The 55,133-nt window shown below is 62.5% G+C and carries 55 protein-coding genes and 1 tRNA gene (2 of these 56 only partly in view); 35 read left to right on the plus strand and 21 right to left on the minus strand.

Going from position 1 to position 55,133, the window contains the following annotated elements; all coding sequences use genetic code 11:
- Positions 1-671 carry the beginning of a carbamoyl-phosphate synthase large subunit gene (gene carB, locus ACSQ84_RS26480; RefSeq protein WP_436214657.1) on the minus strand. The gene continues 2,659 nt to the left of window position 1, outside the view, so the window shows 671 of its 3,330 coding nt (coding positions 1-671); its start codon is at positions 669-671; its stop codon lies beyond the left edge, outside the window.
- Between the two features lie 483 nt (positions 672-1,154).
- Positions 1,155-1,856, minus strand: coding sequence for a class I SAM-dependent methyltransferase (locus ACSQ84_RS26485; RefSeq protein WP_436214658.1), 702 nt, complete (start codon positions 1,854-1,856; stop codon positions 1,155-1,157).
- A gap of 124 nt (positions 1,857-1,980) precedes the next feature.
- Here ACSQ84_RS26485 and ACSQ84_RS26490 point away from each other — a divergent pair, with 124 nt between their 5' ends.
- Complete coding sequence (locus ACSQ84_RS26490) at positions 1,981-2,511, plus strand: Dps family protein (protein WP_436214659.1); 531 nt, start codon at positions 1,981-1,983, stop codon at positions 2,509-2,511.
- A gap of 106 nt (positions 2,512-2,617) precedes the next feature.
- Positions 2,618-3,013, plus strand: coding sequence for a VOC family protein (locus tag ACSQ84_RS26495; RefSeq protein WP_436214660.1), 396 nt, complete (start codon positions 2,618-2,620; stop codon positions 3,011-3,013).
- Positions 3,014-3,016: 3 nt separating this feature from the next.
- Here the strand turns inward: ACSQ84_RS26495 and ACSQ84_RS26500 are convergent, their stop codons facing one another.
- The 3 genes from ACSQ84_RS26500 to carA form a co-directional block, all read right to left on the minus strand.
- Positions 3,017-3,538: a hypothetical protein gene (locus ACSQ84_RS26500; RefSeq protein WP_436214661.1), complete on the minus strand. Its 522-nt coding sequence runs from the start codon at positions 3,536-3,538 to the stop codon at positions 3,017-3,019.
- Between the two features lie 142 nt (positions 3,539-3,680).
- Positions 3,681-4,175 carry a PaaI family thioesterase gene (locus ACSQ84_RS26505; RefSeq protein WP_436214662.1) on the minus strand — a complete coding sequence of 165 codons (495 nt, stop codon included), beginning with the start codon at positions 4,173-4,175 and terminating at the stop codon, positions 3,681-3,683.
- Between the two features lie 340 nt (positions 4,176-4,515).
- Entirely contained in the window at positions 4,516-5,703 is a 1,188-nt protein-coding gene (carA, locus tag ACSQ84_RS26510) for a glutamine-hydrolyzing carbamoyl-phosphate synthase small subunit (protein WP_436214663.1), read from the minus strand.
- Between the two features lie 159 nt (positions 5,704-5,862).
- Between carA and ACSQ84_RS26515 the strand changes: the two genes are divergently transcribed.
- The 8 genes from ACSQ84_RS26515 (at position 5,863) to ACSQ84_RS26550 (ending at position 12,360) form a co-directional block, all read left to right on the plus strand.
- Positions 5,863-6,564 (plus strand): alpha/beta fold hydrolase, encoded by a 702-nt coding sequence (locus ACSQ84_RS26515; protein ID WP_436214664.1) that lies wholly within the window; start codon positions 5,863-5,865, stop codon positions 6,562-6,564.
- Between the two features lie 182 nt (positions 6,565-6,746).
- A complete protein-coding gene (locus ACSQ84_RS26520; protein WP_436214665.1) occupies positions 6,747-7,109 on the plus strand; it encodes a hypothetical protein in 363 nt (120 codons plus the stop codon).
- Positions 7,110-7,246: 137 nt separating this feature from the next.
- Positions 7,247-7,702 carry a GatB/YqeY domain-containing protein gene (locus ACSQ84_RS26525; RefSeq protein ID WP_436214666.1) on the plus strand — a complete coding sequence of 152 codons (456 nt, stop codon included), beginning with the start codon at positions 7,247-7,249 and terminating at the stop codon, positions 7,700-7,702.
- 64 nt (positions 7,703-7,766) lie between these two features.
- Entirely contained in the window at positions 7,767-9,290 is a 1,524-nt protein-coding gene (locus ACSQ84_RS26530) for an FAD-dependent oxidoreductase (RefSeq protein WP_436214667.1), read from the plus strand.
- 57 nt (positions 9,291-9,347) lie between these two features.
- Complete coding sequence (locus ACSQ84_RS26535) at positions 9,348-10,958, plus strand: acyl-CoA synthetase (protein WP_436214874.1); 1,611 nt, start codon at positions 9,348-9,350, stop codon at positions 10,956-10,958.
- A gap of 30 nt (positions 10,959-10,988) precedes the next feature.
- Positions 10,989-11,459 carry a MarR family winged helix-turn-helix transcriptional regulator gene (locus tag ACSQ84_RS26540; protein WP_436214668.1) on the plus strand — a complete coding sequence of 157 codons (471 nt, stop codon included), beginning with the start codon at positions 10,989-10,991 and terminating at the stop codon, positions 11,457-11,459.
- 86 nt (positions 11,460-11,545) lie between these two features.
- Positions 11,546-11,914 (plus strand): nuclear transport factor 2 family protein, encoded by a 369-nt coding sequence (locus ACSQ84_RS26545; protein ID WP_436214669.1) that lies wholly within the window; start codon positions 11,546-11,548, stop codon positions 11,912-11,914.
- Positions 11,915-11,916: 2 nt separating this feature from the next.
- Entirely contained in the window at positions 11,917-12,360 is a 444-nt protein-coding gene (locus ACSQ84_RS26550; protein ID WP_436214670.1) for a hypothetical protein, read from the plus strand.
- A 28-nt stretch (positions 12,361-12,388) separates the two neighbouring features.
- Here the strand turns inward: ACSQ84_RS26550 and ACSQ84_RS26555 are convergent, their stop codons facing one another.
- The 4 genes from ACSQ84_RS26555 to ACSQ84_RS26570 form a co-directional block, all read right to left on the minus strand.
- On the minus strand, positions 12,389-14,614 hold the full coding sequence (locus ACSQ84_RS26555; protein ID WP_436214671.1) for an ATP-binding protein: 2,226 nt from the start codon (positions 14,612-14,614) through the stop codon (positions 12,389-12,391).
- Between the two features lie 323 nt (positions 14,615-14,937).
- Entirely contained in the window at positions 14,938-15,453 is a 516-nt protein-coding gene (locus ACSQ84_RS26560) for an SRPBCC family protein (protein ID WP_436214672.1), read from the minus strand.
- 43 nt (positions 15,454-15,496) lie between these two features.
- Positions 15,497-15,946 carry an SRPBCC family protein gene (locus ACSQ84_RS26565; RefSeq protein WP_436214673.1) on the minus strand — a complete coding sequence of 150 codons (450 nt, stop codon included), beginning with the start codon at positions 15,944-15,946 and terminating at the stop codon, positions 15,497-15,499.
- The gene (locus ACSQ84_RS26570) at positions 15,939-16,253 is read right to left on the minus strand and encodes an ArsR/SmtB family transcription factor (RefSeq protein WP_436214674.1); all 315 of its coding nucleotides are present in this window, start codon (positions 16,251-16,253) and stop codon (positions 15,939-15,941) included. The genes ACSQ84_RS26565 and ACSQ84_RS26570 overlap by 8 nt, the downstream gene beginning before the upstream one ends.
- Before the next feature lie 132 nt (positions 16,254-16,385).
- Between ACSQ84_RS26570 and ACSQ84_RS26575 the strand changes: the two genes are divergently transcribed.
- Both ACSQ84_RS26575 and ACSQ84_RS26580 read left to right on the plus strand, forming a co-directional pair.
- Complete coding sequence (locus tag ACSQ84_RS26575) at positions 16,386-17,003, plus strand: LysE family translocator (RefSeq protein ID WP_436214675.1); 618 nt, start codon at positions 16,386-16,388, stop codon at positions 17,001-17,003.
- Positions 17,004-17,182: 179 nt separating this feature from the next.
- Positions 17,183-17,869, plus strand: a complete 687-nt coding sequence (locus tag ACSQ84_RS26580; protein ID WP_436214676.1) for a tetratricopeptide repeat protein — start codon at positions 17,183-17,185, stop codon at positions 17,867-17,869.
- A 57-nt stretch (positions 17,870-17,926) separates the two neighbouring features.
- Here ACSQ84_RS26580 and ACSQ84_RS26585 read toward each other — a convergent pair whose 3' ends face one another.
- Positions 17,927-18,724: an N-formylglutamate amidohydrolase gene (locus ACSQ84_RS26585; RefSeq protein WP_436214677.1), complete on the minus strand. Its 798-nt coding sequence runs from the start codon at positions 18,722-18,724 to the stop codon at positions 17,927-17,929.
- A 105-nt stretch (positions 18,725-18,829) separates the two neighbouring features.
- On the opposite strand from ACSQ84_RS26585, the gene ACSQ84_RS26590 reads away from it, so the two are divergent.
- From ACSQ84_RS26590 to ACSQ84_RS26600, 3 genes are all read left to right on the plus strand, one after another.
- Entirely contained in the window at positions 18,830-19,729 is a 900-nt protein-coding gene (locus ACSQ84_RS26590) for a transglutaminase family protein (RefSeq protein ID WP_436214678.1), read from the plus strand.
- A 2-nt stretch (positions 19,730-19,731) separates the two neighbouring features.
- Positions 19,732-20,544, plus strand: coding sequence for a transglutaminase-like domain-containing protein (locus ACSQ84_RS26595; protein ID WP_436214679.1), 813 nt, complete (start codon positions 19,732-19,734; stop codon positions 20,542-20,544).
- Positions 20,545-20,688: 144 nt separating this feature from the next.
- Positions 20,689-21,087: a gamma-glutamylcyclotransferase family protein gene (locus ACSQ84_RS26600; protein WP_436214680.1), complete on the plus strand. Its 399-nt coding sequence runs from the start codon at positions 20,689-20,691 to the stop codon at positions 21,085-21,087.
- Between the two features lie 139 nt (positions 21,088-21,226).
- On the opposite strand, the gene ACSQ84_RS26605 is transcribed toward ACSQ84_RS26600, so the two are convergent.
- Positions 21,227-21,793, minus strand: coding sequence for a chlorite dismutase family protein (locus ACSQ84_RS26605; RefSeq protein WP_436214681.1), 567 nt, complete (start codon positions 21,791-21,793; stop codon positions 21,227-21,229).
- A gap of 265 nt (positions 21,794-22,058) precedes the next feature.
- Here ACSQ84_RS26605 and dnaG point away from each other — a divergent pair, with 265 nt between their 5' ends.
- From dnaG to ACSQ84_RS26625, 4 genes are all read left to right on the plus strand, one after another.
- Positions 22,059-24,080 carry a DNA primase gene (dnaG, locus tag ACSQ84_RS26610; protein ID WP_436214682.1) on the plus strand — a complete coding sequence of 674 codons (2,022 nt, stop codon included), beginning with the start codon at positions 22,059-22,061 and terminating at the stop codon, positions 24,078-24,080.
- 252 nt (positions 24,081-24,332) lie between these two features.
- Positions 24,333-26,465 (plus strand): RNA polymerase sigma factor RpoD, encoded by a 2,133-nt coding sequence (rpoD, locus tag ACSQ84_RS26615; RefSeq protein WP_436214683.1) that lies wholly within the window; start codon positions 24,333-24,335, stop codon positions 26,463-26,465.
- 47 nt (positions 26,466-26,512) lie between these two features.
- Positions 26,513-26,893 (plus strand): hypothetical protein, encoded by a 381-nt coding sequence (locus tag ACSQ84_RS26620; RefSeq protein ID WP_436214684.1) that lies wholly within the window; start codon positions 26,513-26,515, stop codon positions 26,891-26,893.
- Positions 26,890-27,270: a thiol-disulfide oxidoreductase DCC family protein gene (locus tag ACSQ84_RS26625; RefSeq protein WP_436214685.1), complete on the plus strand. Its 381-nt coding sequence runs from the start codon at positions 26,890-26,892 to the stop codon at positions 27,268-27,270. The genes ACSQ84_RS26620 and ACSQ84_RS26625 overlap by 4 nt, the downstream gene beginning before the upstream one ends.
- A gap of 192 nt (positions 27,271-27,462) precedes the next feature.
- On the opposite strand, the gene ACSQ84_RS26630 is transcribed toward ACSQ84_RS26625, so the two are convergent.
- From ACSQ84_RS26630 to ACSQ84_RS26640, 3 genes are all read right to left on the minus strand, one after another.
- Complete coding sequence (locus tag ACSQ84_RS26630) at positions 27,463-27,699, minus strand: hypothetical protein (protein ID WP_436214686.1); 237 nt, start codon at positions 27,697-27,699, stop codon at positions 27,463-27,465.
- 106 nt (positions 27,700-27,805) lie between these two features.
- Complete coding sequence (locus tag ACSQ84_RS26635) at positions 27,806-28,750, minus strand: OmpA family protein (protein ID WP_436214687.1); 945 nt, start codon at positions 28,748-28,750, stop codon at positions 27,806-27,808.
- A 101-nt stretch (positions 28,751-28,851) separates the two neighbouring features.
- Positions 28,852-30,423 (minus strand): hypothetical protein, encoded by a 1,572-nt coding sequence (locus ACSQ84_RS26640; RefSeq protein ID WP_436214688.1) that lies wholly within the window; start codon positions 30,421-30,423, stop codon positions 28,852-28,854.
- A 165-nt stretch (positions 30,424-30,588) separates the two neighbouring features.
- Here ACSQ84_RS26640 and ACSQ84_RS26645 point away from each other — a divergent pair, with 165 nt between their 5' ends.
- Both ACSQ84_RS26645 and ACSQ84_RS26650 read left to right on the plus strand, forming a co-directional pair.
- A complete protein-coding gene (locus tag ACSQ84_RS26645) occupies positions 30,589-31,380 on the plus strand; it encodes a lytic murein transglycosylase (protein WP_436214689.1) in 792 nt (263 codons plus the stop codon).
- Between the two features lie 233 nt (positions 31,381-31,613).
- On the plus strand, positions 31,614-32,420 hold the full coding sequence (locus tag ACSQ84_RS26650; RefSeq protein WP_436214690.1) for a lytic murein transglycosylase: 807 nt from the start codon (positions 31,614-31,616) through the stop codon (positions 32,418-32,420).
- Here ACSQ84_RS26650 and ACSQ84_RS26655 read toward each other — a convergent pair.
- Together ACSQ84_RS26655 and ACSQ84_RS26660 are read right to left on the minus strand one after the other, a co-directional pair.
- Positions 32,402-33,472 (minus strand): IS481 family transposase, encoded by a 1,071-nt coding sequence (locus tag ACSQ84_RS26655; RefSeq protein ID WP_436214691.1) that lies wholly within the window; start codon positions 33,470-33,472, stop codon positions 32,402-32,404. The genes ACSQ84_RS26650 and ACSQ84_RS26655 overlap by 19 nt on opposite strands.
- Before the next feature lie 340 nt (positions 33,473-33,812).
- A complete protein-coding gene (locus tag ACSQ84_RS26660) occupies positions 33,813-34,661 on the minus strand; it encodes an SDR family NAD(P)-dependent oxidoreductase (protein ID WP_436214692.1) in 849 nt (282 codons plus the stop codon).
- Positions 34,662-34,808: 147 nt separating this feature from the next.
- Here ACSQ84_RS26660 and ACSQ84_RS26665 point away from each other — a divergent pair, with 147 nt between their 5' ends.
- The 5 genes from ACSQ84_RS26665 (at position 34,809) to ACSQ84_RS26685 (ending at position 39,412) form a co-directional block, all read left to right on the plus strand.
- Positions 34,809-35,204 carry a response regulator gene (locus tag ACSQ84_RS26665; RefSeq protein WP_436214693.1) on the plus strand — a complete coding sequence of 132 codons (396 nt, stop codon included), beginning with the start codon at positions 34,809-34,811 and terminating at the stop codon, positions 35,202-35,204.
- A 100-nt stretch (positions 35,205-35,304) separates the two neighbouring features.
- Entirely contained in the window at positions 35,305-36,189 is an 885-nt protein-coding gene (locus tag ACSQ84_RS26670; RefSeq protein WP_436214694.1) for a dienelactone hydrolase family protein, read from the plus strand.
- 15 nt (positions 36,190-36,204) lie between these two features.
- Positions 36,205-36,819, plus strand: coding sequence for a LysE family translocator (locus ACSQ84_RS26675; RefSeq protein WP_436214695.1), 615 nt, complete (start codon positions 36,205-36,207; stop codon positions 36,817-36,819).
- A gap of 713 nt (positions 36,820-37,532) precedes the next feature.
- Complete coding sequence (locus ACSQ84_RS26680) at positions 37,533-38,750, plus strand: GGDEF domain-containing protein (RefSeq protein ID WP_436214696.1); 1,218 nt, start codon at positions 37,533-37,535, stop codon at positions 38,748-38,750.
- 38 nt (positions 38,751-38,788) lie between these two features.
- A complete protein-coding gene (locus tag ACSQ84_RS26685) occupies positions 38,789-39,412 on the plus strand; it encodes a peptidoglycan recognition protein family protein (protein WP_436214697.1) in 624 nt (207 codons plus the stop codon).
- Positions 39,413-39,642: 230 nt separating this feature from the next.
- On the opposite strand, the gene rpoH is transcribed toward ACSQ84_RS26685, so the two are convergent.
- Positions 39,643-40,542 carry an RNA polymerase sigma factor RpoH gene (gene rpoH / locus ACSQ84_RS26690; RefSeq protein WP_192736706.1) on the minus strand — a complete coding sequence of 300 codons (900 nt, stop codon included), beginning with the start codon at positions 40,540-40,542 and terminating at the stop codon, positions 39,643-39,645.
- Positions 40,543-40,758: 216 nt separating this feature from the next.
- The gene (locus ACSQ84_RS26695; RefSeq protein ID WP_436214698.1) at positions 40,759-41,739 is read right to left on the minus strand and encodes an RluA family pseudouridine synthase; all 981 of its coding nucleotides are present in this window, start codon (positions 41,737-41,739) and stop codon (positions 40,759-40,761) included.
- 50 nt (positions 41,740-41,789) lie between these two features.
- Between ACSQ84_RS26695 and ACSQ84_RS26700 the strand changes: the two genes are divergently transcribed.
- The 3 genes from ACSQ84_RS26700 to ACSQ84_RS26710 all read left to right on the plus strand — a co-directional run bounded on the left by ACSQ84_RS26700 (position 41,790) and on the right by ACSQ84_RS26710 (position 44,715).
- Entirely contained in the window at positions 41,790-42,125 is a 336-nt protein-coding gene (locus ACSQ84_RS26700) for a hypothetical protein (protein ID WP_436214699.1), read from the plus strand.
- A 142-nt stretch (positions 42,126-42,267) separates the two neighbouring features.
- Positions 42,268-42,909, plus strand: coding sequence for a ubiquinol-cytochrome c reductase iron-sulfur subunit (locus tag ACSQ84_RS26705; protein ID WP_436214700.1), 642 nt, complete (start codon positions 42,268-42,270; stop codon positions 42,907-42,909).
- A gap of 75 nt (positions 42,910-42,984) precedes the next feature.
- The gene (locus tag ACSQ84_RS26710; protein ID WP_436214701.1) at positions 42,985-44,715 is read left to right on the plus strand and encodes a methanol/ethanol family PQQ-dependent dehydrogenase; all 1,731 of its coding nucleotides are present in this window, start codon (positions 42,985-42,987) and stop codon (positions 44,713-44,715) included.
- A 212-nt stretch (positions 44,716-44,927) separates the two neighbouring features.
- Here the strand turns inward: ACSQ84_RS26710 and ACSQ84_RS26715 are convergent, their stop codons facing one another.
- From ACSQ84_RS26715 to ACSQ84_RS26725, 3 genes are read right to left on the minus strand one after another with little or no spacing between them, the layout of a single operon-like run.
- Positions 44,928-45,200, minus strand: coding sequence for a hypothetical protein (locus tag ACSQ84_RS26715; RefSeq protein ID WP_436214702.1), 273 nt, complete (start codon positions 45,198-45,200; stop codon positions 44,928-44,930).
- A 55-nt stretch (positions 45,201-45,255) separates the two neighbouring features.
- The gene (locus ACSQ84_RS26720; RefSeq protein ID WP_436214703.1) at positions 45,256-47,574 is read right to left on the minus strand and encodes a molybdopterin cofactor-binding domain-containing protein; all 2,319 of its coding nucleotides are present in this window, start codon (positions 47,572-47,574) and stop codon (positions 45,256-45,258) included.
- Between the two features lie 2 nt (positions 47,575-47,576).
- Entirely contained in the window at positions 47,577-48,029 is a 453-nt protein-coding gene (locus ACSQ84_RS26725) for a (2Fe-2S)-binding protein (RefSeq protein ID WP_436214704.1), read from the minus strand.
- A 453-nt stretch (positions 48,030-48,482) separates the two neighbouring features.
- Here ACSQ84_RS26725 and ACSQ84_RS26730 point away from each other — a divergent pair.
- The 6 genes from ACSQ84_RS26730 to ACSQ84_RS26755 form a co-directional block, all read left to right on the plus strand.
- Positions 48,483-48,557, plus strand: a tRNA-Glu gene (locus ACSQ84_RS26730).
- 385 nt (positions 48,558-48,942) lie between these two features.
- Entirely contained in the window at positions 48,943-50,913 is a 1,971-nt protein-coding gene (locus ACSQ84_RS26735) for an AMP-binding protein (protein WP_436214705.1), read from the plus strand.
- The gene (locus ACSQ84_RS26740) at positions 50,910-51,695 is read left to right on the plus strand and encodes an ABC transporter ATP-binding protein (RefSeq protein ID WP_436214706.1); all 786 of its coding nucleotides are present in this window, start codon (positions 50,910-50,912) and stop codon (positions 51,693-51,695) included. Before ACSQ84_RS26735 ends, ACSQ84_RS26740 begins: the two co-directional genes overlap by 4 nt.
- A 10-nt stretch (positions 51,696-51,705) precedes the next feature.
- Positions 51,706-52,635, plus strand: coding sequence for a branched-chain amino acid ABC transporter permease (locus ACSQ84_RS26745; RefSeq protein WP_436214707.1), 930 nt, complete (start codon positions 51,706-51,708; stop codon positions 52,633-52,635).
- A 15-nt stretch (positions 52,636-52,650) separates the two neighbouring features.
- Positions 52,651-53,778: a branched-chain amino acid ABC transporter permease gene (locus ACSQ84_RS26750; protein ID WP_436214708.1), complete on the plus strand. Its 1,128-nt coding sequence runs from the start codon at positions 52,651-52,653 to the stop codon at positions 53,776-53,778.
- Positions 53,779-53,910: 132 nt separating this feature from the next.
- Positions 53,911-55,133 carry the 5' portion of an ABC transporter substrate-binding protein gene (locus tag ACSQ84_RS26755; protein WP_436214709.1) on the plus strand. 97 nt of this gene lie beyond the right edge of the window, so only the first 1,223 of its 1,320 coding nucleotides appear in the window; it begins with the start codon at positions 53,911-53,913; its stop codon lies beyond the right edge, outside the window.

Here is a 55,133-nt window from a genome sequence, read left to right on the forward strand (position 1 = left end):
TCCATTTCGAATTCTTTCCAGCCGAGAACGGATTCCTCGATCAGTACCTCGGAGGTCGGTGAGGCATCGATGCCGCGTTCGACGATCTCGATGAATTCTGCCTTGGTGTAGGCGATGCCGCCGCCAGTGCCGCCCATGGTGAAGGAGGGACGGATCAGGGCCGGGAAGTCGATCACGTCGAGCGCGCGCAGCGCGTCCGGCAGCGTCTTCACCTGGACCGAGCGCGGCGTCTCCAGCCCGATCTTGGTCATCGCCTCGCGAAAACGCTGGCGGTCCTCGGCCTTGTCGATCGCATCTGCGGTGGCGCCGATCATCTCGACGTCGAATTTCTCCAGCGTGCCCTGCTTGCGCAGCGAGAGCGCGCAATTCAGCGCAGTCTGGCCACCCATGGTCGGCAGCAGCGCGAAGCCGCCGGGAATGACGTAGCGCTCTTTCTCGATGATCTTGGCGACGATTTCGGGCGTGATCGGCTCGATATAGGTGGCGTCGGCCAATTCCGGGTCGGTCATGATCGTCGCCGGATTGGAATTGACCAGGACGATCCGAAAACCCTCTTCCTTCAGCGTCTTCACCGCCTGGGTGCCCGAATAGTCGAATTCGCAGGCCTGGCCGATCACGATGGGACCGGCGCCGATGATCAGGATGGTGGAGATGTCGGTTCTTTTGGGCATCAGGTCTCGCGGACTGGAATTTGGGCACAAAAAAAGGGCGCGCCTGCTGCGCGTCCCCTAAGCCAAGAGCGCGGGTTACCCTCGCGCGCGGGTGGTCTTTAGACCAGATTTTGCACCCGCGAAACCCCCAAAAACGGGCCATCAACCGGCATTTTCGGGGAGTTTGGCCTTCTGCTTGGTGAGGTAGGAAAGGCTGGCCGAGGCCCGACCCCAGTCCGTCTACGCTTTCGCCGCGCTCAAGCTACGCCGGACACGGTCCGACCTGATGTCTCCGCGTGGCTGCGCCACGCGTAGCCCGTCAGGGCGAAGCGTGGAGGCCCGGCCTGGACTTGAACCAGGATAAAGAACGATGCACCGTTCTCGCGTCAACACTTCCGCCACCGGGCCGCAGTGATCATTACCGATCACGGGAGGGTGAGCCACGTTTACCTTTCATTAACCCTAACGGCCGGCCGCAGCGAACAAAGACCGTCAAAAAAGGCGCTACCTGGCCATGGGCAGGCGCGCCACGAAGGTCATCCGCCACGGATTGTGCCCGATATTGTTGGGGGCCCGCGAAGCGGAAAATCCGGCGCGGCCGAGTTTCGCGATCATCTCGCTCTCGCTGTAGCGCTGCAGGCCGACGCGGGTGCGCAATTGCCGGTAGTCCGACAGCGCGGTAGAGGCGAGGCCGTAGAGCGCGTCCATCAGGAAGCCGTGGGAGCTGGCGAATTTCAGCAGCGCCAGCACGTCCCTGGCCATTCCGACCTCGGGCCGCAGGATATCGCCCACCACCAGCCGCCCGCTCGGCTTCAACAGCCGGCGAATGACCGTGAACGCGGAATCCAGCTCTTCCTTCGTCATGTATTGCGCCACCGAATTCATGACGACGAGGTCGATCGACTGCGCGTTCATATTCCGCAGCTCGTCCAGCGAGCGGACGCGGATTTTGGTGTTCGGCGCAAAGCGCGCGATCAGCCGACCGCGCACGCCCGGGGCGGGTTCGGCGAGGTAGAGCTTTGCGCAGGCGTCCGCCACCTTGGCCGCCGACAACGCCTCGCCGCAGGCGTAGTCCAGCACGACGGCATCGGCGGATGGGATGTAGTCGATGATGTCACGCGCGATGATCTGGAAATGCAGGTCACGATGCAGCTTGCTCGCATAAATCGTATGCGTGGAATCGTAATAGTCGATCCATTCGTCCATCGGGGCTTACGTCCGGCAAAACAGGTGTTCCGGCACAGGAACCGCCGGGAAGATGCTGCGTTAGGGTGTTCGGCGGCCAAAGTCCATTGCCGCCGCGCCCGGTTTCCTAACAGGAAGGTTCAACGTGAGCAAAGCCGCCAAACCCGAAAAAGTGTCCCCCGATCTCGATACGCCCACCGATCTGCCGCAGGCCGCCGTGGACAAGATTTCGGCGTCGCTCAATGTGTTGCTGGCCGATGCCTTCGCGCTCTACATGAAGACCAAGAATTTCCACTGGCATGTGAGCGGCCGGCACTTCAACGACTATCATGTGATGCTCGATCAGCAGTCGGAAGCGATTTTCGCCACGACCGACCAGATCGCCGAACGGGTCCGCAAGCTCGGCGGCACCACGCTGCGCTCGATCGGAGAGATCGCAAAGTTGCAGACCATCCAGGACAATAACGAGAACTATGTGCCGCCGCGGGAAATGCTGCGCGAGCTGATGGAAGACAACAAGCACATGGCGGCGGCGATGCGCAAAGCCCACAAGCTCGCCGACGAACTTGAGGATTCCGGCACCGCTGGCCTGCTCGAACTGTTCATCGACGAGACCGAGCGCCGCACCTGGTTTTTGTTCGAAGCCAGCCGTCAGGAAGGCAGCAACGCGGCGTAACTGCCAGGTTGACCGTCGGCAAATCTGACGACGAAGCACCCCGGCTTGATTTCCGGCACGGCTTCGTCTTTCTTTGCGCTGATAACAGCAAAGAGATGCGCAACCGATGTCTCAGAAAATAAAGACCTTCCTGATGTTCGAAGGCAGCTGCGAACAGGCGATGAACTTCTATGTGTCGCTGTTCCCGAATGCCGCTGTCACCAGCATCAGCCGCTATGGCGCGGAGGGACCGGGAGCCGAAGGCTCGGTCATTAAAGCGACCTTTACCCTCAACGGTCAGACCTTCATGTGCATCGACAGCCCTGTAAAACACGGCTTCACGTTTACGCCTGCCATGTCATTGTTCGTCGACTGTGGCGACGAGGCCGAGATCGACGGCTTGTTCGCAAAGCTTTCCGACGGCGGCCAGATCATGATGCCGCTCGACGCCTATCCGTTCAGCCGCAGATTCGGCTGGGCGGCGGACCGTTTCGGCGTGTCGTGGCAGCTCAATCTGCCTTAGCCGTCACTTCCAAAGTTTCACGAGCGGACCGTTTTCTCCCAGCACCGGATCGGTCTTCGGCAGCTTCACTTGCGGAATCGTCTTCAGCGCCTTGGCGTGCGCTTCCTTTGTCGGCCGCACCAGATCCATCGGCGGGCCGGGCGGGTAAGCGCCAACGACGCAGAAATCAGTGCTCGAAGACAGGCATTGATGCCCGGTGCCGGCGGGCAGAATCGCGACGTCACCGGCGGCGATCGCAAGCTCCGCGCCGTTGTCGCCGCCGAAGCGCACGATGGCGTTGCCGCTGATAACGCCGAGCACTTCATGCACGGTGGCGTGGTAGTGCAGATAGTCGTAGACGCCGTTGCGCCACATCGCGCCCCAGCCGTTGGCGCCGAACAGGCCCTCGATGGTCTTTTCGGGGTGATCGTTATCGACGTCGACTGCACGCTTGTAGACCAGGAACGGCAGCTTGCTGTTCGGCACCAGCCCGTCATCGACGAAGTCGAAGGTGAGCGGCTGAAGGTCTTCGCTGACGACGGACATGATCGCGCTCCGAAATCGTAGGGTGGGCAAAGGCGCATCTGCGCCGTGCCCACCATTGCTACCAGAAGCAAGATGGTGGGCACGCTTTCGCTTTGCCCACCCTACGATATCAACCGCGGTCAGCGCCTCGCGTTCCCCTGGCTCATCCCTTCGGGATTTCGAACACCAGGCAGGTGGTGGTGGCATGCGCCAGCAGGCGGCCCTTGGAATCGGTGATGCGCGCCTCGGCCGTGGCCGCGCGTCGACCGACGCTGAGCGTGCGGCCTTCCGACTTCACCGGGCCGGTATCCTTGGTCATGCCCTTGATGAAGGAGATCTTGAATTCGAGCGTGGTGTAGCCGGTGCCGGCGGGCAGCGCAGTGTGGACGGCAAGGCCCATAGCGGAATCCAGCAGGATCGCGGCGTACCCGCCATGCACCGAGCCGATCGGGTTGTAGTGCCGGAAGCCCGGCACGCTGTGGAATGTCACCACGCCGTTCTCGGCGGTGGAATCGAACGGTTCGACATTCTCCATGATCGGCGGCGCCGGCAATTTGCCCTCGAAGATCGCGCGGACGAACTCGAGACCCGACATCGATGCCATCACGCTGGTCGGCGTCACGCCGTATTCGATCCTGGGGGTGGCGGAGGAGTCCATGGGAATTCCTGTGCGTTAAATGTCGGCTATAATATTATACCAGATAGCGCGACGGCGGGGCGTTCGTCACATGATATCTCGTCATGCCCCGGCGTCGATCCGGTCATGGATGGTATTTCGAGAAAGGATCGGATTGCCGCGAGCGCCGACGTCATCCCCGGACGAACGCACTTGCGTTCGCTCGGGAGGTGCGCTCGGCGGCGCAATTGCGCCGCTGGCTTGCGCGCCTCGAAGGATGCGCCGCGGGCTCGAACGTCTCATTCTTCGAGGCTCGCCGAAGAGGCGAGCACCTACGGTTGAACGCAATTGCGTTCATCCCGGGGATGACGCCTCGGGGATGCTACCGCTTGTTCGCCCGCATCAGATCGGCGAACCGCTTGAACAGATAATGCGAATCGCGCGGGCCGGGTGAGGCTTCCGGGTGGTACTGCACCGAGAACACCGGCTTGCCGTCGAGCTGGATGCCGCAATTGGAGCCGTCGAACAGCGAGACGTGGGTTTGGGTGGCGCCCTTGGGAAGCGTGTCCTGATCCACCGCAAAACCGTGGTTCATGGACGTGATCTCCACCTTGCCGGTGGTCTCGTCCTTGACCGGATGATTGGCGCCGTGATGGCCCTGATGCATCTTCTTGGTCTTGGCGCCGACGGCGAGGCCCAGCATCTGATGGCCGAGACAGATGCCGAAGGTCGGCGTCCCCGAATCGATCACCTGCTTGATGACAGGCACCGCATATTTGCCGGTCTCGGCGGGATCGCCGGGGCCGTTGGACAGAAACACGCCGTCCGGCTTCAACGCCAGGATGTCTTCGGCCGACGTCGTCGCCGGCACCACCGTGATCTTGCAGCCTTCACCGGCGAGCAGCCGCAGGATGTTGCGCTTGATGCCATAGTCGATCGCGACCACGTTGAATTCGGGCGCGGTCTGGCGGCCAAAACCCTTTTCCCAGCCCCATGGCGTCTCGTCCCAGGTGAAGCGCTGGCCGGACGTCACCATCGGCACCAGGTCCATGCCTTCGAGGCCCGGCCATTCGCGCGCTTCTTCCTTCAGGCCATGGAGGTCGAACTTGCCGTCTTTGGCGTGCGCAATCACGGCATTGGGCATGCCCTTGGAGCGGATCAGCGCGGTCAGCGCGCGGGTGTCGATGCCGGAAAGGCCGATGATGCCGCGCGCCTTCAGCCAGGCGTCGAGATGTTTTGCCGAGCGGTAGTTCGAGGGGGCGGTGATCGCAGTACGCAGGATCACGCCGCGCGCGCCCGGCGTCGCCGCCATGTTCACCGTCTCGATATCCTCGTCGTTGGTGCCGACATTGCCGATATGCGGGAAGGTGAAGGTGATGAGCTGCCCGGCATAGGAGGGATCGGTGAGGATCTCCTCATAACCGGTCATCGCGGTGTTGAAGCAGACTTCGCCGACCGCTTGGCCTTCCGCGCCGAGGCCAAAGCCTTCCAGCACGGTGCCGTCGGCGAGCACGAGGAGCGCGGTCGGTTTGAGGTCCGGCCAGGCTGACGAGTTTTCAGGTATTGTCATGAGCGCATTACATAGTCGCCACATCCTGCCGCGTGAACCCCAAAAAACGCAGATTCACACGGGTTTCCCTGCATATTTGACAGGCTGCGGCGCTGTCTTAAGCTGGGTTCCCGTTTCCAGCCCGTTTTCGCGCAAAACCGCCCCATCGGGAGCCCGTGTATGGACGATACGATGCCGATCCTGCTCGTTCCGGGTCTCGCCTGCTCGCCGCGGCTCTTTGGCCCCGTGGTGCCGGCCCTGTGGCAGTTGGGGCCCGTGACGGTCGCCAACCACAAGCGCGACGACAATATGGGCGCGATCGCCCGGCGGATCCTGGCCGAGGCGCCGCCGCGCTTTGCGCTCGCCGGGCATTCCATGGGCGGCTACATCGCCTTCGAGATCATGCGGCAGGCACCGGAGCGGGTGGCGAAGCTGGCGCTGATCAGCACCCAGGCCCGGCCCGACACCGGCGAAGCGACGACCCGCCGCCAGGGCATGATCGCCCGTGCGAGAAGCGGCGAGTACCGCGCCGTGCTCGACGAGCTGTTTCCCGGCTTCGTGCACCCCTCGCGGCAGGGCGATGCCGCGTTGCGCCAGCTTGTCCACGACATGGGTGACGATATCGGGCCGGAGGCGTTCGTCCGCCAGCAGATGGCCGTGATCGGCCGGCCGGATTCTCGCCCCACGCTGGCATGGATCAGATGTCCGACGCTGGTGCTGACCGGCGACCAGGACAACACCATCCCGAACTCGCTCTCGATGGAGATGTCGAGCGGCATTCCGGGGGCCAAACTGGTGGTGCTGCCGAATTGCGGGCACCTGCCGCAGGTGGAACAGGCCCAGGCGACCGCCGACGCGCTGACCGAATGGCTGCGAGGCTAGAATCCTGAATTTACTCGTTTCGGTTTTCCTTTCGGTAGGATTTCGGTCGTTAGTTTCAGGATTGCAATTCTTCGAAATTCCGCAAGCTTGGAGAACCATCAAGCGTGAGGCAGCAACAGGTAGCCGGGTCTCGTCTTTACGCCGCGCGCGGCATGCTCCGTAAGTGCGTCACGGCAGCGGTCATGATCCTGTTGTTTGTGGTCGTTGGCGCGGCTGGACTGGAGGCCTGGTTTTGGTTTGGCCGCCCTCCGATTATTCGCGACATCAGTGGGGGATTTTTTCGCCCTGGACTGCCTGATAGGAAAGACGTTTATCGCCAGCGCGTCCATGCCACGTTTCCGATCGGCATTCCCGAAACCGAACTACTGACTTCGCTTGAGCAGCATGGTTATGAAACCAGAGGGGAGCGTGGCCTCGGTCGCCGCTCCGCCCATATCCGCGATGCCATGTTTCCCTGCATCATTGAGTGGAGGGTGCTGTGGATGGCTGACAGTGCCGGGATCGTCTCTGAGATCGAGGACGGGGTATATACAACCTGCTTGTAACCCATTTCGATCCAAACCGGGATAAGGCCCCGAATTCTTATGTCGCAGCGGGATCGGGAGCTGCACAAGGCGTCTATTGCGGTTGTTTCATTGCCGCGGACGACCTAGATAAGGCCCGAAAGCTGAAGGACTGAAACATGCTGCGCGACGATATCAACAATGCGGTCAAGGACGCGATGCGGGCCAAGGATGAGCGCAAGCTCTCCACGCTGCGCATGGTCAATTCGACCATCAAGAACGCCGACATCGCCGCGCGCGGGGAGGGCAAGCCGCCACTCAGCGACGCCGACCTGCTCGGTGTGTTCCAGAAGATGATCAAGCAGCGCCAGGAATCCGTCGAACTCTACGACAAGGGCGGCCGCGCCGAACTCGCCACGCAGGAGCGCGAGGAGATCGCAATCATCTCGGCGTATCTGCCGAAGCAGATGTCGGAAGATGATGTGAAGGCGGCGATCTCGGCCGCGGTCGCCGAGACCGGCGCCGCCGGAATGAAGGACATGGGCAAGGTGATCGCGGTGCTGAAGGCCAAATACGCCGGCCAGATGGACTTTGGTAAGGCCAGCGGATTGGTGAAAGCCGCGCTCGCGGGGTGAGGCTGCGCGTTGGAACTGATGGGCTGGGCCGCGGATTGATAAATGTCACGCTGCGGAGGACACCATGGCCGACCAAAAAGCCCCGCCCGCTGGTCCCGAACTGTCAAATGGCATCGCGCTCTCTGAATTCTCCGGCCCGACGCTGCTCGGCCATGTCGGCGACGAGGAAGTCGTGCTGGTGCGTGCGGGCTCCGAAATCTTCGCGATCGGCCCGCACTGCAGTCACTATCACGGGCCGCTTGCGGAAGGGCTCGTGACCGGCGAGAGCATCCGCTGCCCCTGGCACCACGCCTGTTTCGATCTGCGCACCGGCGAGGCCGCGCGTGCCCCAGCGCTCAATCCGATCGCGGTCTGGAAGGTCGAGCACGAAGGTGACCGTATTTTTGTCCGGGAGAAGCGCGAGCAACCGAAGCCCCGCGTGAAAGGTGCCGTCGATGCGCCCGGCAAGATCGTCATTGTTGGAGGTGGCGCGGCGGGGTTTGCCGCCGCCGCGATGCTGCGACGGCAGGACTATCGCGGCAGCATCGTGATGCTGAGCAACGAGGCAGCACCGCCTGTCGATCGGCCGAACCTGTCGAAGGATTATCTCGCCGGCAGCGCGCCGGAGGACTGGCTGCCGTTGCAGCCCGACGGATTTTACACGGAGGCGGCGATCGATTTGCGGGTCAAGGCCGACGTCACCTCGATCGACACCAGGGCCCGGAGCGTGGTTCTGTCCGGCGGCGAGGTCATTCCCTACGACCGGTTACTGCTGGCGACCGGCGCGGAGCCGGTGCATCTGCCGATACCCGGCGCGGACCAGCCCCACGTTCATGTGCTGCGCTCGCTGGACGATTGCCGTGCGATCATTGCATCGGCTGACGGCGCGCGTCGAGCGCTTGTGATCGGCGCTAGTTTTATCGGGCTTGAGGCGGCAGCGTCGCTGCGAGCCAAAAATCTCGAAGTCCACGTCGTGGGGCTGGAGCAGCGGCCGATGGAGCGAGTGCTCGGGCCCGAGATGGGCGATTTCATCCGCGCGCTGCATGAAGAGCACGGCGTCGTCTTCCATCTCGGCGATACCGTCACGGCAATCGAAGGCAAACGGGCGACGCTGAGGAGCGGCGGCGTGCTGGAGGCCGAACTTGTGGTGGTCGGCGTCGGCGTGCGTCCGCGCCTCGCTCTGGCCGAAAAGGCCGGACTTGCGATCGACCGCGGCGTCACGGTGAATGCCTATCTTGAGACCAGCGCGCCTGGAATCTACGCGGCGGGCGATATTGCGCGCTGGCCCAATCCGCATTCCGGCGAACGGATTCGGGTTGAGCATTGGGTGGTGGCGGAACGCCAGGGCCAGACCGCCGCACGCAACATGTTGGGACAGCGCGAAGTCTTCGACGCCGTTCCGTTCTTCTGGAGTCAACATTACGACGTGCCGATCAACTATGTCGGTCACGCCGAGAAGTGGGACGAGATTGTGGTAGACGGCAATATCGCCGCGAAGGATTGCCTGCTGCAATACAAAAGCGGCGGCCGCGTGCTCGCGGTCGCCTCGATCTATCGCGATGCCGCAAGCCTTGAGGCGGAACTGGCAATGGAGCGGGCGCCGCACTGAACCGTTGCCGTGCGGAAGGGGTTTGTGCTGCAGCGGCAATGGTCTAATCTGGCGCGCATGTTCACCGAAGCCGCCACCTACGACGAACTCTATCGCAACTTCCGCTGGGATATCCCGGCGCGATTCAACATCGCGACCGCCTGCTGCGACCGCCATGCCGATGGCTCTGGCCGCCTGGCGCTGATCTATATCGACGAGGACGGCAGCGCGACGCGGACCTCGTTCGACGAGGTCGCCGAGATGTCGCGCCGTTTCGCCAATGTGCTGAAAGCCGATGGCCTCATTCGCGGCGACCGCGTTGCGGTATTTCTGTCGCAGTCGCTGGAATTGCCGATCGCGCATCTGGCAGCGTTTCGCTCCGGCATGATCTCGATTCCGCTGTTCGCGCTGTTCGGCGAGGACGCGCTGGAGTTTCGTCTCTCCAATTCCGAGGCCAAGGCCATTGTCACTGACGAGGCCGGCTGGGACAAGCTCGCAAAGATCCGCGACCGATTGCCTGAGTTGAAGAACATCTACGTGATCGGCGATCGCACGCCCGCCGGCACCAAACCGTTCTGGCCGTCGCTGCGGGCGGCTTCCCCCGACTTTACGACCGTCGATACGTCGGCGGACGATCCCGGCCTGATCATCTACACGTCAGGCACCACTGGAAATCCCAAGGGCGCGCTGCATGCGCATCGCGTCGTGCTCGGCCACCTGCCGAATGTCGAGATGTGCCACGACTTTATCCCCAAGCCGGGCGATCTGATGTGGACGCCGGCCGACTGGGCCTGGATCGGCGGGCTGATCAACGCGCTGTTCGCGTTCTGGTATCACGGCGTGCCGCTGGTCGGGCACCGCGCGCGCAAATTCGAGCCCCAGGCGGCGATGCAAATGATGGCGGATTACAGTATCCGCAACGTGTTCCTGCCACCGACGGCGCTAAAGCTGATGCGGATCGCAGGCGTCAAGCATTCCGGCGTCAAACTGCGCAGCATTTTCACCGGTGGTGAATCGCTCGGTGGTGAAATGCTTGACTGGGTGCGTGCGACCTTCGGCGTCGATGCCCATGAAGTGTTCGGCCAGACCGAATGCAACCTCGTGATCGGCAGCAATTCAAAACTGTTTCCGATCCGGCCAGGTTCGATGGGCCGGGCGACGCCCGGCTTTGATGTGCGTATCCTCAATGACAGTGGCGAGGAACTGCCGCGTGGCACCCGCGGCGTCATCGGCGTGCGTCAGCCCTGTCCGTGCACCATGATCGAATATTGGCGCAATCCGGAAGCGACGGCGAAAAAATACGCCGGCGAGTTTTTATTGACCGGCGATCTCGGCGTCCAGGATGACGACGGTTACTTCTGGTATGTCAGCCGCGAGGACGACGTCATCACCACGGCCGGCTACCGCGTCGGGCCGTCGGAGATCGAGCACACGCTGATGAAGCACCCGGCGGTGGCGATGTCGGCGGTGGTCGGCATTCCCGATCCGATCCGAACCGAATCGATCAAGGCCTGGATCGTGCTGCGTCCGGGGTTTGCGCCCAATGACGCGCTGGCACGCGAGATCCAGGAATTCGTCAAAGTGCAGCTCGCCGCCCACGAATATCCGCGCTACGTACAGTTCGCGGAAAGCCTGCCGATGACGGCGACGGGGAAGGTGTTGCGAAGAGAGTTAAGGGCGTTGGGGTAGATCTCTTCGTCAATTCGACGCGGTAGGAAAATGCAAAAAACTGTTTCTCATGCCGCGGGGTTGCACCGCGCCTCGCTCAACAAGCTCCATGATTTGGACACGGCGCTGGAGCTGATGTATTACGGCTGGCGCGGCATGACGCTTGCCGCCGATCAGTATCTTGCGACCCTTGGCCTGTCACGCCCGCACCACCGCATTCTCTACGTGGTCGCGCGACAGCCCGACGTCTCGATCGGCTCGCTGATCGAAATTCTCGGCATATCCAAACAAGCCTTGAACCGGCCGCTCAACCTGCTGCTGGAGCGCAAAATGCTGACATCGAAACGGTCGCCCGAGCAGCATCGCTCCAAATTGCTGCGGCTGACGGAATCAGGAAAACGCACTGAACGACGGGCATCAGACTACGAGCGCAAAGCTGTGAGCGAGGCGTTTGATCGTGTCGGCCCGCGTGGCGCTGCCGCGTGGATGGCCGTTATGGAGGTCATCGCGGACAACAACTGACCGTCTCCTAAGGTCAACATAGTTGACGTTAGAATCGCGCTGTGCCACTCTTGCGATCTGTCAGACCGGACGGGGAGGGCGAAGGCATGCGAGAACAGACGATGGACCGGGCAGCCGCCGGACGCTTTGTCGAGGCGTGGTGTGCAAACTGGTGCAAGGTCGATATCGACGCCGTCGTCTCGCACTTTGCCGAAAATGCGGAGATGCGCAGCCCCCTGGCGCTCAAACTGACGGAATCTCCGGTGGTCACCGGGGCTGAGAACATTCGCGCCTACTGGCGGAAGGCTTACGGAAGCATCGAGAGTGCGGATCTCAAAATCCTGAGCTGGAGCTGGGACGATACGATCGCGCGCCTGACAGTCTGGTGGCAACTGGCCGACACACGCGCCAGCGAGTTCATGGACTTCGACGCTGCCGGCCGCGTGGTGCGCAGCGAAGCGTTCTACGGAAAGTAGCCATGCGGTTCCTGGATGTCGTGCTGCTCCTCAATGCGCTCTGGTTCGGCGGCGCATTCATCCAGTTCAGCGTTGCCCAGAGTAATACGCTGAAGATACTGGTGCCGCGGGAGGAGCGTGCAAATCCGATCGCGCCGACTTTGTCGGCCAGCGTGGCGTTTCTTGGCGGGATCAACCTGCCGATCGGTCTGCTGTCGCTATATCTGCTGGCGTTCCGGCCTGCTTTCTTCGGGGCAATTGACGCGCAGCTTGCCTTGTTGCTGTTTTTTGCCGCGTGTCACTTCAGTCAGTTCGCATATAATCTTCCGATCCTGATGCGCGGGGGACGTGTCGGGGTGGCATACTGGCCCGTCTTGAAGGGCCCGATGCTCCGGATCTTTGTCATCGATGCGATGCTGTTCGTGGCAAATCTTGTCGTGGTGTTCCTGCTTGTGTCGGGTTCTTGACGAGCGACGGCCCCGCCGCTCACATCCCTCAATCCCCCTTCAGCACCATCCGCAGCATCAGGGCCAGGTCATTCCGCCGGTAGGGCTTGTTCAGGATCGGCGCTTCGCCGTCGAGGCCGTCGAGCGGTTGGACGGGATGTTCGGTGTAGCCGGAGGTGAACAGCACCTTGAGTTCGGGCCGCAGGCGCGAGGCTTCCCTAGCAAGCTCCGGTCCGAACATGCCGCCGGGCATCACCACATCCGTGAACAGGAGATCGATCTTCCCGGGTTGGCGAAGTGTCTCGAGCGCCTCGCGCCCGTCGCGCCTCGCGATGACGCGATAGCCAAGCTCCTTCAATTCCTTTTCAACATACGAGCGCACCAGATCGTTATCCTCGACGACCAGAATGGTCTCGGTGCCGGCATGCGCGGCGATCTTGTCGGCGATCGGCGCGGCATCGGCGTGCGGCGCCGTGATGCGGGGGAAGAAAAGCCTGACCACGGTGCCGTGTCCCGGTTCGGAGCGTATCGCCATCGCGCCGCCGGATTGCTTTGCAAACCCGTAGACCATGCTGAGGCCGAGGCCGGTGCCTTTGCCGACTTCCTTGGTGGTAAAGAACGGCTCGAACGCGCGGCTGGCCACCTCGGCAATCATGCCGCTGCCGGTGTCCGTTACCGCAACCATGACATAATCGCCGGGCCGGGCTTCGCCATTGACGTCGACATCGGTTTCATCGCGCGACGTATTGCGAATCTCGACCGTCAGCTTGCCGCCCTGCGGCATCGCATCGCGCGCGTTGAGCACCAGATTGAGCAGCGCGGACGCCAGCTGCCCGGGATCGACGCTGACCCGCCACAGGTCCCGATCGAGCAGGAATTCGCATTCGATATGTTCGCCCAGGGTCCGCCGCAACAATTGTTCCATGCCGAGAATTTTCTGGCCGATGTCGATGTCCTGCGGCGTCAAGGGCTGCTTGCGGGCGAACGCGAGCAGGCTCCTCGTCAGATCCGAGCCGCGTTCGGCTGCGGTTGCGATGCTGTCGGCGATCTTGTGCAGTTCACGATTCGCCGCCAATTTCTCGGCGAGGTACTCGGCGTTACCGAGGATGACGGTCAGGAGATTGTTGAAATCGTGAGCGACGCCGCCGGTGAGTTGACCCATCGCCTCCATCTTCTGGGATTGGCTGAGTTTTTGATTGAGTTCGTCGATGGCGGCGCGCTGCCGCTCGAGCGACTCGGCGGTGCCGTTGAGCAGCGTCATTAACCCGCCCAGTTCGCCGCCCGGATGCGGCCCGGGAATCCGCGCGCTCAAATCGCCAAGTCCGAGCCGCCTCGCCATCGCCGCGAGACGCCCGACCTGACGGCCGACTCCCAATGTCGCCAGCAGCCAGACCCCTGCGAGCAGCAGCAGCGAGGCCACGGCAAGCATCGCCAGATCCTCGTAGAGCCGGCGGTTGGCGGCGGCAACCAGGCCGTCCTTGGACAGTCCGGTCATGACATAGAGGCCGGCATCCCGGATCGAAGGCGAGCGGGCGACCGCCCATACATGGGTCCGGCCGTCGCGATCCTTCATCTCGTGGAAGGGCTCACGATTCGAGGTGGTCGCAAACCGGAACAGGTCCGAATTCGCGATCGATGCGCCGGCGGGCTGGTCCCATCCTTTTCCCTGCGGGGCAACGAGGACGGTGCCTTTCCTGTCAACGAGCAATACCTCTTTGCCGTTCAGGAGGCGCTTGTCGTACTCGGCGAATTTGCGCAAGTTGAACGATGCGAGCAGGATGAATTTCAGCTCGCCAGATTCCGTGCGGGTGGGGTATGCGATCTGCAACACGGAGGTCCCCGTCAGCCGGCCGAATACGGGCTCCAGCGTGATGGTGCCGTGCGCCGTCAACGCCTGCCTGAAATAGGCGCGATCCCGCAGGTCGAGGATACGGTCGGTTCGCAGCGAATCGCAGAACAGGCCGCCTTCCGGCGTGATGGTCAATATCCCGGTGTACTGCGGATATTCCTCGCGCACCGCGGAAAGGAAGTCCGAACAAGCCGCCTTGTCTGACGTGTCGAGGTCGCGGGCCCGGGCCAGGCCATAGTGAAGCTGCGCCGTGCCCTGGATTTTCTCGTCCAGATCCTTGGAAATAGCGTCGGCCGTTGCCGAGAGGTTGGCGAGGGCGGCGTTTATCTCGCTGGTGCGATTTTGGGCAAAGCGCAGTCCCACGAGAATGGCCGGCACCAGCATGGCCGCGATAACAAGTATCAGTAGCCGGGTGCGCAAGCTCATCGGGTCATTATTTTCGCGCTCGAATCAGGCATTTTCGCTTTAACTGACTTTTCGCCTCAACCAACTTTTCGCTTTAACCAACAATGTACGGCAATCGTGTGCCGCTCCGTCCGCGGCGACGGTTGAAAATGCCCCTGTGTCAAACCGGGGCGGCAGCTTTCAAATGGCTTCTGCTGGAATCCCTCGAAGCAACCCTACCGAATCCGTTCAGCTATCGCAATCAGGGCGGGTGACGGCGTTTTGGTTGCGGCGCAGGTTGGCGTGGATGGGATCGCGCCAAACTCCGCCGTCGTCCCGGCGAACGCCGGGACGACAGCGAGTGACTACTGAGGCGTCCCGATTCCCATTTCCTTCAACGCGTCCAGCATCCGCTGCGGCGGCGCCATCTCGATCGCGAGCGGTTTGCCAGTCTCCAGCAGGCTCTTGAGGCTGGAGAGGATCGCCGGCCAGCCCTGGCGGCCGCCGGACAGGATGTCGTCGCTGAGCGGGCGGTCGTGCGACTGCAGCATCGTCAGCTTCACCGCGTCGCCCGCTTGCTCGACCTCGTACGTTACCAGCGTCGGCCCGAGTTTTTCCACCAGCGCCGGCCAGTTGACGTTGAACGTCACGGTGAGCCGCTTCGGTGGATCGCATTCGATCACCTCGCCACTGATGTGCAGCGCGCCATCGGGCGTGCGCATGATATAGGCGCCGCCGACCTTCAGATCGACCTCGACGGCATGGCCGAAGAAATATTTCCGGCTGAATTCAGCCGTCGTCAGCGCCTGCCACACCTTCTCCGGCGTCGAGGCGATGTAGATCGTGTAGACGATCGCGGGTTTGAATTTTTCGATGTTCATGATCGGTGAATCCCGATTGGCGTACGGTGGACTGAACACACTGCTAGCCGGCTTTCTTCCATTGCCGCCGCAGCATCGGAAGCGAGGCTCCCGTCTCCAGCAGGCTCTTCAGGCTGGAAAGCACGGCCTGCCAGCCGGAGCTGATGTTGCGTAGCATCTCGGGGCTCAACTCGGTGTGCGTCACCGTCAGGCGCGCGGAGCCCATGAACTCGTCGATGTCGAAGGCGACGCGCGAGATGTCGCTGCCACCAGGCTCGGCCCAGGTCAGCACCAGGCGGCGGGGCGGCTCGCTTTCGACCACGGTTCCAGCCACCGCGACGTCGCTGGCGTCGTCGTAATTCTGATGGCGCCACTCCGATCCCGGCTTCCAGTCCGACACGTTCCGATGGCGGCCCCAGTACTCCTTTGTCATCTCGGGATCGATCAACGCCTGCCAGATCTTCTCCGGGGTCGACTGAATGTAGATGACATAGACGAATTCCGGCTTACTCATCACGCTTCTCCAGTTGCCGTTTCAACTCGCTGAGCGCGGCAAGTTTCCCGCGCTCGAATTTCCTGATCCACCGTTCGCCGATCTGATGGATCGGAACCGGATTCAGGTAATGCAGCTTCTCGCGGCCATGCTTGAGCGTGGTGACGAGGTTGGCCGCTTCGAGGATTCCAAGATGCTTGGTCACGGCCTGCCGCGTCATCGCGAGGCCGTCGCACAATTCGCTCAACGTCTGACCGTTCCTGGCATGAAGCCGATCCAGCAGCGCGCGTCGCGAGACATCGGCCAGCGCTCGGAAGACTTCATCCATGGTTGGATATTATGCAACCAAAAGGTTGCATGTCAAGTGTGTCCTTTGGCGGGAGGAGGAAGAAAGCGTCCCTTCCATCGCCATCATCCACGTGCATAAATGGCGCAAGCTTCCTCCCACGCAGAGTCCCCCATGTCCCTCCAGGTCTATCTCGCTTTCGTCGCCGCCTGCATTGCGCTGGCGCTGCTGCCGGGTCCGGTGGTCACGCTCATCATTGCCAACGGCCTGCGCCACGGCACGCGCGCGGCGCTGATCAATGTCGCGGGGGCGCAGATCGGTCTCGCCATCGTGATCGGCATCGTCGCGGTCGGCCTGACCTCGCTGATGGCGACGATGGGCTACTGGTTCGACTGGGTGCGGTTCGCGGGCGCGGCCTATCTGATCTGGCTCGGCATCAAGCTGGTTCGTGCGCCGGTGGAGGGCGTCAAGGCCGACAAACCGCCACCGCCGCCGCGGGGCGGCTTCTTCCTGCAGGGTTTTTTGGTGCTGCTCAGTAATCCCAAGGTGCTGGTGTTCTTCGGCGCCTTCATTCCGCAATTCATGGACATGAAGCAGGACCATTTCCCGCAAGTGGCGCTGCTCGGCGCCACATTCATGGTGATCGCCGCGATGACCGACGCCATCTACGCGCTGCTGGCCGGTCGTGCCCGGCTGTTCTTTTCGGCGCAGCGCACGCGGCTGGTGTCGCGGATATCCGGCGGCTTCATGATCGGCGGCGGTATCTGGCTGGCGCTGACAAGGGCAAAATAGCCGGTCGCTTGCTCGGTGGCTTCATCCTTCGCGACGGCTGCGCAGCGGCGGCCGCTGCTCGCTCGTCTGTGAGCGCAATCACAGTGAGAGCAAAGCGCCTGGCGTACGCCTGCCGCTCACCATGAGCGAGCAAGCACATGCGACCATCGCAAATCCCCAGCCGTCGATCGCTGACAGTCTTGCTGATCCTGTTCAGTGCATCGCCCTGCTTGGCCGCCGATGTCAGGAAAGATTGCCAAGCACGCCATATCGATTCATGCACGCAAATCCTTCAGTCCGCCCCCTCGGACTTCAACGCGCTCGGCAACAGAGGCATCGCCTTCAGGGTCAGCGGCGAATATGATCGTGCGATCGCGGATCTCGACGCGGCCATCCGCATCAACCCCGATATTGCCGGATTATATCTGGAACGGGGCCTCGCATACGATGCCAAAGGTGAACACCTGCTTGCGATCCGCGATTTCGACGAGGCCATCGGGCGCCAGCCCGATCTGGTGCAGGCGCATTTCGGCCGGGCAATCGCCCATCAAGCCGTCGGTCAACGCGATCTTTCGACCGTCGATATCGACAGTGCCATGCGCCTTGATCGAATCCTGGTGGCTGGGCTGTATATGCAGCGAGGCAATCAGTTGAGAGCCATCCGGCATTACGGCGAAGCCATTGCCGCCTTCGATCGCGCGATCGATATTAATGCCGGCTGGCCCTTGGCCTGGTTCGGCCGGGCCGCATCGTTCGAGGAGATGGGCAATTCCGAACGTGCCGCGGCGGATTATCGAAAGTGCATCGAACTGACCGCGAAATCCGACCTGGAGCGTCAGCGGCAGCAAGAGGCTCGCGCGCGGCTGGATAGATTGGCGGCCCGATAGGCCGGCTTCGTTTTCCGTCTCATCAAGTTCAGCATTGCGAAAAACCGTCCAAACAAACTAAATCACCTGCCGTGACCGAAACACCATTTCGATCTCACCAAGAATCCGCGCCAGCCGGTTGGCCCACGCTTTCTCGCCGGCCTGATCCGAAATCAGATCCTGGCGGATCTCGATTCCGGTGTTCATCAGGCCGCGCGCCTCGCCGTGGACGGGGATGGTGTAGTCGGTGTCGTCGCTGACCGCATAGGGCTCGTTGTCGCCGACCACGAGATCAGGCTCCGCGCGCAACAATTGCAGCAGGAGCGGCGGCAGCATTTTGTCGCGCTGGTACAGCGTGCCGATGTGCCAGGGCCGCGCGATGCCGGCATAAACCGGCGTGAAACTATGCAGCGAGACCAGGATCGTCGGCATGTTCCGCTGCCGGCGCGCATCGATGATCTCGCCGATACGGCGGTGATAAGGATCGAAGATCTGCGCGCGGCGCAGTTCCGCGGCTCCTCGCGCGATAGCTTCATTGCCGGGAATCGTGGTGGTTTCGCTGATGAGCGGGATCGAGCTTGCGGACTGCGGCGGGCGGTTGCTGTCGATCACCAGCCGCGAATAGCGCTGCACGATCAGATGCGCGTTAAGATGCTTTGACAATATCTCGGCGACCCCTGCGATGCCGATGTCCCAGGCGATGTGCCGCTTGAGTTCGCTCTCCGGCAATCCGAGATCGCCGAGGGCTTGCGGAATCAGCCGGCCGTAATGGTCACACGTGAGCAGAAACGGCGAGCGTCCTGCTTCATTATATTCGCGGACAGGAGGAACATCGGCAGGGCCCAGGAGTAAAGATGTGTCGCCGGCGTGGTTCAAAGCATTTTTCCTCAGGCATTGCCTATCGAAGCGGCATTTCGATCTACATATGAGCAGGGTTCGGTATAGATTAGCCGGCCTAAATTCACGATGATTGTTTCCACGATGCCGCTCCTGACGATTCACCACAAGACCGTATATCGCTACACGCACCCGGTGGCGTTCGGCGAACACCGCATCATGCTGCGTCCGCGCGACGGCCATGATCTGCGCGTGCTGTCCGGCAGCCTCGAGATCGAGCCGCAGCCGATGCAGCTGCGCTGGATCCATGACGTGTTCGGCAACAGCGTCGCGATCGCGACCTTCGACGAGCGGGCGGAAACGCTGTCGTTCACCTCGATGGCCACCGTCGAGCACAACCCGGCCGAGGAATTCGCGCTGACGCCGGACGATCCCGCCTATTTCTATCCGTTCGTCTACGACGACGAAGAGTTTCCCGATCTAGTGCAATTCATCACGCCGCAATATGGCGATCCCAATGGCGAATTGTCGTTCTGGGCGCGGGGATTTCTCGACGCCGACGGGCCGACGCGGACCTACGACATTCTCAGCGGCATGACCCACGGCATTCGCGAGGCGTTTAATTATCGCAAGCGCCACGAGCACGGCACCCAGCATCCGCTCGACACGCTGCAGACGAAGTCGGGCACCTGCCGCGACTATGCGCTGTTCATGATCGAAGCGCTGCGCCGGCTCGGCATCGCCGCGCGTTTCGTCTCCGGCTATATCTTCATTCCCGGTGACGGCGCCCGTGGCTATGTCGGCGGCGGCTCGACCCATGCATGGGTGCAGGTCTACCTGCCGAGCGCGGGCTGGATCGAGTTCGATCCGACCAACGGCATCATCGGCACCCGCGACCTCATACGTGTCGCGGTGGCGCGCGATCCGCGGCAGGCGATTCCGCTGCACGGCGCCTATCTCGGCTCGGCGGACGCCTTTGTCGGCATGGAGGTCAGCATCAACGTCTTCTCGGTCAATGACGAAGCGCAGGCGGAGAAGGTCTGACCATGGAGATCAGGGTCGGCTTCGAAATCACTTACGCGGCCGTGCAGCCGACGCCGATGGTGATCATGCTGTCGATCCATCCCTCGCGCTTCTCCGACATCGTCGGCACTGAGCGTATCGTCGCCGATCCGGACGTGCCGATCGGCTTTTATCGCGACAGCTTTGGCAATGTCTGCGGCCGCCTGGTGGCGCCCGCCGGCGGCGTGACCCTGCGCGGCGACGCGCTGGTGCGCGATTCCGGTCTGCCCGACATTGTGATGCCGACCGCGCAGCAGCTCCCGATCGACCAATTGCCCGACGACGTGCTGCAATATCTGATGCCGAGCCGCTATTGCGAGACCGACAAGCTTACCGACATCGCATGGTCGTTGTTCGGCGCGACGCCCGAGGGTTGGGCGCGGGTGCAGGCGATCGTCGACTTCGTGCATAACCACGTGACGTTCGGTTACCAGCATGCGCACCACATGAAGTCGGCTCACGACGTCTACGAGCAGCGCGCCGGCGTCTGCCGCGATTTCGCGCATCTGGCGCTGACCTTCTGCCGCTGCATGAATATCCCGGCGCGCTATTGCACCGGCTACATGGGCGACATCGGCATCCCCCGGGATCCAGCGCCGATGGATTTCTCCGGCTGGTTTCAGGTCTATTTGTCCGGCCAGTGGTACACCTTCGACGCCCGGCACAATCATCCGCGGATCGGCCGCATCCTGATGGGCACCGGACGCGACGCCGCCGACGTCGCGCTGACCACGAGTTTCGGCCGCATGGACCTCGTCAAATTCGTCGTCGTCAGCGACGAGGTGGTGGTGGCGTAGGTACACCCTCCGTCATTGCGAGGAGCCAACGGGTCGCGCGAATGCGCGCCCGATGACAGGCTCCGCGACGAAGCAATCCATCTCACCGTAGCAAAAATGAATGGATTGCTTCGCTTCGCTCGCAATGACGGCTATAGAAATTCCATGATTTCAGATCGTCTGTTCGTCTACGGCACTCTGATGCGCGGCTTCGACCATCCGATGGCGAAGCTGCTGTCGCGCAGCGCCGATTTCATCGGCGAGGCGCAGTGCCGCGGCCGGCTTTATCTGATCAAGCATTATCCGGGGCTGGTGCTGTCGGATGCGCCTGATGACATCGTGTCCGGCGAATTATACCGACTGCGCGACCGCGATGCGTTGCTCGGCGAGTTCGACATGTACGAGGCCTGCGGCGCCGGCTTTCCGGAACCGACCGAATATCTGCGGCAGATGCTGAACGTCACGCTCGTTGACGGCTCCGCGAGCGAGGCGTGGTCCTACGTCTACAACTGGCCGGTGACCGGCCTGCCGCGGATTGCTTCGGGGAAGTTTTTGGAGGGCTAAAACACACTCCGTCATGCCCGGGCTTGTCCCGGGTATCCACGTCCTTCTTTCTGAGTAGGCCGAAGACGTGGATGGCCGGGTCATCTAGCGCGAAGACGCGCTTCGCGCTTTTGCCCGGCCATGACGAGGCGGAGAAAAATTACCCCGCATCCAGCCGTTCCTGCTCCAGCCGCACATCGACCTCGCGCTCGACATAGGTCCATTCTTCCGTCGCGCGCAGCATCGCGACCAGTTCCTCGAATAGCGCTGAATCAGCCGGGTCGTATTCGAACCAGGTCAGGAAATCGAAGGGCTCGCCGAGGTCGCGGCAGTGGTAGAGCTGCCGGGCGATGGCGGGGAGATATTTCACGGTGGCTTTGATGTGCTGCGACTTGTCCTCGAATATCTTGCGCCGCTCTTCCTGCGTGAGGTCCCACCACGCGGCTTTCTTCTTGATCGGGATCAGCGCCGCGCGGGTCGCCTCCGGCCGGCCAAGCCCGGCCTGCACCGCCACCAGCTGCGTTTTCTCGGCGCGCTCGGTATAGCGCAGATGGCTGGCGACCCCGGCGAGCCGCCACGAGGTCTGCGAGGGCAGGATCGGCAACGCGATCGACGAGGAATGGACGATCGACAGCGCCGACGTCCGCAACAGGCCGACGCCCTTGACCGCGGCCTGCGACACCACCTGCCAGGCCCCGCTTTGCCCGCCTCTGAAGGTCGTGAACATCGGGACATGGAAGCGTGGAACCGGGCGTGGGGCAAGCTATTTGCCGTCCGCCTCTGCCGTCATTCCGGGGCACGCGCAGCGTGAACCCGGAATCTCGAGATTCCGGGTTCGTCCTTCGGACGCCCCGGAATCACGGAGGTGAGGGCTGTGAATAGCGGCGAGAAGCCCAATTCTCTTCGTATTCGAGGCCGCCCTCCCTGTATCCATGGCCGGTTGGCCGACGTGCTAGAATCCGGTCCGGCGACTCAAAGGCCTCAATTCACCCATGCGCTTTACGCCCCAATTCCTCGAAGAGCTGCGCGCCCGGCTTCCGGTCTCCGAAGTCGTGGGGCGGCGCGTCAAGCTGAAGAAGGCAGGACGGGAGTTTAAGGGGCTGTCGCCGTTCCAGCAGGAGAAGTCGCCGTCCTTCACGGTCAACGACCAGAAGGGTTTTTACCACGACTTCTCCTCCGGCAAGCACGGCGACATCATCTCGTTTTTGATGGAGACCGAGGGCGTCGGCTTTACCGAAGCCGTGGAACGCCTCGCCTCGATGGCCGGCATGGCGCTCCCGGCGGTGACACCGGATGCCGCCAGGCACGAGCAGCGCCGCAAGACGCTGTATGATGTGATGGAGCTCGCCGCCAAATTCTTCGCCGACACGCTGGCGTCCCGCAATGGTGCCAAGGCGCGCGGCTATCTCGCCGACCGTGCGATCTCGCCGGCGACGCAGCTGCAGTTTCGGATTGGCTACGCACCCGGCGAGCGTTTTGCGCTGAAGGAATATTTGGGCGCGCAGGGCATCCCGACCGAGGACTTGGTCGAGGCGGGGCTTCTCAACGGCGGCGAAGACATCCCGGTGCCGTACGACAAGTTTCGCGACCGCGTGATGTTTCCGATCACCGATGTGCGTAATCGTGTGATCGCCTTCGGCGGCCGCGCGCTGGAAAAGGATGTCCCCGCCAAGTACATGAATTCGCCGGAAACCCCGCTGTTTCACAAGGGCGACAATCTCTACAACTTAGCGACCGCGCGTCAGGCCACGCATGACGGCGCGCCCTTGATCGTGGTCGAAGGCTATGTCGACGTCATCGCGATGGTGACCACTGGCTTCAAAGCAAGCGTCGCCCCGCTCGGCACCGCGCTGACTGAAAACCAGCTGATGCTGCTGTGGAAGATGGTGGACGAGCCGATCCTCTGTTTCGACGGCGACAAGGCCGGACAGAAAGCCGCGTGGCGCGCGGCGGACCTCGCGCTGCCGCATTTAAAACCCGGCAAGAGCCTTCGCTTCGCGCTGCTGCCCGAGGGGCAGGACCCCGACGACCTCGCGCGCTCCGGCGGCCGCGTGGCAATCGAGGAAGTGATATCAGCCGCGCGCGGGCTTGCTGACATCATCTGGTCGCGCGAGATCGAAGGCGGCACCTTTGCAACGCCGGAGCGGCGCGCGGCGCTGGAGGCGCGGATCGGCGAACTCTCGAACGGCATCCGCGACGAAGTGGTGCGGCGTTATTATCGCCAGGATCTCGCCGAGCGGCTTCGCAACACCTTTGCCCCGGAAGGCGGGCGCGGCGGCTATGGCCGCGGCAATTATCGCGGGCAGGGGGCCGGCGAATCAGGCCGCCGTTTTGCCTCCCGCGCCTCCTTCACCCCGGGCCCTGCCGGCCGGGCGGCCCCCTATGGCGGCCGCGGCCAGGCGGCCTCCGCCAGCCAAACCATCAACCGCGGTCCCTATCAGGCGGCCAGTCCGCAATTGGCCAACAGCCCGATCATGCGCGGCCAACGCAGCGCGATGTCCCGTCGCGAGGCGCTGATTCTGCAGTCCCTGATCAACCACCCGTGGTTATTGCACGACCATCTGGAGGAGGTGGCGGCGCTGGAACTGGCCCATCCGGAGGCCAACAAGCTCCGCGCCGGCATTATTGCGGCCTTCGCCAGCGATCATCACCATTCTCCTGATGTCGAAGAACAGGCCGAGAAAATGCGCGCCGATCTCGAAGCGCGCGGATTTTCACAAGTACTTCAAAGGGTTGGAAGCGCGATCACGACCGGGGCGGTGTGGGGCGTCCAGATCGGCGCCGCCCGGGAGGATGTTCTTTCCACTTGGCAGCAACTCGTTGCCTTGCATCAGAAAACACACGCCTTACTTAGGGAAAAGAAGGATGCCGAGTTGGCCCTGGGCGAGGAACTCAGCGAGGCCAATCTGGCTTGGCTCAAGGACGTCAGCGCCCGGCTGGAGTCGCTGGACGGCACCGAGGCTCTTATTGAGGGTTTTGGCGAGCTTTCGGGCCGGTTCCGACAAAGCGTCTGATTAAGCGTCGGATGAAAAATGATGCGGACGGCTCCGGCCGGAGCCGTTAAAAGACTCGCCAAACCCATGGTTTGGCTGCAAAAACAGGGTTAAGCGAAGCTTAAGGGCCTTAGGGCTAGTTGTACATAACCGGCGAATGGAAATTCGGGGTGGCGACAATCTGCGCCGCCCTTTCCGCGTCGGAGCTGACTTCACTTCAAGGCGGATCGCGGTAGACGCATTCCGCATGAGCGCGTTTCGGGAGCTTGATGAATGGCCACCAAGGCAAAGACGCTGCAGGTTAAGGACAAGGAAAAAGACGACAAGGCAGCGGACGCCCCCGAGAAGGACTCTCCGGACGCGCCGTCGCCGTTGCTCGATCTGTCGGATGCCGCCGTCAAGAAGATGATCAAGCAGGCCAAGAAGCGCGGCTTCGTGACCTTCGATCAGCTCAACGAAGTCTTGCCTTCCGACACCACCTCGCCCGAACAGATCGAAGACATCATGTCGATGCTGTCGGACATGGGCATCAACGTGTCCGAAGCCGAAGAGGCTGATAGCGAGGACGAGAAGGAAGAGGCCGACGACGAGACCGACAACGAGCTTGTCGAGGTTACGCAGAAGGCCGTCACTGAGGTCAAGAAATCCGAGCCCGGCGAGCGCACCGACGATCCCGTCCGTATGTATCTGCGCGAGATGGGCACGGTCGAGCTGCTGTCGCGCGAGGGCGAGATCGCGATTGCCAAGCGCATCGAGGCCGGCCGCGAAGCGATGATCGCGGGGCTGTGCGAAAGCCCGCTGACCTTCCAGGCCATCATCATCTGGCGCGACGAGCTCAACGAAGGAAAGATCTTCCTTCGCGACATCATCGATCTCGAAGCGACTTATGCCGGCCCCGACGCCAAGAACAACATGAACCCGGCGATGATCGCAGGTCCCGTCGGTGCGGACGGCCAGCCCGCTGCTGCCGCCAACGGCAATGGCGCCGCCCCTTCGCATGTGGCGCCTCCGGCCGCCCCGCCGTCGGCGACGCCGTTCCGCGCCGCGCCTGCGGCTGCGCCCGCCGGCGACACCGAGGAGAAGGATCCCGCTGAAGCCGCCGCCGAAGGCGACATGGACGACGACGAGTTCGAAAACCAGATGTCGCTCGCCGCCATCGAGGCCGAGCTGAAGCCGAAGGTGGTGGAGACCTTCGACAAGATCGCCTCCGAGTACAAGAAGCTGCGCCGCCTGCAGGAGCAGGACATCGCCAACCAGCTGCAGAGCGAGACGCTGTCGCCTTCGCAGGAGCGCAAATACAAGAAGCTGAAGGACGAAATCATCGTCGAGGTGAAGTCGCTGCGGCTCAACCAGGCCCGTATCGATTCGCTGGTCGAGCAGCTCTACGACATCAACAAGCGCCTGGTCTCGTTCGAAGGCCGCCTGCTGCGCCTCGGCGACAGCCACGGCGTCGCGCGCGAGGATTTTCTGCGCAACTATCAGGGCTCGGAGCTCGATCCGCGCTGGCTCAACCGTGTCTCGAAACTGTCCGCCAAAGGCTGGAAGAATTTCGTCCATCACGAGAAAGATCGCATCAAGGATCTGCGCCACGAGATCCAGTCGCTGGCCGCCTTGACCGGGCTCGAGATCGGCGAATTCCGCAAGATCGTGCACGGCGTGCAGAAGGGCGAGCGCGAAGCCCGTCAGGCCAAGAAGGAAATGGTCGAGGCCAATTTGCGTCTCGTGATTTCGATCGCCAAGAAATACACCAACCGCGGCCTGCAATTCCTCGACCTGATCCAGGAAGGCAATATCGGCCTGATGAAGGCGGTCGATAAGTTCGAGTATCGCCGCGGCTACAAGTTCTCGACCTATGCGACATGGTGGATCCGGCAGGCGATCACGCGAAGCATTGCGGATCAAGCGCGCACCATCCGCATTCCCGTGCACATGATCGAGACCATCAACAAGATCGTGCGCACCTCGCGCCAGATGCTGAACGAGATCGGCCGCGAACCGACCCCGGAAGAGCTCGCCGAAAAGCTAGGCATGCCCCTGGAGAAAGTTCGAAAAGTTCTCAAGATCGCCAAAGAGCCGCTCTCGCTCGAGACTCCGGTGGGCGACGAGGAAGATTCGCACCTCGGCGATTTCATCGAGGACAAGAACGCGATCCTGCCGATCGACGCCGCGATCCAGTCCAACCTGCGCGAAACCACCACGCGCGTGCTGGCCTCACTGACGCCGCGCGAAGAGCGCGTGCTCCGCATGCGCTTTGGCATCGGCATGAACACCGACCACACGCTGGAAGAAGTTGGCCAGCAGTTCTCGGTGACCCGCGAACGTATTCGCCAGATCGAGGCGAAGGCGCTCCGCAAGCTGAAGCATCCGTCGCGCTCGCGGAAGCTGCGGAGCTTCCTCGACAACTGATCTCAATTGTCATGCCCGGGCTTGACCCGGGCATCCATCGAGAGGCGATGGCCATGCCAATTTTCTGGCACATGTTTTCCCGAATGGCGGCCCTCGTGGCCGCCATTCTCATATGCGCCGCTGTTGCGCCCGCAACCGCACAGCCCGCAAAACGCAGCGGCGCCGGCCCCTGCCGTCAGGCCGCGCTGTCGATCATATCGATGCTGGATGCGAAGGAAGACAACACGCCGGATTACCGCCACGCCTATGACGGCCTCATCAAGACCTGTGGGCCCGCAGGGATGCCCTCCGCGCAGCCGCCATCCGCTCGGGCAGAATGCGGAAAACTGGCGCTGGCCGTGCTCGATGCCATCGAAGAGAACAAGATCAACGCGCAAGGCTTCGTCCACGCCCGCACCCGCTTCGCGCTGAGCTGCGCGCCGCGATGAGCGGGCAACGCCTCGTCGTCTGGTACAACACGCGCTGCCCGGTCTGCGACGCCGGCATCGACTGGCAACGCAACAAGCTGCTATCAGCCGTCCGCGCCGGCGACATTGAATTCAGGGACATCAATGAGCAACCGGACGCGCTGGCGCACTATGGCGTGTCGCTCAATGACGTGCGCCGCCGCCTGCATGCGACCGACGAGACCGGCCGCCTGATCGTCGGCGCCGACGTCGCGATCGCAATCTGGCGGTTAACAAAAGGCGAGGGCTGGCTCGCGTCGCTGTTCGGCAACCGAGCGATGTTGCCGCTGACGCGTTTTGCCTATGACCGTTTTGCGGATGTGCTGTTCGCGTGGAACAGGCGGAAGGGCCGTTGGTGAGGGGTGCCGATATCGAATTGAACTGCGCCCGCAACGGTGGTGCGCTCCCTCTCCCGCTTGCGGGGGAGGGCGGGGTGGGGGTCTCTCCGCGAGTCAGAATCTTCGTGAGGAGAGAGCCTCCACCCGGATCGCATCTTCGATGCGATCCGACCTCCCCCGCAAGCGGGAGAGGTGCATCGAGCCTGCCGCCCGCTACTTCTTCTTCGCCCCAACCCGGCTGATGCTCTTGATCGCCAGCGGCGTGCGGCCGGATTTCGCGGCGATTTCGCGGTCCTGCTCCAGGATAAAGGCCCGCGCCGGCTCGTCGCCGTCGAGCCCGCCAAGCAGTTCGGCAGGCACGCGCCGGTTGGAGCGCTGCGAGTCGTCCTCATAAACGACATTGAAGAAGGCAAACTCGCCTTTGGGATTGGTCCCGGGTTTCTTGGCCATGCGGGCTTGTGATCGATAAGGGCGGCGCTGTCAAAGCAAAATAGCGGGCAAATACGGACCGCGGCTTTGCGTGAAATCTCAGGGTTTGTTCCCGTCAGACCACCCCCTACGGCGCCACCAACTCCACCCGCCGATTCAACGCCCGTCCGGCCTCGCTCGCATTCGACCCCACCGGCGCCAGATGCGCGACGCCCGCGGTGCGTAGCCGCGGTGCGCCGATGTGATAGGTCTTCACCAGCTCTTCGGCGATCGCCTCGGCGCGGCGGCGCGAGAGGTCGAGGTTGTAGGTGTAGGGGCCCTGGCTGTCGGTGTGGCCGACGATGAAGACGCTGAGAGCCACCTGCGAGACCAAAAGTTTCGCGATCTGTTCGAGGGTGGGGCGGCTTTCGGGCCTGATCACCGCCTTGTCGGTGTCGAAGTAGATGCCGTAGAGCGCGATGCGGCCGGCGTCGCGCAGGCCCTTTTCCATCGCTGACGCATCCACCATCTTGTTCTCGATCGCGCCGATCTCGGCGATCGTGAGCTGCGCGTAGATCTCGCGGTTGTTCTCGCTGACGAGAACGCTGGCATAGGTCTCGCGTCCGTTCTCGCTCTTGCGCGCGGCATGGTAATGATAGTTGAAGCCATCCACCCACATCTGCGGGATCGGCAGCGCCTCGATCGCCTCGGTGAAGGGAATGCCGCCGCAGGCGTCGGTGTCGCAGCTCAGCAGCGGCTCGAATCCGGCCTTTGTCAGCTGCGTCTCGAAATTGCGCGACACTTCCACGATCGAGGGGCCGGCGCCCGTGCGATAGGCGATGCGGGTGATGCGGCCTTCGAGCCGGGGCGTTGCTGATGGCTTGCCGTCCTTGAAAACAGCCGCCTGCATCCGCGCGGTGTCGAAATTCTTGACCTGATGGCCGGAGATCACGCTGCCCGCAAAACGGCCGATGCCGGGAAAATCCTTTCCGCCCGGCACGTCGCGGGTCTGCGCAAGGGCGCCGGCCGGTGCAAAGAAGGAAAGGGCTGTGATGATCAGGAGCGGCTTGATGATCGCGCACGGAAGGTTCATTCGAAAAATCTCTATGCTTTCAGGGAAGCTTACCGGCCAAGTGGCTTCGCCGCAACGCTCGAAGCGATCAGGCGGACGCGTGGCCAGCGTCGCGAACAAATTCAATCGCATGCCGGATTTTCGGCATCCGCGACCGTGAGGAAAGTGATCGTGGCCGGTCCGATCTCAACCGGGCCGGGCGGTGATCTCAGCGCGGCAAGCCGCGGAAGATCGTCATTTGGATCGAGCTCCAAAGCCGTTCCATTCAACTTCACATCGGCGCTCTGCAGTTCGTCCGCCGACAGCGTGTAGCGCTCGCTGGTCGCGGGCAATCGCAAGGTTGCGACGTTGGTTCGGTCCGTGTTGACCGCCAGCAGTGTGACAGCCCCCCGCACGCCTCGCCGGCAATGGGCGTAGAGGTGCATCCCGTTGTGTACGCCGGCGTCGAGAACAATCGTGCCCATCAGCCTGCGCCAAAGCAGCGCCGCCCAATAGTTTGGCCGCGGCCGCAACGTCGTCTCGTCGAGCAGGCCGTAATCGCTTGCGGCCAGCGTGTTGTGCGCGACCATTTGGACGCCGGCTCTGGCAAGCCGGCCAAGCTGATCGAGATATCGAAACGTATCGAGGAACGTGGAAGCCCAGGGATTGCCGCCGCAGGCGGCCTCGGCGGTTTCGGTAAGCCATATCGGCTTGCCCGGCGCAAACTCGTCCCTGAGCGACCGGTAATACGCCAGCGTTCGGTCCGTGCTCGCCAGCCACGCTTCGGAAAGGGCAGCCTCGGGCGTGATTTGGCCCGGATTGCCGGAGCATCTTTGCGAGAGCGCGCCGTAGTGATGATAGGAAAACGCGTCGATGCCGGGGCCGGACGCCGCAAGCAGGTCGCGCGTACTGATGAAATCGGAGCTCGACAGCCTGGCCGTTGTCTCGCCGATCGAACCGGGACCCAGAACGATCGCATCCGGTTCGGTTGCCCTGATGAATGCAACAAAGGCGTTGAAGTCCCGCCCGTAAGCCGCCGCGTCGTATCCTTGCGGAGCACCGCCCATCGCGGCCAGCGTCGGCTCATTCATGAACTCGGCGGCGACAATTCTGCCGCCGACGGATCTGGTATAGGCAAAGAGGTGGCGAGCCTGATCGCTCTGCCAGCGACCTGCGGTGTCGCGAACACCGGGGCTTGTGGCCATCGAGGTGACGATTTCGGCGCCGACCGCGCCGGCAAAGTCGATGACGCTTTTCCAGCGTTCGCGGCTGAGCACCGCGCTGAAGCCGCCGGGCGGCGTGGAGGGCGCCTCATCGCTTTCGGCAAAGTAGGTGCTGTTGGCCCAGGTGCCGCTGACGCGCAGGTAGGCTGGAGCCAGAGCGGCAGCCAATCGACGCAGTCGGGGGTTCGACAGGTCGGTCGGCGCTCGATCGGCGTGGAGATCGGGATTCGTCGAGGCAGGCGTCCTGTAAGGTTTCCAGAAGCGTCCGCCGGTGACCTCGACCATCTCGACGTTATACGATTGAAAACGCGCGTCGATGCTGCCGAGGCGGGGCAGTCGTGAAGGGTCTACGGAAGCGGTTGCCACCTGCGCGGCGGTCTTCCCGCTTCCCACCAGCGCGGCGATTGCGAGCGCGGCAATTGCTGGCGCGCCGATTCCTAGAGCGGCGCTTGCAATTCCGATACCGACCTTGAAGCCACTGGACCTGGTCATGGTCTGTCCCTGGATGCCGGCAGATCAGCCGCTTCTAAATTAGCCGCAATCATGGCCGTATTCGGGGGGATTCGACCCGAGCATCTGCCGCAACCCTCGAAGCGCGGCCAAGGACGTGCTAGAAGCCGATGCTCATTTGCAGCGCTCTCTCAGGAATGGCTTTCCATGCTCCGCATCGCATTTGCTTTCAGCACCGCCCTGGCAATTTTCGCAGGCTTCGCGTCTCATGCCAACGCCGCGCAGTGCGGCAACTCCGCCGCCGGTTTCGAGGCGTGGAAGCAGTCGTTCGCCGGCGAGGCGCGGGCCAAGGGCATCAGCGCCGCGACCATCCAGGCCCTGATGGCGACGAACTACGCGCAGGCAACCATCAATGCCGATCGCGGCCAGCGCAGCTTTCAGCTGACGCTCGATCAGTTTCTCGCCAAGCGCGGCGCCACCACCATCGTCGCCAAGGGGCGTCAATTGAGGAAATCGCAGGCTGCGCTGTTCTCCTCCATCGAGCAGCGTTACGGCGTGCCGCCGGGCCCGCTGCTCGCGATCTGGGGCATGGAGACCGGTTTTGGCGCGGTGCGCGGCAATCAGAACATGCTGTCGTCGATCGCGACGCTGGCCTATGACTGCCGGCGCACCGCTTATTTCACCGAGCACCTTTACGCGGCGCTGCAATTGATCGATCGCGGCGTGCTCTCGCCGAACCAGCGCGGCTCCATGCACGGCGAGGTCGGCCAGACCCAGTTCATGCCCAAGGCCATCCTCGCTTACGGCACCGGCAATCTGGAAAATTCCGCCAACGCGCTCAGCTCGGCCGCGAATTTCCTCAAAGCCCATGGCTGGCGTCCGGGCGCCGGCTACCAGCCCGGCGAGCCCAACTTCGCCGCCATCCAGGCCTGGAACGCCGCCGGCGTCTACCAAAAGGCGATTGCGCTGATGGGCCGCCAGATCGATGGCGGCGAGTGAGGGCGTAGTGTGCGCTACAACAAAGCTGTCGTCCCGGGCTTGACCCGGGACCCATACGCCGCGGCCTCTCGGTGAGAGCGCTGGCGTTAGAGACCTTCGATAATAATGCGGGCCGCGGCGTATGGGTCCCTGCGTTCGCAGGGACGACGAAGGTTCGCAGGGACGACGAAAATTAGCTCCACACCTCTTTCTCATGGCATGATCAACACAACCTGAACGTTTAAGGGATTCGCATGCTCAAGCTTTGTTTGGCCGTTTTGCTCGGCGCCGTTATTGCCGTAAGCCCCGCTCATGCCGCCCGCTGTGGCGGCGATTTCAACGCTTTCGTGGCGGCGATCTCGCAGGAGGCCGCGGCCGCCGGCGTTTCGCAGGGCGTGATTTCGCAGGCGCTGTCCGGTGTAACGCAGGATCCGGCGGTGCTGGCGTTCGACCGCCGCCAGCGCGGCACCTTCAACAAGACGTTCGAGCACTATGTCTCGACCCGTGTCGGCCCGGGCCGGATCAAGATGGGGCGGCAGATGCTGCAGAAGCACGCCTCGCTGCTGTCGCGGGTCGAGAAGCAGTACGGCGTGCCGCCGGAGATCCTCGTCGCGATATGGGGACTGGAATCCGATTTCGGCAAGGGCGACGTCGGCAAGATGCCCGTTGTCCGCACGCTCGCCACCATGGCGCATGATTGCCGCCGCACCGAACTGTTCCAGGGCGAACTGATCGCCGCGCTGAAGATCGTGCAACGCGGCGACCTGCCGCTGCGCGACCTGATCGGCGCCTTTGCCGGGGAGATCGGCCAGACGCAATTCCTGCCGTCGTCCTACATCAAATACGGCGTCGATTTCGACGGCAACGGCCATGTCGATCTGCGCCACAGTGTCCCCGACGTGCTGGCCTCCACCGCCAATTTGCTGCACGTCTCCGGCTTCAAGAACGGCGCGCCCTACAGCGAAGGCACGCCGAATTTCGAAGCGATGCGCGAGTGGAACAGGGCGACGATCTATCGCAAGACCATCGGGTATTTCGCGGATCAATTGGTGGGGCGGTGAGTCTCGTCGTGTCTGACTGCCGCCACCTGCGTTGACCTCATCCTGAGAGCGCCCCCTTGCGCGTCTCGAAGGAAGCGAAGGCGTGTTTGCAAATCATTCGTCGTCCCTGCGAACGTGTTCGGTCCCGGGGGATTGGCAAGCGCCTGGATCGGCGCCTGGTAGCCGAGGCATTTCAGGCGGGTTCGATTATAGTCGTGGACGAACTTGCTGAGGAAGGCGTCGCGATCGGCGTGGCAGGTGAAGGTGCGGCGAGCACTGCCGCGTTTGTCCTCGCGACCGATGGCTTCGGCAATGCGCCGGTTGAAGCGTTCGACCAGGCCGTTGGTCTGCGGATGATAAGGCTTAGTCAGGCGGTGTTCGATGCCGTGCCACTTACAGAGGCGATCAAAAGGATGGTTGCCGGAAGGCCGGCCGGGCGGCTTGTTCTTCATGTCGACGGCGAAGCGGTCGGTGAACTCGGCGCCGTTGTCGGTCAGAATGGTATGAACCTCGTGCGGGAAGTGGGCCAGGAAGCGCTTGAGGAAGGCCGCGGCCGTCTCGCCATCCCGTCTGGAATGGATCTCGACATAGACGTAGCGGGTGGCGCGATCGATCGCGACAAAGGCATAGCTCTTGTGGCGCTGCAGGGCCGGCAGATGCTTCAGGTCGATGTGGATGAAGCCAATACCGGTGGTTTCGAAGATGCCGGGTTTTGGCTTGTCAGGCTTGGAGCGTGCGCTGATGTCGTGGCGCTGCAGGCAACGGTGGATGGCGCTGCGGGACAGCTTTGCGTTGACGCATCGTCGCATCACCTCGACGATGTCGTCGAGCGGCAATTGCAGCGATATCCGCAGTTCACAGATCAGCCGCTCTTCGATCGCCGTCAGGCTGGTCTGCAGGGCTTTTGGCGTATGCGGCCGGTCCGCCACGGTGCTTCGGCCGCGCCAACGCCGGATTGTGGTCTCGCTGACCCCGAGTTCAGCCGCCAATTCAGCGACCGACCTCCTGCTCCGCTGGATGTAGGCTCGCGTCTTCGGCGTAGTCGTAGCATTCGCGTGCAGGCTCAGTTCCATGACACGAGGCGCTCCCTGACAAAGGCCACACCTCGTTCTACACCGATTCCATCCAACCAATCAGCCGGGACCAAACACGAACGCAGGGACCCATACGCCGCGGCCCATCGGTGAGATCGCCGGCGTTAGTGACCTTCTGCAACAACAACTGCCGCGGAGTATGTTTGTAAATTTTTCGTCGTCCCTGCGAACGCAGGGACCCATACGCCGTGGTCCATCGGTGAGATCGCCGGCGTTAGTGACCTTCTTCAAACAACGACTGCCGCGGAGTATGGGTCCCCCGATGCGCAATTGCGCATCTGAGCTCAAGGCCGGGACGACACCGAATGTATGGCAAGGCCTACGAAAGCTTCCCCGTGTTCATCGCCTTCTCCAGCCGCTTGGCCAGCACCGGCCAATAGGTCGCCGGCCGGAAACGCTGCAAGAGATCCATGAACCGCGCGTCGTTGCCGATCAAGATCCGCGGCTGGTTTTTCTCGATGCCGAGGATGATGCGCTGTGCGGCCGCGGCCGGCGTCGTCTTCGCCACCGCATCGAAGCGGTCGATCGATTGGGCGCGGCGGGTGTTGTCGGTGATGCCGGTGCCGGTGCGCGAGTTGCGCACGATGTTGGTCGCGACGCCGCCGGGATGCACCACCGACAACCGCACCGGGCTGTTCGCCATCGCCAACTCATGCCGCAGGCTTTCCGAAAAGCCGCGCACCGCGAATTTAGCCGCGCAGTAGGCGGCCTGGCCGGGCGGCGCGATGATGCCGAAGATCGAAGAGAGATTGACGATATGCGCTTCCCGCTGCTTTGCCAAAATCGGCAGGAACGCGCGCGTGCCATGCACCACGCCCCAGAAATTGATGTTGAACAGCCACTCCATCTGCGCCTGCTCGATCTCGTGGAACTGGCCCAGCAACGCGACGCCGGCGTTGTTGATGACGATGTTGAGCGTTGGATGCGCGGCAATGGCGGCTTCAGCGAACGCCGCGATCTGCGCCGGTTCGCCGATATCGACGCGATGGGTGCTGACCTTGCGTTGGCTCGCCTTCGCGATCTCGGCGGCGACCTGCTGCAATCCCGCCTCGTCGCGGTCGGCCAGCGCGAGGTCGCAGCCGCGCGCGGCCAATTCCAGCGCCAGCGCGCGTCCGATGCCGCTGGCAGCCCCGGTCACGGCGGCGGCCGATCCGTTGATGGCGGTCATGCGAGGTCAGCTCCAGCGGATGAAAGAAACGGCAGGATGGCGTTGCGTACGGGTTCCGATATCTTTCGCAAATTGGAACTGAACCATAAAGCGGTTTCGTGCCTTAACCCGCTTAAGATTGATGAATGCCCGTTCAGGGAGGGGCTTATGGGACAATCAAAACCCATTCGTGCGACCGCACTCGTTGTTGAAGACGATCCGATGCAGCGGGAAATGATCTGCCTGTTGCTGGAGGAAAGCGAAATGGACGTGATCGAATGCGAAAGCGGGGAGGCCGCCGAGATCGTGCTGGAGCAGGCCGGCGCCAGCCTGGTGATGCTGATGACCGACGTCCAGCTCGCCGGTCACATGAATGGCGTGGAGCTCGCCCATGTCGCCAAGAGATTCAATCCCGATATGGACGTGATCGTCACCTCGGGCATTCCGCTGCGGCAGGCGTTGCCGGATGGCACGATCTTCTGGCGAAAGCCCTGGGCGCCGCTCGATGTGATCCGCGAGGCGGAAAAGATGTCGCTGGCCTGGAGCAGGATGGGCGAGGCGTAGGGGTAGCCGCGCCGGAGTCCGGCGTCACCAGTACGGCTTCGTGATCCCAGGGTTCGCGGGCGCTGCTTCCGCAACCGGCCGCGCCATGATATGGCCGGCCATGTCCCGCCTGTCGCCGCAACTCGTTGATACTGCGCTCGCTGTCTGCGCTGCCGCGACCGCGGCCTCGGCGCAAACGGCGGTGAATTTCAACTCGCTCGACGGTACGACGAAACTGACCGCGCACCTCAGCCGTCCCGAAGGCGACCTGCCGCGGCCGGCGGTGGTGCTGATGCATGGATGCTCGGGCTTGCTCGACGGCAAGGGGCGCATCCTCGGTCTCTATCGCGCGTGGCAACGGGCGCTGGTCGTGCAGGGCTATGTCACACTGACGGTCGACAGCACCGCCTCGCGCGGGCTGGGTCAGACCTGCACGTGGGGTCCGGATGCAATCACGATGTGGCGCGACCGCCCGAAGGACGCCTATGCTGCCCTGCAATACCTGCAGGCCCAATCCTTCGTGCAGGCCGATCGCGTGGCGTTGGCGGGCTGGTCGCAGGGCGGCGGGGTCGCGCTCCTGACCATCAACGACAAGAGCACCGGCCGGCCGGCTGATCTCGCGCGCGACTTCAAGGCCGCGGTGTCGTTCTATCCGGGCGCCTGCGCCGAACAGTTCCAGTCGAAGCCGTTTACAGAGGTCGAGCCGAACGGTTGGACAACCAAGGTGCCGTTGCTGGTGCTGATTGGAGAGGCCGACGTCTGGACGCCGTTCAAACCGTGCGGCGAATTCATTGCAGCTGCGAAGGCGCGCGGCAATCCGGTTGAACTGAAGAGTTATCCGTCGGCGGTGCATGCCTTCGATGCGCCGGACCTGCCCCGCACCGAACTGCCGGCCTATCGCATGCGCGACGGCCAGATCCCGGTGATCGGCACCGACCGCGAGGCCCGCGCCGATGCCTTTGTCCGCGTGCTGGAGTTCATGAAACGCCAACTGGAATCGAACTGACGGGGATCATTGCCGATGACGCTCGCCTTCCTGCTGACCTCGCTGATCGTGGTCGCATCGCCCGGCACCGGCGTGCTCTACACGCTTGCGGTGGCGCTGACGCAAGGTGCGAAGGCGTCGATCGCGGCCGCCTTCGGTTGCACGCTCGGGATCGTGCCGCACATGGTCGCCGCGATGCTTGGGCTGGCCGCCTTGCTGCACACCAGCGCGCTGGCGTTCGCTGCGTTGAAATGGTGCGGCGTGATCTACCTGCTCTATATGGCCTGGCAGGCGCTGCGCGAGACCGGCGCATTGTCGATCGAGCCGCGCCCGGCGGCGGCGCGATCGAGCCGGCGGGTGATCGTGACCGGATTTCTGATCAACATCCTGAACCCGAAGCTCTCGATCTTTTTCCTCGCGTTCCTGCCACAGTTCATCACCATCGACGAGGCGCATCCTTTGGCGCGGATGCTGGAATTGAGCGGGGCGTTCATGGCGATGACGTTTGCGGTGTTCGCCGTCTACGGCCTGTTCGCGGCCGGCATCCGCGACCGCGTCATCACCCGGCCCAAGGTGATGACCTGGCTGCGCCGCAGCTTCGCGGCGGGATTTGCCGCGCTGGGCGCGAAGCTGGCGTTTGCGGAGCGGTAGACTGCATAAGGACTCAGGGCACAAAAAACGGGCCCTGAGGCCCGCTGCTTTCGAAAACCGGTCGCCTGAAATTGCGAGGCTTGCTGTTGGGGAGGCTTGCTGTTGGGGAGGCTTGCTGTTGGGGAGGCTTGATGCTGGAGCCTTGAAATTGGAAGGCTTGAGATTGGAAGCCCGGGTGGAACTGAGCGCCCCACCCGGGCCGAAATTCACTTCTTCGACTTCTTGGCCTTCTTGACCTTCTTCGCCTTTTTCGCCTTCTTCGCTTTCTTAGCCATAGTAAATCCTCTCAAGGTTTTAATGGATTGAAACGCGACTCCGAGGCATGCTTGGCGGAGGGCCAACCTCGCAACATCCTCGATTGCAATTGCAACAGATTCGCGGCGTGCTGCCGCGTGCTGTCACGTTGCCGTCATCACGTTATCCACAGCTGTTATGCGCTCTGGTGCGTTTTTCCGCCAAAATGCCATGCGCGATGCCGATCGCGCCGCGCGTGTCATGCTTAACGTTGCCCCAACGCGCGCGCTCTTCATCAATTTAAAACCACGGCGTCGATTAGCCGGCCACGGTGAGGGTCCGTTAAGCGACGCGGGTGCACCTTGTCCGTAAGACAACGGGGATTGTCGATTGGGGAAACGCCCCGGGGGCGAAAGCCTTGAGCGATTACTCGGGCGATTGAACAGGGGAGACGGGAGCGCAAGCGTCCCGGACACGCAATGCTGAGCGTTCCGACGCTGTGGACGGTGTTCATCATCAATTTTCTCGCGCTGGGCCTGATCTGGGCCTACGTGATCCGCAGCTATCCGTCGTTCTATGCCGCACGATACTGGACGGCCTCTTCATTCGTGGCGGCGGCGGGTGCGGCCGTTGCGATGCTGCGCGTGGTAACGGACTCGCTGGTGCCGCTGCTCGGCGCGGGTACCGCAATGATTTTCGCCCTCTGTCTGGCCGCGATGGGCGTCCAGAAATTCTTCGAAAAGCCGGTTTCGTGGCGCGCCACCTGGCTGGTCATGGGGCTGAGCTTCGCCGGCCTTTGCTTTTTCATGTTCGCCTATGACAGCGCGCCGGCGCGCATCACCATCTTCACCATCGCCCAGGTTCTCCCGCTGGCACTGAGCATAAAGCTGCTGCTGACCCCGCATCAGGGCCGCGTCAATCCGGGCGCGCGGCTGGCCGCGATCATCGCCAGCCTCATCATCGCCATCTATGGCATCCGGCTGGTCGGCGGCATCGCAGGCGGCGTCACCTACATGCATTTCAGCCCGGTGCAATCGGTTGTGATTCTGGTGATGGTATTTCTGTCGATGGCTCTGAATTTCGGCTTCCTGCTGATGGCGATGGACCATCTGCGCAGCGAGGTTGCCGATCTGGCGCTGCTCGACGACCTCACCGGCGTCGGCAACCGTCGCCACCTGGTGCAACGTCTGACCGAGGAATGCGCCCGCTCTGAACGCAGCAACCAGCCCTTCGCACTGCTGGTGATCGACCTCGACGGCTTCAAGGGCATCAACGATACCTACGGCCACGCCGCCGGCGACGCCTGCCTGCAGCATTTCACCCTGATGGCGCAAACCCGCCTGCGCCCCGGCGACATGCTGGCGCGGTCCGGCGGCGACGAGTTCTGCATCGTGCTGCCGTCCTCGACCTTGCGCGAGGGCGCGATGATCGCGCGCCGGGTACTCGAAGTATGCCGCGCCGATGCCGAGCAATGCATGGGCAACGATATTCCGATCTCGGTCTCGATCGGCGTCGCACAGTGGACCCGGGAGATGGGGGCGTTCCCCGACCGCCTGATCGCGGCGGCCGACCACGCGCTCTATGACGCCAAGCGGGGCGGCCGGAATTGTCTTGCGACCTACGAGCCCGCGCCGCCGCTGGCGCCCGGGATCGAAATATCCCTGCCCGCGGATGCGAGCCTGCGCAAGCGCGCCTGAAGCATGTTATTCAGGGGGCGTCACGGGAATTCCTGCGCATGAACCTCCGCCGCCTTGCGATCGCGCTCTGCGTCATCGCGTTCGCACTGCCCGCTGCTGCGCAAACACCCGACCTCGCCACCATCGCGCGATCGTCCGGCACGCCCGAGATTCCCGGCTTGAAGATGGTCTGGCTGGCGCCATGGGGCGACGTTGCAAAGGCGCATCCCTGGCGAAACATCATCGTGCACCAGACCGAAGGCCCGGCCGGCTCGGCCCGCGGCGGTGCGCAGGCGCAATCCAAAAATCCGACGCGGCGCGGCGTCATGGTCTGGGTCGAAACCGACGGCACCGTGTACTGGGCGGTGCCGGAACATCTGGTGCCGACCCATGGCGACGGCGGCAACCGCAACGACAACAAATACATCGACAACCGTCCGACCTTTCGTCAGGTGGTCGGCAGCAATTCGGTCGGCGTGGAATTCGCCGGCAATTTTCCCGACGTGACGCGCGGCCCTACCGAGGCGCAAGTGGCGGCGTGGCGCATCCTGGTCAAGGTGCTGCGCGCGCGTTACGGCATCCCGCTGGATCGGGTCTATGCGCATAACTGGATCGACTTCAAGGACGCCCGCTATTGCGAAGGCTGCGAGCTTGCGAAACTGGCGCGGGAGTGGGGCGAGTAAACTCTCAGTCTCGGCGCGCCTGCACAGAGGAGCCTCACTGTCATCGTCCGGCTTGACCGGACGACCCAGTATCCCAGAGGCCGCAGTTGTTGTGCGATGTCACGACCGCCGCGGCGTACTGGGTCCCCCGCTTTCGCGGAGGACGACAGCGGAATTGGTGAAACAGAGTGCAAACAACAAAAAGCCGGCGTTGCCGCCGGCTTTCGTCGTTCATTACCTTGGCCGCGTGACTAGTGCGCGGCTTCCAGCACGGCGGCTTCCTGCCGGGCAATCGTGCCCTTGACGGCCGACTGCACCTTCTCGAAAGCGCGGACCTCGATCTGCCGCACGCGCTCGCGCGACACGCCGAATTCGGCGGCGAGGTCTTCCAGCGTCATTGGCTCTTCCGCCAGACGCCGCGCCTCGAAGATGCGGCGTTCGCGCGGGTTGAGCACACCGATGGCGCCGTTCAGTGCCTGCCGGCGATGATCGAACTCCTCGTGTTCGGCCATGATGGCTTCCTGGTTGGGCGAGTTATCGACCAGCCAATCCTGCCATTCACCGGCTTCACCGTCGTCGCGGATCGGAGCGTTGAGCGACGCGTCGCCACCGAGGCGGCGGTTCATGTCGATCACGTCCTGGTTCGTCACGCCGAGGCGCTTGGCAATGATCGCCACCTGATCGGGGCGGAGATCGCCCTCGTCCAGCGCGGAGATCTTGCTCTTCGCCTTGCGCAGGTTGAAGAACAGCTTCTTCTGGTTCGCGGTGGTGCCCATTTTCACGAGCGACCACGAGCGCAGAATGTACTCTTGTATTGACGCCTTGATCCACCACATGGCGTAGGTAGCGAGTCGGAAGCCCTTCTCGGGCTCGAACCGCTTGACCGCCTGCATCAGGCCGACATTGCCTTCCGAGACGACCTCGGAAATCGGCAGGCCGTAGCCGCGATAGCCCATGGCGATCTTGGCGACGAGCCGGAGATGGCTGGTGACAAGGTGATGTGCCGCGTCGCGATCGTCATGTTCGCGCCAACGCTTGGCGAACATGTATTCCTGCTGGGGTTCCAGCATCGGAAATTTGCGGATCTCGGCGAGGTACCGGGAAAGACCGGATTCTCCATTGAGAACCGGTAACGTAGCTGTACGGGCCATTTCAGCGCCCTCCAGTGGTTCAGGCCCCCGATAGCGGCGGGCCCGGCAGACGGCCGCTGTGTTAAAGCCAGCCGGGCTGCGATGTTCCGCGTTGGATATTCAACGCAGGTGCAACATACACCAAATGGGGGCCGATAGGGAAGGATTGCTGACGTCACGTCCGCGTGTGCCAGCCATAACCTATTGGCATAGCAAAGCTTTTCTGAACGGCCTGCGTCATAGCGCCGCCTCGAGGGCGCCCCGCAGGAGAAGCAAATCCTCCGGCAAGGCCGCCTCCCAGTGCAAAAGCTCTCCGGTCCGTGGGTGTTCCAAGGTAAGCAGGTAGGCGTGCAGGGCTTGTCGGCCGAGGGCAGCCAGGGCGGTCTGACTTCCGGGCCCGAGCTGGACGGCCTTGGTCTTGAAGTGCGGGCCATAAACGGCATCGCCCATCAGGGGGTGGCCGATATGGGAAAGGTGCACCCGGATCTGATGGGTCCGGCCGGTCTCGAGCTGGCAGGCCAGCAGCGAGGCGACCGGTTTGCCGTCCCGGCCATTGAAGGACGCCTGCAGCTCCCAATGGGTCACGGCCTCGCGGCCGCTGTCGCGCACCGCCATTTTCTCGCGGGCAAAGGGATGCCGGTCGATCGGCGCATTGACCGTGCCGCGCTGGCGGTTGGGTACGCCCCAGATAAAGGCCATATAGCCGCGCCGCATCGATCCGGTACGGCCATGGTCGGCGAATTGTGCCGTGAGCGATTGATGGGCGCGGTCGTTCTTGGCGACGACCATCAACCCCGTCGTGTCCTTGTCGAGCCGGTGCACGATGCCCGGGCGGCGGACGCCGCCAATGCCGGAAAGGCTCGCACCGCAATGGGCAATCAGGGCGTTGACCAGCGTGCCGGTCTCGTGGCCGGCGGCGGGATGCACGACCAGGCCCTTTGGCTTGTCGATGACGATGATGTCGTCGTCCTCGAAGACGATATCGAGCGCGATATCCTCGCCTTTCGGCTCCGGCGGGGCAGCCTCCGGCACGTCGATTGTGATCGTATCGCCGGCGGCGACATGATAAGCGGGGTCGCGGATGGCGGTGCCATCAGCGGTGACGGAACCGGCGAGGATCAGCGCCTTCAGGCGGGTCCGCGACAGTTCCGGGCGAAGCACCGCGAGCACGCGGTCGAGCCGGGGCGATCCCTCGTCGCCGCCGACCGTGACCTCCAACCTCCCGCCGTTATTCGAAGACGTGCCGTGTTCCAAAGAAGAGCCTTTGCATGACTGATACCGTTGCGCCCGAACCGACCCCCGAGCAGGCCGCGTTGTTTGCGCGGGTGCGGCGGATGATGCTGATCGCAGGCCTGACCTCGGCGCTCGCCGTCGCCATCGTCCTGACTGCTATCGGCTACCGCCTTTACCGCAGCGAGGGAAGCCCCGCGGCGTTAACCGACGTCACGGCGACGCTACCAAAAGGCGCCCGCATCGTGTCCACCGGCGTCGCCGGCGACCGGCTGGTCGTGACCCTCGATGTAGGCGGCGCAACTGAAATCCGCACATTTGATGCAAAGACGCTGAAACCGGTCGGGCAGCTGAAGTTCGTCAGCGAACCCTGAGCGGCGCGATCAACCGCCGCGCGTCCTTAACTCCGCATCATTTAACTCAACGTCAGAATGCAAACGATTTTCGCGTAGCAGCAATGCTCGCAAATTTGCCGCTCGCCATTTTTTTGGCCGAGTCGCACGTTCAGCTTGTGTCATGTCGGAATCCAACACCAGCGCCGCGGCTCCTTTCGACGACATCGTCGAACACGATGCCGCGGGTCCATGTACCGACCCAACGCGGCGCGCGATGCTGCTGACCGCGCTTGCGACTTGCGCCTGCCTGGCGACTCCAGAGCCTTCGGTTGCGGAGGATGATCAGCCGGGAAGCAACCTGCGGCCGCAAAAAGCCGACACGCTGGTGTTCTCCGAAGGAGACCACGCCGGCGAGCTCATCAAGCCCGAGGAGTTGAAGCCCGGCGGGCCTCCCGTGCGCGCCTGGCCAAAGGATCCCAACACCGCCGTGATCCGCAAGGGTTCGCGGTTGAACGAGGTTCTGGTGGTCAGGCTCGATCCGGCCGAACTCGATGAGGACACGCGCTCGCGCAGCGCCGACGGCATCGTCGCCTATTCGGTGATCTGTTCGCACACGGGATGTCCGGTCACCGGCTGGGTGAAGCAAGCGTCGGGCGATCAGGTCGTGTTCAAATGTGCCTGCCACAATTCCGAATTTGACCCGCGGCAAAGCGCAAAAGTCCTGTTCGGGCCAGCGCCGCGGCGCCTGGCGGCGCTTCCGCTTGCCATCACGGACGGCGCCCTCACCGTCGCCGCCACATTCATTGGAAAGGTAGGTACCTAGCGCGGGGATGAAGCCGCATCGGATATTCGCAGACCAGGAATCAATGAAAAAACAATAGCAGGGAGGTTGCGTCTCATGACCGCGAAACATTGGTTATTGTCGAGTTCTGTCGCATTCACGTGCCTTGTCTCAGCCGCTGCCGGCGCCGCACCGATCGAGAAATACGATCCGGTGACGTCGGCCCGCCTCGAAAAGCCCGAACCCGGCAATTGGATGCTGTATCGCCGGACTTATGACGGGCAGGGCTACAGCCCGCTCGACCAGATCAACACCTCGAACGTCAAGGACCTCACGCCGGTATGGACCTTCTCGACCGGCGTGGTCGAAGGCCACGAGGCGCCGCCGATCGTCAACAATGGCGTGATGTTCGTCGCGACCCCACAAGGCCAAGTGATCGCCCTCAATGCAAAGACCGGCGATGAGTACTGGCGTTACAAACGTCAGCTCCCCGACGATCTCTTCCAATTGCACCCGACCAACCGCGGGGTGGGATTGTGGCAAGACAGGCTGTACCTGGCTACAACGGATGACCATGTGGTCGCGCTCGATGCCAAAACGGGCAAAGTCCTCTGGGATACCAAAGTCCAGGACTACAAAAAGGGTCAGTACCTGACCCTGATGCCGCTGATTGTCGACGGAAAGGTTATTGTCGGTGCCGCCGGCGGTGAATTCGGCGTACGGGGCTACGTCGTCGCCTATGATGCCAATGACGGCAAAGAATTGTGGCGGACCTTCACCATTCCCGGCCCAGGTGAGCCCGGCCATGATACCTGGAGCGGCGACGACTGGAAAACCGGCGGCGGCTCTGCCTGGATGACCGGCAATTACGACATCGAGACCAAGACCATCTATTGGGGCACCGGCAACGCCGCACCCTGGCCGGGCGATACTCATCCCGGCGACAATCTCTACTCAACCTCGGTGCTCGCGCTCGATCCCCAGAACGGAAGGATAAAGACCTACTTCCAGTACCATCAGAATGATTCCTGGGACTGGGACGAGGTCGATGCGCCGATGCTGGTCGACCTGCAAAAGGACGGTCGCACCATCAAGAGCCTGATTCATCCCGGCCGCAACGCGATCTTCTGGGTGCTCGAGCGCAAGGCCGACAAGATCAGCTACGTCAGCGGCTGGCCTTTCGTTCACACCGACGTCTGGAAAGGAATCGAGCCGGAGACCGGCAGGCCGATTGTCGATCCCGCGCACAAGCCGGTGATCGGCAAGCGGGTCGAATTCTGTCCGTCGCTGTGGGGCGGCAAGGATTGGCCGTCGGCGGCCTATAGCCAGAAGACCGGTCTGGTCTACGTGCCCGCCAACGAGAATTTCTGCGGCGGCTTCACCGGCGAGAAAGTGCCGCTGGTCGCGGGCCAGCTTTGGCTCGGCACCAAGCCCGAGGACATCGGCCTGAAGGTTCGCCCCGGCGCCACTCATTTTGGCGAATTGCAAGCCTGGGATCCGGCCACCGGGAAAAAGGTCTGGCAGCAGAATTTCCCCAAATCCCAGCTGTTCGGCTCGGTGACCGCGACCGCGGGCGATCTCGTTTTTGTGGGCGGCACCAACGACCGGATGTTCCGTGCCTACCACGCCAAGACGGGCGAGAAGTTGTGGGAGCAGAAGACCAACTCCGGCATCGTGGGCATGCCGATCGCCTACGAGGTGGACGGTACGCAATATATCGCCGTGCAGTCCGGTTGGGGTGTGGACGCGCAGCGCATCCAGGACGCGCTCGCGACCCAGAACAACGTGGGTGTCGAAAACAACGTGCCGCAGGGCGGCGTGGTCTGGGTCTTCGCCGTCAAGAAGTGACGGCTCTCTCCTCGTCATTCCGGGGCGATGCGCAGCATCGAACCCGGAATCTCGAGATTCCCCGGTGCGCAATTGCGCACCTGAGGTCTGGTGCTGGCGCACCATCCCGGAATTACGGCATCAGCCGGCCAAGGCAACGCGAACACATATCGGCGGAGGGAGTGGTGAGGGAAAGCGGCGGGTTGCAAAGCCCGCCGCTTTCCGATTTCAAGTCACTTGCCTTTGCTCTCGACCTTCCGCTTCTCGTCCTCGTTCATCTGCTTGATGGTCGGGTCCCGGCTGGCTTCGCCGGTGGTCTGCGTTGTCGTGGCCGGCGGGCCGCTGCTGGGAATCGAAGTCTGGCCCTCAGGCGTCTTCGCCGGCCGCGTTGCCGTTTCGCCGGGCGGAGCGGTGCTCTGGGCGCAGGCTGACTGCACGTCAAAGAAAAGGACGCCCGACAGCAGGCCTGCCGCGAGCGTCCCCCACTTCACTATCCTGATTTTCATCGACCTGGCTCCTGTCAGATCGATGAAAACGGCCACAGGCCCGTAACGTTCCGCGTCACGCCTCCAGTTGCTTGCCGATCGGCAGGCTTCGGATGCGCTTTCCGGTGGCGGCGAAGATCGCGTTGATCAACGCCGGCGCGAACGGCGGCACGCCGGGCTCGCCGACGCCGCTGGGCGGCGTGTCGGGGCCAGGTGGCACGATATAGACGTTGGTCACGACCGGTGACTCGTCCATCCGGATCACAGGGAAATCGTCGAAATTGCCCTGCTGCACCTTGCCGTCCTTGAAGGTGATCTCGCCATATTTGGCAAGGCTCAGCCCCATGATCGCAGCGCCCTCGATCTGGGACTCGATGCGTTCCGGATTGACATAGGTTCCGCAATCGATCGCGGTGTCGACCCGTGGCACCGTGAGCTTGCCCTTGTCGTCGACGGCGACCTCGACGATGGTCGCGATGTAGCTGACGAAACTGCGGTGCACGGCGATGCCGAGTCCGTGGCCTTTCGGCACCGAGCGCCCCCAGCCGCCCTTGTCCGCGACCAGTTCGACCACCTTGCGCAAGCGCGCGGTGTCGATGGGATAGCTGTCATAGGGCTCGCCATAGTTCCAGGGGTCCTTCACCGAGGACAGGTTGACGATCCGCGGCGATCCGATCAGTTCCAGCAGCATCTCCTTCTGGTCGCGTTTGGTCGCGTCAGCGATTTCGGCGACCATGGACTGGACTGCGAAGGCGCGCGGGATGTTCGACACCGCGCGGAACCAGCCGATGCGGGTGTGCGCGGCGGCTTCCGGATTCTCGCATTGCAGGTTGGCGATCTCGAACGGATTGTCGATCAGTCCCATGCCGAGTTCGAATGGCGCCTCATGCTTCGCACCAGGTGCGAATGTCGATGCAATCGTCGGCGCCACGCTGCGGTGCCGCCACGCGATCACCTTGCCGCTCTTGTCCAGCCCGGCCTCGATGCGTTCCACCGACACGGTGTGCAGGAAGCCGTTACGAACATCGTCCTCGCGCGTCCACTGCACCTTGACGGGCGCACCGAGTTCCTTCGACAGCAGCGCCGCCTCGATTGCGAAGTCGCATTTCGATTTGCGCCCGAACCCGCCGCCGAGCAGCGTGACGTTGACGGTGACATTGGAGTCGGGAATGCCGAGCGTCTTGGCGACGTCTTCGCGGGTGCCGCCGGCACTTTGCACCGGCGCCCAGATCTCGCATTTGTCGCCTTTGACGTCGGCGACCGCGACCGGTGGTTCCATGGCGACATGCGCGAGGTGCGGCAAGTAATACTCGCCTGTGATCACCTTGTCGGCGCCCTTCAACGCGGCATCGACATCGCCTTCCTTGCGCACCACCAGCCCGGGTTTGCGCGCGGCTTCCTCAAGCGAGGCCCGGTAGGCGACCGAGTCGTATTTGCCGTTGGCGCCGTCCTCCCAGACGATCTTCAGCGCGTCGCGGCCCTTGATCGCCGCGCCGGTGTTGCGCGCGATCACGGCAACGCCGCCGAGCGGCTGGAACTTGGACGGCCACGGCCAGCCCTTGACCTCCATGACCTTCTCGACGCCGGAGACCTTCATCGCTTCCGCCGCGTCGAACGACTTCAGCTTGCCGCCTGTCACCGGCGGGCGGGCGATGACGGCGTATTTCATGCCCGGCAGCCGAATATCGGCGCCGTAATGCGCCTTGCCGGTGGTGATGTCCTTGAGGTCGACGATGCCGATCTGGCCCTTGCCGAGATAGCGGAAATCCTTCGCCTCCTTCAGCTTCAAGCCTTCGACACCAGGCACCGACTCCTTGGCGGCATCGGCGGCAAGCTCTCCGAAGCCAAGCTTGCGGCCGCTCGCAGCATGGACCACCTCGTGATTGCGGGCCTTTACCTCGGTCGCCGGCACGCCCCAGCGTTTGGCGGCGGCGGCTTCCAGCATCGAGCGCGCCGAGGCGCCGATCTGGCGCATCGGCATCAGATAGTGCCGCGTGCTGCGCGAGCCGTCGGTATCCTGGTTGCCGTATTTGACTTCGTCGCCGGGCGCTTGCTGAACTCGGACGCGCGACCAGTCGGCTTCCATCTCCTCGGCGACGATCAGCGGCAGGCTGGTTCGCACGCCGGTTCCCATCTCGGCGCGGTGGCCTACGATGGTGACGATGCCGTCGGACGCGATCGAGACGAACACGCGTGGATCGACCACGGTGCCGTGCGGCATCTTCGATGCACCGGTCTCGTAGGCGGCGAACGCCGGGCGCGACATGACGGGCGCTGCGAGCACGAAGCCGCCGGCGATGCCGAGGCCTTTCAGGATGCTGCGGCGGGTGACGTTCTCGACTTTGAGGTGCCGCTCAAAGCCACGGAGTTTCCTGGGGTTGGTAAGGATATTCATGATCACACCCCCGTCGACGCCAGACGCACGGCGTTCTCGATGCGCTGGTAAGCGCCGCAGCGGCAGATGTTACCCGCCATCGCTTCGCGGATCTGGTCATGGGAGGGTTTTGGATTGTCCATCAACAGCGCGGCGCCCTGCATGATCTGGCCGGCCTGGCAATAGCCGCATTGCGGGACATTGAGTTGGCGCCAGGCCTTCTGCACCGGGTGATCGCCGGTCGGGTGCAGGCCCTCGATGGTGGTGACCTCGCGGCCGACCACGTCGGAAACCGAGGTGATGCAGGCGCGCACGGCCTGCTTGTCGACGATGACGGTGCACGAGCCGCACAGCGCCTGGCCGCAGCCATATTTGGTCCCCGTCAGTCCCGCCTCGTCACGGAGAAACCACAGTAACGGAAGATCCGGATCGCCATCCCAATTCTGCTCCTGGCCGTTTATCTTTACCTTGATCATGGCTTGTCCCTCGCTCTTTTTAAGCTGTTGATCTGTTTGCGGCGCGAACCGGAACACATTTCCATTCGCTCGGATCGCCGCGTGGATTTCCCCGCCCCAAGGCATTTTGTAAGGAATTTGCTGTTTGCGGATGTTCCTTTCGCGATTGGGCCTGGCCGGCCCGGCATCAAGAATGCGGTGATGCTATCAGACGTTAATGTCGCGGCGACTTCACAGACAGGTGTTTTGGATTTGCTGTTTGTCAAAAGCGGGGCTGCCGGGCGGGGTGGCCGGTCTCCTCGCGCCACCGGGGAAGCCGGGCAAAATAGGCAAGATCGATTTCGTCCGGCCAATGGTCGAGGATTCCGCCGTCTCGAGCCTCGAGGCGGGGCTTTGCGGCGTTCGCCATCAGCCCATCGGCCCCACATGCCATCTTGCAGCAGGCCGATTTCAAGGCTATTGGCTGGGCGTAACGCTCCCTTCGTCTAGCGGTTAGGACGCGGCCCTCTCAAGGCTGAAACAGGGGTTCGATTCCCCTAGGGAGCGCCATTTTGCCACTACTCCGAACAAGACTGCGAACCCGACCACCGCACGGATGCCGGTGCAAAACAGGCGTTAAATGCGGACTGCTGTTCTTTGGATTTTGGACCCCATGTCGGACATAAGGTGATTGCGCCGCGACATGGGCCCCATACCCCATCCATCGCCCACTAGCTAACGGCCAATCCGTAACGAATACGTCGCGAGCCTGGTTTCACATTAATACTTAATGGCTAATTAGCCGCGCCGAGGACTACCAAGCTGGAGCTTGTAGGGCTTACGATCCCTTGTATTGTGAGGTGAACCATACGGGCCTCGCATGGCTGCTGCCTGAAGGGCGCAGGTCACCATAAGCAGGCGCGAGCCAACGCGCCGGTTTTGGGATGGAGACGACATGGTCATTGGCGGACCGTTTGACACGTTCCCCAAGTTGCTTCTGCGAAATGCTGCGCAGTTTGGTGGCCGCCCGGCGTTTCGGCATAAGGATCTCGGCATCTGGCAGACTTGGACCTGGGCCCAGGTCGCCGAAATCGTGCGGGCTTATGCCGCGGGGTTGCAGCGACTTGGCTTGCAGCCAGGAGAGACGATCGCCATCGTCGGTTCCAACCGGCCGAAGCTCTACTGGACCGTGATGGCCGCGCAGGCGCTGCGCGCGATTCCTGTTCCGGTCTTTTCGGATGCGGTGGCTGACGAGCTTGCTTATGTCCTCGCTCACGCCGATGTAAAGTTTGTCGCAGCGCAAGATCAAGAGCTAGTCGACAAGGTTTTGTCCGTATCCGACCGGGTACCGCATCTCCACAAGGTTTTTTATGACGAGCCGCGCGGACTCGATGACTACGATCACAGTCGATTGATCGCAATCCACGATGTCATCGAAGATGGTCGCGCCGCGCTTGCGGCCAACGCTAGGCTTGGCGCGCAGATCGATGAAATCATCCGGCAGGGTGAAGGTTCTGACATCTCGATCATCCTCTACACCTCGGGAACAACCGGCGCTTCGAAGGGCGTCATGCTGTCGGCGCGAGGCTGCATCGACGCTGCGACTGATACCGTCAGGTTCGATCGACTGACCGACAACGACGTGGCGCTCGCCTACCTGCCGCTGGCCTGGGTAGGCGATCATTATCTCAATTACGCACAGGGCCTTGCCGCTGGTTTCTGCATGGCGTGCCCCGAGAGCGGTGAGACGGTCGAGCAGGATTTGCGCGAGATCGGACCAACCTTCTATTTCGCTCCGCCGCGCGTTTTCGAAAACATGCTGACGCGGCTGATGATCCGCATGGAGGACGCTGCGCCAATCAAGCGGCGAATGTTCGACTACTTCCTTGGCGTCGCGCGACGGCATGGCGAGTCGATTTTGACCGGAAAGCCGGTGCCGCTGTCAGGCCGGCTGCTCTATGCGCTCGGGCGCTTGATACTCTACGAGCCGCTCAAAAACGTTCTTGGCCTGTCTCGCGTACGTGTAGCCTATACGGCAGGTGAGGCCATCGGTCCGGATCTTTTCGCGTTTTATCGTTCGATCGGATTGAACCTGAAGCAACTCTACGGTCAGACTGAAGCGTTCCTCTACATCACCTGTCAGCCTGACGGGGAGATCTACTCCGATACTGTTGGGCCGGCGGCGCCGAACGTCGACATCCGCATTGCGGAATCAGGTGAAGTGCAGTTCCGCTCACCCGGCATGTTTGTTGGATATTTCAAGGATCAGGCGAAGACCGCGGAGACCCTGACGGCTGACGGCTACGTCAAGACCGGCGATGCGGGTTTCTTCGACGAGAAGACACGACATCTGAAGATCATCGATCGTGCAAAGGATGTCGGCCGGCTGGCCGACGGCACGATTTTTGCGCCGAAGTACCTAGAGAACAAATTGAAGTTCTTTCCCAACATCAAGGAAGCGGTCGCTTACGGCGACTCCAGGGAGTTCGTTTGCGCCATTCTCAATATCGACCCGGCCGCTGTGGCGAACTGGGCCGAACGTAACAACATCGCCTACGGTTCCTACCAGGAGCTGGCGGGGCATCCGCTGGTATATGACATGGTGGCGAAAGATGTTGCCGCGGTGAACCGCTCGCTCGCGGAGGAAAAGGCAATGGCGAGTGCGCAGATTCGCCGCTTTCTCATTTTGCCCAAGCAACTCGACGCAGACGATGGCGAATTGACCCGCACGCAGAAAGTTCGCCGCGGGTTCGTCGCCGAGCGCTATGCTCCACTGATCACGGCGCTCTACGACGGTTCGCATGAAGCCGACATTTCCACCGAAGTCACTTTTGAGGATGGCCGCAAGGGCGTGATCGCGGCGCGGGTCAAGATCTGCGACTTGCAATCAATTGGTGCGACGGAACCTTTGGAGAAGGCCGCATGAGGATGTCGGACACCAGCGAAATCTTGCTTCAGGTCGAAGGAGTATCGCTGGCGTTTGGCGGCGTGAAGGCGCTGAGGGAGGTTTCGTTTGACATCAGGAAAGGCGAAATTCGCGCCATCATCGGACCGAACGGCGCCGGAAAAACCTCGATGCTCAACGTCATCAACGGCTTCTATCATCCGAACCATGGCGCCATCACCTTCAAGGGTCTGACCCGTTCCAAGATGGAGCCGTTCGAGGCCTCCCGTGGCGGCATCGCGCGCACCTTTCAGAACGTCGCTCTGTTCAAGGGCATGAGCGCGCTCGACAATATCATGGCTGGCCGCACGTTGAAGATGCGCCGGGGTCTTCTGTGGCAGATGCTGCGTTACGGCCCTGCGCTGTCAGAGGAGATCGAGCATCGGCGCCGGGTCGAGGAGATCATCGATTTTCTGGAAATTGAGGCGATCCGCAAGGTGCCGGTTGCGCGTTTGCCATACGGCCTGCAGAAGCGCGTCGAACTCGGCCGTGCCCTTGCGATGGAGCCCGATCTTCTTCTCCTCGACGAGCCGATGGCAGGCATGAACCTCGAAGAGAAGGAGGACATGTCGCGGTTCATCATCGATGTCAACAATCATTACGGCACGACCATTGCGCTGATCGAGCACGACATGGCCGTGGTGATGGATCTCTCCCATCGCGTGGTGGTGCTCGATCATGGCGTGAAGATCGCCGACGGCACGCCGGATGAGGTCAAGAGGAACGAGGCCGTCATCGACGCCTATCTCGGCGTCGCGCACTAAGGAGCATTGCGTGATCGCGTTGGGTCAATTTCTCGAAGTGCTGATCGGCGGATTGCTGTCCGGCGTGCTGTATTCGCTGGTCGCGCTCGGCTTCGTGCTCATCTTCAAGGCATCCGGTGTCTTTAATTTTGCGCAAGGCGCAATGGTGTTGCTCGCAGGGCTGGCGCTGGTCCGCTCGCTCGACTTCCTGGTGGCCAAGGGGTTCCCGATCTGGGCTGCGATCATCATCGGGATCGGCTTCGCCGCCGTGATCATGGCGATAACGGCCTGGCTGATTGAGCGGTTCGTGATCGGACCTCTTGTCAACCAGGACGGCCTCACGCTGTTCATGTCCACTATCGGCGTGACATTCATCCTCGAGGGTGCGGCGCAGATGTTCTTCGGTTCCGATGCTTACCCTTTGCGGCTGTTTCCGACGGACAATTGGTTCCTGTTTGAAAACCTCTTTCCAGGTGGAATTCTGGTCAACAAGCTGGATGTCTGGGGCGGCTTTATCGCCGGCATTCTGGTCGCCGGCCTCGCGATCTTCTTCCAGCGCACCAAGACCGGTCGCGCACTCAGGGCGGTTGCCGACGACCACATGGCCGCGCAGTCGGTCGGGATTCCAATCAGCTGGATCTGGTTCGTGGTTTGGTTTGTTGCCGGCCTCGTTGCGCTGGTTGCAGCGACCGTGTGGGGTACCAAGCTGGGCGTACAGTTCTCCATCACGTTTCTCGCGCTGAAGGCCCTGCCGGTTCTGATCATTGGCGGCTTTACCTCAATTCCAGGAGCCATCGTCGGCGGGCTCATTGTTGGTGCGGGCGAGAAGCTCGCCGAGGGGTTCCTGGGGCCGCATATAGGGGGCGGCATCGAATATTGGTTCGCCTATGTGCTGGCGTTGGCGGTGCTGCTCGTGCGGCCGCAGGGTCTGTTCGGCGAGCGGATCATCGAACGTATCTGAGATCAGGAGTTAGTTGTGCTTTATCGCGAGGCTGGCCAATTCAAGACGTCCTACGCGGAGGATATGGCGATCTTCCCGATCCGCCAGGACCGTACAGCGCTCGCCATTTTGCTCGCCATCGCCTTCATTGGCGTGCCGCTGCTGGCCAACTTCCACATTTGGCCGTTCGGCAGCGACTATCTGCTACGCGCCATTCTGCTGCCTTTCCTGATCCTCGCGCTCGCCGCGATCGGCGTAAACATCCTTGTCGGCTACTGCGGCCAGATCTCGCTCGGCAGCGGCGCGTTCATGGCCATCGGCGCCTACTCCGCCTACAAGTTGGGGACCGGCGTTTATATTCCGCTCGCCTGGCTTGGCTTCGCGATTTCGATCCCGCCGTTGCCCGTGCTGGCATCCATTTTGCTCGGCGGGCTCACGGCGGCGGTTGCTGGAATCCTCTTCGGTGTCCCCAGTCTGCGGATCAAGGGCCTTTATCTGGCGGTTGCAACCCTCGCAGCGCAATTCTTTTTCGACTGGGTGTTCCTGCGGGTGGCGTGGTTCGCCAATTACGCGCCGTCAGGGTCGGTCAATGCGCCAAGATTGGATTTCTTCGGTCTGGCCGTAAACACGCCGATCGAGCGCTATCTGCTGTGCCTGACCTTCGTAACGGTGTTCGCGGTTCTGGCGAAGAACCTCGTTCGCGGCAATCTCGGCAGACAATGGATGGCGATCCGCGATATGGACATTGCCGCCGAGCTGATCGGTATCCGGCCGCTTTACGCAAAGCTCACTGCTTTCGCGGTCTCTTCTTTTATCATCGGCGTGGCGGGCGCACTCTGGGCGTTCGTCTATCTGGGCTCGTGGGAGCCGCTCGCGTTCTCGATCGACCGTTCGCTGCAGCTTCTGTTCATGGTGATCATCGGCGGGCTGGGATCGATCATGGGCCCGTTCGTCGGTGCGGCCTTTATCCTCATTCTGCCGATCATGCTGAACCTGATTCCGTCCGAGCTCGGCGTGCCGCTGTCGACAGAAACGATCACCCACCTGGAATTCATCATCTTTGGATCGTTGATATGCTATCTTCTCATCAAGGAGCCGCATGGATTTGCCCGGCTTATATCGCTTGGCAAGGAGAAGCTCAGACTTTGGCCGTTCCCCTACTGAAGGGGCGGTCGACGCGAAGGAAGCCGGAGATCGCGACGCGGAGCGGCGGTCGTTGGCAGAAGGAGCAAGGAAGCCCCGCGATAAAAAGACCCGGTACGGCAAAAACCGGGCTGAACGAGGAGGACAACTAATATGGTACGCAACAAACTGATGCTGGCAGCAGCCATGTTGTCAAGCGCAGCGCTTGCCGCTCCGGCTGCAGCGCAGAACGAGCAGTTCATTCCGATACTTTCCTACCGGACGGGCGCGTACGCCGTGAATGGCGTGCCGTATGCAAATGGCGTGGCCGACTATTACAATCTGGTCAACGAGCGCGACGGCGGTATCAACGGCGTCAAGCTTTTGGTCGAGGAATGCGAGACCGGCTACGCCACCGACAAGGGCGTTGAGTGTTACGAGCGTCTCAAGGGGAAGGGCCCGACCGGCGCGGCCTTCATCAATCCGCTGTCGACCGGCATTACTTTCGCCCTCACCGAAAAGACCACGACTGACAAGATCCCGATTATCACGATGGGCTATGGCCGCGCCGATTCCAAGAATGGAGCCGTGTTCGCGTACAATTTCCCGCTGCTCGGCACGTACTGGTCTGCGGCCGATATCGCGATTCAGCACATCGCCAAGGAGGTCGGCGGCATCGACAAGCTGAAAGGCAAGAAGATTTCGCTGCTCTATCACGACAGCCCTTACGGCAAGGAGCCAATCCCGATGCTGCAGGTGCTGGCAAAGAAGCACGGCTTTGAGTTTACGCCGATCCCGGTCACGCACCCCGGTGTCGAACAGAAGTCGCAATGGCTGGCGATCCGCCAGAACCGGCCGGACTATGTCTTGGTTTGGGGCTGGGGCGTCATGAACGGCACTGCGGTCAAGGAAGCCGCGGCCGTTGCCTATCCGCGCGAGAAGATGATCGGTGTTTGGTGGTCGGGCGCGGAGCCGGATGTAGTCCCCGCCGGCGATCAAGCCGCTGGCTACAAGGCGCTGATGCTTCAGCATGGCGCAGGCAAATTCGCCGTGCATGCCGACATCGAGAAGCACGTCTATGCAAAGGGCAAAGGGTTGTCGGAGCCTGGCAAGGTCGGCGAAGTTCTCTATAACCGCGGCATGACGAACGCCATGCTCGGCGTGGAGGCGATCCGCAAGGCGCAGGAAAAGTTCGGCAAGAAGCCGCTGACGGGCGAGCAGGTCCGTTGGGGACTGGAGAACCTCAACCTCCCCGAGGCACGTCTCAAGGAACTCGGCTTTGAGGGCATGTTGAAGCCGATCAAGATTTCCTGCTCCGACCATGAGGGCGCGCGGGACGGGCGCGTACAGCAGTGGGACGGCAAGGGCTGGAAAATCATCTCCGACTGGTACACGGC

The sequence above is a fragment of the Bradyrhizobium sp. LjRoot220 genome, from assembly GCF_964252915.1.
In the GTDB taxonomy this organism is placed as follows: domain Bacteria; phylum Pseudomonadota; class Alphaproteobacteria; order Rhizobiales; family Xanthobacteraceae; genus Bradyrhizobium.

Bases quoted from the DNA above. Each gene is read 5' to 3' on its own strand.
- ACSQ84_RS26485 (WP_436214658.1), bottom strand. From the start codon at position 1,856: ATGGACGAATGGATCGACTATTACGATTCCACGCATACGATTTATGCG.
- ACSQ84_RS26495 (WP_436214660.1), top strand. From the start codon at position 2,618: ATGTCTCAGAAAATAAAGACCTTCCTGATGTTCGAAGGCAGCTGCGAA.
- ACSQ84_RS26500 (WP_436214661.1), bottom strand. From the start codon at position 3,538: ATGTCCGTCGTCAGCGAAGACCTTCAGCCGCTCACCTTCGACTTCGTC.
- ACSQ84_RS26505 (WP_436214662.1), bottom strand. From the start codon at position 4,175: ATGGACTCCTCCGCCACCCCCAGGATCGAATACGGCGTGACGCCGACC.
- carA (WP_436214663.1), bottom strand. From the start codon at position 5,703: ATGACAATACCTGAAAACTCGTCAGCCTGGCCGGACCTCAAACCGACC.
- ACSQ84_RS26515 (WP_436214664.1), top strand. From the start codon at position 5,863: ATGGACGATACGATGCCGATCCTGCTCGTTCCGGGTCTCGCCTGCTCG.
- ACSQ84_RS26520 (WP_436214665.1), top strand. From the start codon at position 6,747: ATGATCCTGTTGTTTGTGGTCGTTGGCGCGGCTGGACTGGAGGCCTGG.
- ACSQ84_RS26525 (WP_436214666.1), top strand. From the start codon at position 7,247: ATGCTGCGCGACGATATCAACAATGCGGTCAAGGACGCGATGCGGGCC.
- ACSQ84_RS26530 (WP_436214667.1), top strand. From the start codon at position 7,767: ATGGCCGACCAAAAAGCCCCGCCCGCTGGTCCCGAACTGTCAAATGGC.
- ACSQ84_RS26535 (WP_436214874.1), top strand. From the start codon at position 9,348: ATGTTCACCGAAGCCGCCACCTACGACGAACTCTATCGCAACTTCCGC.
- ACSQ84_RS26540 (WP_436214668.1), top strand. From the start codon at position 10,989: ATGCAAAAAACTGTTTCTCATGCCGCGGGGTTGCACCGCGCCTCGCTC.
- ACSQ84_RS26545 (WP_436214669.1), top strand. From the start codon at position 11,546: ATGCGAGAACAGACGATGGACCGGGCAGCCGCCGGACGCTTTGTCGAG.
- ACSQ84_RS26550 (WP_436214670.1), top strand. From the start codon at position 11,917: ATGCGGTTCCTGGATGTCGTGCTGCTCCTCAATGCGCTCTGGTTCGGC.
- ACSQ84_RS26555 (WP_436214671.1), bottom strand. From the start codon at position 14,614: ATGAGCTTGCGCACCCGGCTACTGATACTTGTTATCGCGGCCATGCTG.
- ACSQ84_RS26560 (WP_436214672.1), bottom strand. From the start codon at position 15,453: ATGAACATCGAAAAATTCAAACCCGCGATCGTCTACACGATCTACATC.
- ACSQ84_RS26565 (WP_436214673.1), bottom strand. From the start codon at position 15,946: ATGAGTAAGCCGGAATTCGTCTATGTCATCTACATTCAGTCGACCCCG.
- ACSQ84_RS26570 (WP_436214674.1), bottom strand. From the start codon at position 16,253: ATGGATGAAGTCTTCCGAGCGCTGGCCGATGTCTCGCGACGCGCGCTG.
- ACSQ84_RS26575 (WP_436214675.1), top strand. From the start codon at position 16,386: ATGTCCCTCCAGGTCTATCTCGCTTTCGTCGCCGCCTGCATTGCGCTG.
- ACSQ84_RS26590 (WP_436214678.1), top strand. From the start codon at position 18,830: ATGCCGCTCCTGACGATTCACCACAAGACCGTATATCGCTACACGCAC.
- ACSQ84_RS26595 (WP_436214679.1), top strand. From the start codon at position 19,732: ATGGAGATCAGGGTCGGCTTCGAAATCACTTACGCGGCCGTGCAGCCG.
- ACSQ84_RS26600 (WP_436214680.1), top strand. From the start codon at position 20,689: ATGATTTCAGATCGTCTGTTCGTCTACGGCACTCTGATGCGCGGCTTC.
- ACSQ84_RS26605 (WP_436214681.1), bottom strand. From the start codon at position 21,793: ATGTTCACGACCTTCAGAGGCGGGCAAAGCGGGGCCTGGCAGGTGGTG.
- dnaG (WP_436214682.1), top strand. From the start codon at position 22,059: ATGCGCTTTACGCCCCAATTCCTCGAAGAGCTGCGCGCCCGGCTTCCG.
- rpoD (WP_436214683.1), top strand. From the start codon at position 24,333: ATGGCCACCAAGGCAAAGACGCTGCAGGTTAAGGACAAGGAAAAAGAC.
- ACSQ84_RS26620 (WP_436214684.1), top strand. From the start codon at position 26,513: ATGGCCATGCCAATTTTCTGGCACATGTTTTCCCGAATGGCGGCCCTC.
- ACSQ84_RS26625 (WP_436214685.1), top strand. From the start codon at position 26,890: ATGAGCGGGCAACGCCTCGTCGTCTGGTACAACACGCGCTGCCCGGTC.
- ACSQ84_RS26630 (WP_436214686.1), bottom strand. From the start codon at position 27,699: ATGGCCAAGAAACCCGGGACCAATCCCAAAGGCGAGTTTGCCTTCTTC.
- ACSQ84_RS26635 (WP_436214687.1), bottom strand. From the start codon at position 28,750: ATGAACCTTCCGTGCGCGATCATCAAGCCGCTCCTGATCATCACAGCC.
- ACSQ84_RS26640 (WP_436214688.1), bottom strand. From the start codon at position 30,423: ATGACCAGGTCCAGTGGCTTCAAGGTCGGTATCGGAATTGCAAGCGCC.
- ACSQ84_RS26645 (WP_436214689.1), top strand. From the start codon at position 30,589: ATGCTCCGCATCGCATTTGCTTTCAGCACCGCCCTGGCAATTTTCGCA.
- ACSQ84_RS26650 (WP_436214690.1), top strand. From the start codon at position 31,614: ATGCTCAAGCTTTGTTTGGCCGTTTTGCTCGGCGCCGTTATTGCCGTA.
- ACSQ84_RS26655 (WP_436214691.1), bottom strand. From the start codon at position 33,472: ATGGAACTGAGCCTGCACGCGAATGCTACGACTACGCCGAAGACGCGA.
- ACSQ84_RS26660 (WP_436214692.1), bottom strand. From the start codon at position 34,661: ATGACCGCCATCAACGGATCGGCCGCCGCCGTGACCGGGGCTGCCAGC.
- ACSQ84_RS26665 (WP_436214693.1), top strand. From the start codon at position 34,809: ATGGGACAATCAAAACCCATTCGTGCGACCGCACTCGTTGTTGAAGAC.
- ACSQ84_RS26670 (WP_436214694.1), top strand. From the start codon at position 35,305: ATGTCCCGCCTGTCGCCGCAACTCGTTGATACTGCGCTCGCTGTCTGC.
- ACSQ84_RS26675 (WP_436214695.1), top strand. From the start codon at position 36,205: ATGACGCTCGCCTTCCTGCTGACCTCGCTGATCGTGGTCGCATCGCCC.
- ACSQ84_RS26680 (WP_436214696.1), top strand. From the start codon at position 37,533: ATGCTGAGCGTTCCGACGCTGTGGACGGTGTTCATCATCAATTTTCTC.
- ACSQ84_RS26685 (WP_436214697.1), top strand. From the start codon at position 38,789: ATGAACCTCCGCCGCCTTGCGATCGCGCTCTGCGTCATCGCGTTCGCA.
- rpoH (WP_192736706.1), bottom strand. From the start codon at position 40,542: ATGGCCCGTACAGCTACGTTACCGGTTCTCAATGGAGAATCCGGTCTT.
- ACSQ84_RS26700 (WP_436214699.1), top strand. From the start codon at position 41,790: ATGACTGATACCGTTGCGCCCGAACCGACCCCCGAGCAGGCCGCGTTG.
- ACSQ84_RS26705 (WP_436214700.1), top strand. From the start codon at position 42,268: ATGTCGGAATCCAACACCAGCGCCGCGGCTCCTTTCGACGACATCGTC.
- ACSQ84_RS26710 (WP_436214701.1), top strand. From the start codon at position 42,985: ATGACCGCGAAACATTGGTTATTGTCGAGTTCTGTCGCATTCACGTGC.
- ACSQ84_RS26715 (WP_436214702.1), bottom strand. From the start codon at position 45,200: ATGAAAATCAGGATAGTGAAGTGGGGGACGCTCGCGGCAGGCCTGCTG.
- ACSQ84_RS26720 (WP_436214703.1), bottom strand. From the start codon at position 47,574: ATGAATATCCTTACCAACCCCAGGAAACTCCGTGGCTTTGAGCGGCAC.
- ACSQ84_RS26725 (WP_436214704.1), bottom strand. From the start codon at position 48,029: ATGATCAAGGTAAAGATAAACGGCCAGGAGCAGAATTGGGATGGCGAT.
- ACSQ84_RS26735 (WP_436214705.1), top strand. From the start codon at position 48,943: ATGGTCATTGGCGGACCGTTTGACACGTTCCCCAAGTTGCTTCTGCGA.
- ACSQ84_RS26740 (WP_436214706.1), top strand. From the start codon at position 50,910: ATGAGGATGTCGGACACCAGCGAAATCTTGCTTCAGGTCGAAGGAGTA.